This window comes from Nostoc sp. (assembly GCF_036916975.1).
GTDB lineage: Bacteria > Cyanobacteriota > Cyanobacteriia > Cyanobacteriales > Nostocaceae > Nostoc.
In genome coordinates this window covers 1-57,671 of record NZ_JBALFF010000036.1, presented here as the reverse complement: position 1 = coordinate 57,671, position 57,671 = coordinate 1, and the positions used below count along the sequence as shown (strand labels likewise).

Here is a 57,671-nt window from a genome sequence, read left to right as displayed (position 1 = left end):
CCTCCCTACGAAGCTTTTACCCTTGGGGGTAGCAACTCCGTTCGGGGTTATGGAGAAGGAGACTTAGGTAGCGGGCGCAGTTATGTGCAAGCATCAGTTGAGTATCGGTTCCCAGTTTTTTCAGTAGTTAGTGGCGCACTATTTTTTGATGCCGGTAGTGACCTGGGAACTAGTACTCAAGCCGCTGAATTGTTGAATAAAAACGGCACTGGCTATGGTTATGGTCTTGGCATTCGCGTCCAGTCTCCACTGGGGCCAATTCGGATTGATTACGGTATCAACGATAACGGTGGTAGCCAAATTAATTTCGGTATTGGCGAAAGATTTTAACCAGTTATGAGTTAACAGTTAAGAGTTAAGAGTTATGAGTTAAGAGTGAGGAGTTTTAACTCGTAACTCGTAACTCATAACTTTTCTGGATTAGCTTGCTAATTGTTACATTTACCTCAATACTGTTCCGATAAAGGGATTAATCACATTTTTAAGGGAATATTAGGGATTTTACCAAAACAGACGATGAACAATACTAAAGGAAATATATTGACTTTTCGGCTATGCAACAGCACACTCTAGCAGCCCAAATCACCCAAATAGGGGTGGGACTGCATAGCGGTGTGAGTACCCAGGTGCGGATACTACCAGCTGAGGCGGGAAGTGGACGCTACTTTGTGCGAGTAGATTTACCGGATTTGCCGATCATTCCAGCCCAAATTGCGGCAGTTAGTCACACTGTTCTCTCAACTCAGTTGGGTGAGGGTGAGATATATGTCCGCACGGTAGAACATTTGTTGGCAGCGCTTTCGGGTATGGGTGTGGATAATGCCCGGATTGAAATTGATGGCCCAGAAGTTCCACTTTTAGATGGTTCAGCAAGTGTATGGACAGCCAACATTGCCCAAGTTGGCTTAATATCACAACCCGTTAACAACCAAGTTCCCAAGGCTATTACAGAACCAATATGGATCTATCAAGGCGATGCCTTTGTATGCGCCCTCCCAGCCCCAGAAACCCGCTTTAGTTACGGTATTGATTTTGACCTACCCGCCATTGGTAATCAATGGCACAGTTGGTCACTAACCACTGAACTAGAAAAAGCTTCTGCTAGCTTTGCTGCACAAATTGCTCCCGCCCGGACTTTTGGGTTACTGCATCAAATTGAACACTTACAAAAAACAGGGTTAATTAAAGGTGGCAATTTGGATAATGCACTCGTTTGTGGGCCAGAAGGCTGGCTAAATCCACCATTAAGATTTGCAAATGAGCCAGTCCGTCATAAAATCTTGGATTTAGTAGGAGATTTAAGTTTACTAGGAACTTTTCCTATTGCTCATTTCTTAGCGTATAAAGCCAGCCACAATTTACACATTCAACTGGCTCAGAAAATTTTAGATTTTGGATTTTAGATTTTAGATTTGATTTATTAGATTTGATTTAAAGTTTACAATCCAGGATTATTAAGGCTTTCGATATACGGCTGCCTACTCAACTTTCAGATGAAAAATCAACTATAGGGCCAATGTCAATCCTCACTGAAGTGAATACCATCGATACCACTACACCTACATCTACCGAATCACAGGCTATAAATGAGACTAAAATCATATCTGAGATTAAAACAACCTTTACATCTGAAGAAATTCAGAAATTGCTACCCCACCGCTACCCATTTTTACTTGTAGACAAAATAATTGACTACGTTCCAGGTAAAAAAGCTGTTGGTGTTAAAAATGTTACTATCAACGAACCCCATTTTCCAGGACATTTCCCAGGACGGCCACTGATGCCAGGGGTGCTAATTGTCGAGGCAATGGCACAAGTTGGGGGCATTGTTCTTACTCAAATGTCTCCGGTAGAAGACGCGCTGTTCGTTTTCGCTGGTATCGATAAAGTTCGCTTTCGCCGCCAGGTTGTACCGGGGGATCAACTAGTAATGACGGTGGAACTGTTATGGGTAAAACAACGTCGTTTCGGTAAGATGCAAGGTCGTGCCGAAGTTGACGGTCAACTTGCTTGTGAAGGGGAATTAATGTTTTCTCTAGTTAATTAAAAGTTTGCTTTGGTGGTATTGGCATAGCCGTGAAATGTCCTTACTGAATCCTGAAAAAGGATCGCAGTTAAAAAAAATCCACAACAGCATCTGAATAATTTATTGATTTTCGACGCCCTCTTTACGAGACGCACTCGCTAACACACTTAACTTGCTTTGCCCGACACTTTCGTTCACTGAAATACTTAACGCTCAACAATGCCAGTCGCCTCAATGGGACGGCAGTCAGTATAACTCTCTTAACCAGGGTAACGCACTGCTTTAAAAACCCCACCCGGCGCTGGCTTATCAAGACAGTTCTGGAGATTCACCCTTGAAAACGCTAATTCATCCAACTGCTGTAATTCATCCGAAATCGGAACTCCACCATACAGTGCAAGTCGGTGCCTATGCTGTGATTGGAGAGCATGTCAAAGTCGGCCCTGAAACAATAATCGGCGCCCATGCCGTGCTAGAGGGTCCTTGTGAAATTGGGGCGCAAAATCAGATTTTTACAGGTGCAGCCATCGGCATGGAACCCCAGGATCTGAAGTTTGTGGGCGAACCAACCTGGGTCAAAATTGGTGATAATAACTTAATTCGTGAGTACGTTACGATTAACCGCGCTACTGGTGCTGGTGAAGCAACGCTGATTGGCGATGGTAACTTACTGATGGCTTATGTCCATGTGGCTCATAACTGCGTGATTGAAGACCAGGTAGTGATTGCTAACTCTGTGGCGTTGGCTGGTCATGTCCATATAGAGTCACGCGCTAGGCTGAGTGGGGTTTTAGGTGTCCATCAATTTGTGCATATTGGTAGACAAGCAATGGTGGGAGGCATGGCTCGGATTGACCGGGATGTGGCCCCATATATGCTAGTGGAGGGAAATCCGGCGCGGGTACGAACCCTCAATCTTGTCGGACTTAAACGGTCTGGTATGGACTCTACAGATTTGCAAATGCTGAAAAAAGCCTTCCGCATTCTTTACCGTTCTGATTTGCCCTTTAAGGATGCTTTAGAACAGTTGGAATTGTTAGGGGATAGCGAACAGTTGCAGCATCTGCGCCGCTTTCTGCTACTTTCTCAGATGCCAGGAAGGCGTGGTTTGATTCCCGGTAAGGGGAAAAAAGGCGTGAGTGATGAATCGTGAGTGATGAATCGTGAGTTAGGAGTTAGGAGTTAGGAGTTAGGAGTTAGGAGTTAGGAGTTAGGAGTTAGGAGTTAGGAGTTAGGAGTTAGGAGGTATGAGTTAGGAGGTATGAGTTAGGAGTTAGGAGGTATGAGTTAGGAGTTAGGAGTTGATAAATTAAATTTTTTAACTGCTAACCTTTCACTGTATTATTCATAACTCATAACTTTTAACTCATAACTTTTAACTCATAACTTTTAACTCCTCACTCCTAACTCCCCACTCCTCACTCCTAACTCCCCACTCCTAACTCCTCACTCCTAACTCCTCACTTCTCACTTCTCACTCCTCAATATTTATTTCTTAACTCATAACTTTTATTATCAAATGCGGATATTTATCAGCACTGGCGAAGTATCTGGCGATTTGCAAGGGTCGCTGCTAATTACAGCACTGAAGCGTCAAACTGGGGCGATTGGGTTGGAATTAGAGATTGTGGCGCTGGGTGGCGAAAAAATGGTGGAGGCTGGAGCAATTCTGTTGGGAAATACCAGTAGTATTGGCTCAATGGGTATTTTAGAAGGGTTGCCTTATCTTTTACCGACTCTCCAGGTACAACGTCAGGCGATCGCTTTCTTAAAACAAAATCCACCAGATTTAGTGGTGCTGATCGATTATATGACTCCCAATCTGGAAATTGGGACTTATATGAAACAGCACTTACCACATGTGCCTGTAGTGTATTATATTGCTCCTCAAGAGTGGGCTTGGTCAATAAGTTTCCGTAGAACTAGCCGGATTGTTGGTTTTACAGATAAGCTGTTGGCAATTTTCCCACAAGAAGCCCGTTACTTTCGGGAGAAAGGGGCAAAAGTTAGTTGGGTAGGGCATCCTTTGGTTGACCGAATGCAAGACGCTCCTAGTCGCCAAGCAGCGCGTGCAACACTGGGGATTGCACCAGAACAAATTGCGATCGCACTTCTCCCCGCCTCTCGCCGCCAAGAACTAAAATATCTTTTACCAATTATTTTTCAAGCCGCCCAAACTATTCAAGCGAAATTACCTAAAGTTCATTTCTGGATTCCCCTGTCGCTGGAAGCCTATAGACAGCCAATTGAGCAGGCTATTGAGCGTTACGGTTTACGGGCGACAATTATATCAGATCAACAAATGGAAGTTTTTGCTGCGGCTGATTTAGCTATTAGTAAATCTGGTACTGTCAATTTAGAACTTGCTCTGTTAAATGTGCCGCAAGTTGTAGTTTACCGCCTAAGTTCCCTGACTGCTTGGATAGGTCGTAAAATCCTCAAAGGTTCTATAACCTTTGCATCACCACCCAATTTAGTAGTGATGAAACCGATTGTGCCAGAATTTTTACAAGAGCAAGCCACACCAGAGAATATTATCCAAGCAGCGATGGAACTGCTACTCAATCCCAGTCGCAGAGAGCAAACTTTGCTAGATTATCAAGAAATGCGGCAAAGTTTAGGAGAAGTTGGGGTGTGCGATCGCGTTGCTCAAGAAATTTTGCAAATGCTATTGGGAAATGGGGAGTAGGGAGTGGAGACTGGGGAAATTTTGTATATTTATTTAATACTCAATACCTAATCCCCAATACCTAATCCCTTTACAGGTATGAAAAAACAAAGAGCGATCGCAGTTGACTTATTTGCCGGTGCAGGGGGAATGACTCTTGGCTTTGAACAAGCTGGCTTTGATGTGCTAGCATCTGTGGAAATTGACCCGATCCACTGTGCAACACATGAGTTTAACTTCCCTTTTTGCTCTGTGTTATGTAAAAGTGTTGTGGATACAACCGGGGAAGAAATTAGAAATCGGTCTGAGATTGGCGATCGCGAAATTGATGTGGTAATTTGTGGCTCTCCATGTCAAGGATTTTCTCTAATTGGTAAACGGGCTATTAACGATCCCCGAAACTCTTTGGTGTTTCACTTTCATCGGCTGGTTTTTGAGCTAAAACCAAAGTTCTTTGTAATGGAAAATGTTCGCGGGATTACAGTTGGCGAACATAAACAAATCCTCCAAAGCTTAATTAGCGAGTTTAGAATTCACGGCTATCAAGTAGAAGAAAATTACCAAGTTCTCAACGCTGCACATTACGGAGTACCACAGTCCCGTGAGAGATTATTTCTCATAGGTGCAAGGGAGGATGTAGAGTTACCGAAATATCCTCAACCGATTACTAAACAAGCATTAGTAAATCATTTAAATTCTAAAAAAATATCTGATATCCCATTGACTCCTACAGTATTGGATGCAATTGGAGATTTACCTGAAATAGAAAAATATCCAGAGTTAGTAACAAGAGATTGGGTTGTAGCAGAATACGAAAAGCCTAGTAACTATGCTCTTATACTTCGTGGTATCAAATGTCTAGATGATGATTATTCTTACAAACGAGAATATGATTTGCGAATACTTTCTTCAAGTTTAAGGACAAAACATTCAGCAGAAACTATTCAACGTTTTCAGGATACTCAACAAGGCGAGAGAGAAAAAATTAGTCGTTTTTATAAGCTGCATCCTGCTGGTGTCTGTAATACTTTAAGAGCGGGAACAGACAAGTATAGGGGTTCTTTTACATCTCCTAGACCGATTCATCCAATTACGCCGCGTTGTATTACAGTTAGAGAAGCGGCGCGGTTGCATTCTTACCCAGATTGGTTTAGATTTCATGTAACCAAATGGCACGGATTTCGACAAGTTGGTAACTCTGTACCACCGTTACTAGCAAAGGCTGTGGCGGCTGAAATTATTCGCAATTTGAATATTTTGCCTTTTAAGCCAAGTTTGGGATACAAGTTGCCACAGGAGAAGCTATTACAATTTAATATGTCGCAAGCGGAACAATATTATCAGGGTGACTAATAAGTGGTGCAGATATAGCATAGCAGACACCTAACTTTGAGGTGCGATCGCGCTTTCTTTTCTAGCCTTTATTATTTAACTAAACTCGCTGAAGATACAAATAATCTTCATTTTCGACACAGTGGAGCAACTCTTGCAACTTTCTAAGTCGGTTAGTTCCATCCTGATATTCTTTTTTTGAAGGCGAGTCTCCAAGCTGAGTTAATACAGCATGACTTTCGCGGATAATCTTTTCAACTAGAAAACTTCTTAGCTTTTTACGATTACCTTTACTTAACTTAACCAAAGGTATTTTTTCCTTTTCACCCTCTAGTAAAATTTTTGTAGGTACAGATTTGCCGATTTTAGAAAAATCAGATTTCGCCAACCACTCATAAATATCTTCTGCTACTTCTACGCTGCGTGGCGGTTGATCGGTTGTTGTATAAAAGGTGATATCTAACATTAGCCTTCCTCCTGAGCCTCACGCTCCATAAACTCGCTTTCAGGAATATTCTCTGCCCATGCTAGGTCAGCGCTATTAAACAGCGCCTTAGCTTGTTTAGTAATTTTTCCTGTCGTCAAAATTGATCCCACTGTTCCTTTATCTATAATTTTCTGCGCCAAGGTTGCATCGATAACCTTACGGGTCTTGATTTCGATATATGACATTGTGTTATTATTATATTAACTATTATATTTATTATGAATATTACGGACTATTTCTTTTACTCGTGGAGCGTCTTCTGGTCTAACGATGAATATGTCACCATTTCGGTCACCACCAGTTGTTCTTTTGGCTGAAATTCCTTCCTCCTTTAACTTGTCTATAACCCACCCAATAAAATATCTGTGTACTGTTAGCTTATATATCATCTTATCCTCATCAGTCATTTAATACCTCCTTGGATGCTTCCTTTAAGTGTTCGCCGGTTTAAAAGCCATGTTCAAAAATTTAAATTATCTCAGGGTTCACTATTCACAGGAAAAAACAACATTTTTAAAATTTTCAAGCCCTATATTTAAAAGTATCTTGAAATTATTAAAATTGTTGTAAAAATCAAAATTTTAAATTATTTATCTACGTCTATGCATGAGCCAAATAAAATCCTAGCGTTCCTTTGTAATCACAGAACTACCATTAGTAATACTTACTTTTTGAATAAAAACGTTATAGCAAGATGATAAAATATCACTGCTGATTTGATTAGCAATAAATTCAAAATCTTGGTTTGTTAATCCCTGTGCAGTATCGCCGCTTAAGTTAATACAAATAGTTAGGGGTTGAGGATTACTAGAAGAGTGTTCATCATTTACTGCTTCTAGTTCAGCTTCTGCTATGCCTAGATTAAACTCTTTACTCCAAGCTGGAAACTCTTTACCCGTTTGTTGTCCGTAAACTTTCACTATTTCAATAGATGCAGACCCTAAAGCGGTTAACCCTTTGCGGATAAATGCAACTAAAACTTGCTGATTTAGTTCTTGGTCAGATTCTAATATTACCTCCAAGTAAGTGTCTTGGAAGGCAACCTGGGCGTTGATCCCTTTGGAGTGGAGGTGGCGGTTCATCAGAGATGCGATCGCCTCTACATCTCCCTGTCTTGCAAGTTCCAGAAGATTTGGCTGTGTCATAACCAGTAAAAGAGAAAATCTAGAAAAATCAACTTATATTCTCAGGGTTCCCTCTTCACAGCCTTAAGTAACATTATGATGCAAGATATCAGCTAACCTGGGCTAAAATGTCTAGGATAAAGAGAGTCATTCACAGACCTTTGCAAAATATATTTTCCCTGTATCAACATCCAAAATTGTTGTTGTACTTGCAAACTCACAGGATTAATATTAATCAGTTTAATTCCAATTTTGAATATGAAGTTTTACCGAGATCATGCTTGGCCATCAACGCTGGAAGAAGCCATAGTTATCCAAGAAAAGCTGCGCGATCAAGTAATTACTGAGGATCAATTCCCAGAACCTATCGAGTCCGTTGCTGGAGTGGATATGGGTTTTGAAGCTGATGGAACCATTAGCCGTGCAGCTGTAGCAGTACTGAGTTTTCCTGATTTGCAAGTAATCGAGACAAGCCTAGCACACCGTCCTACGACCTTTCCTTATGTTCCTGGATTCCTGTCATTTCGGGAAATTCCAGCAGTTCTCGATGCCTTGGAAAAGATTAAAACAATACCAGATATCATTCTGTGTGATGGCCAAGGAATTGCCCATCCCCGCAGATTAGGTATAGCTAGCCATTTAGGGTTACTTATAGATATGCCAACAATTGGTGTAGCTAAGTCCAGGTTAGTAGGTAAGTATGAGGAATTGGCAGAAACTAAAGGCAGCAGCCAACCACTTATATATAAAGGTGAAACGGTTGGGGCAGTTTTGCGATCGCGCACAGGAGTAAAACCTCTCTACATCTCCAGTGGCCATCGAGTTAGTTTACCTACGGCGATTGACTATGTATTACGCTGCACGCCCAAATATCGGCTACCAGAAACTACGCGCATCGCTGATAAATTAGCGTCGGCGAAATAAATCTTGTTGAATTTTTTTTTAAATGCTTGCTTGTACTGGCTCAATCGTGTTAGGAATCGCACAGAAAGGAGTTGAAGTAGCTAACCATGAACGCACTAACTTTACAGTGGCACGATGCAGGCCAAGATAAAACTCAGAACATTTACGAACAACAGCCAAGTAAAAATCTTGGCACTGTCCGCATCGGTCGCGATCCCCTCCGGTGCGATATTTTTCTGAGTCACCCCACTGTCTCTGGTTTACACGTTGAAATATTTTTTGATCGCCAGCAACAACGCTTTTATATTAGGAATTTGCGATCGCAAAATCCCCCCCTTATCGATGGACGGCAATTAGTCCAAGGTGAAATGCCTTTAACTCAAGGTACTAGTATCTCTTTGGGACAAATAAAACTTAACGTTACTAGCGTTTCCACTGGTAATATTCCAGCAACAATTTTGCTGCCACCCCATCCACCAATAAACATCGCACATCACCAGTATTCACCGACACCCCCCGCGCCACCGCCAGGAGTTTATGGCTTAGAATGCCCCAAATGTCATAAAGTTTCCCCAGGAGAAAATCTCCAAATTGGTTGTAATTGGTGTGGGACATCTTTGGCTGCGGCGGTAAGTGTGTTGGTAGGAGGGAGTTAGGAGTTAGGAGTTGGGAGTTAGGAGTTAGGAGTTAGGAGTTAGGAGTTGGGAGTTAGGAGTTAGGAGTTAGGAGTTAGGAGTTAGGAGTTAGGAGTTTGGAGTTGGGAGTTAGGAGTTAGGAGTTTGGAGTTTGGAGTTTGGAGTTGGGAGTTAAGAGTTAGGAGTTTGGAGTTAGGAGTTTGGAGTTTGGAGTTTGGAGTGACAAGTAGAGACTGGAGAAGAGTTTTTTCCATGCCCAATGACAAATGACAAATGACAAATGACAAATGAACAAATCCAATTGAGTTGGGAAGAACCAGCGACGGGAGAACGGCGACAACCAAGGTTGAGTATGCCGATCGCTTTTGGTCGAGAATTTGCTCGCTTACCTGCGGAACTTAGGGGAGTACGGGTTTCTCGAATGCTGCTTAACAGTAACGAAGTTTCTCGCTACCATGCCTTAATTGACTGGGAACAAGACCATCTAGTAGTGATTGACCAAGGCAGTGTTAATGCTATATATGTTAACGGTCAACCACAAACGCGTAGTATTCTGGCTAATGGCGATACGTTACAAATTGGTCCCTATTTAATAACAGTTACATTTGCTGTTAATGTACCCGCACCAGATACCAGCCTTCCTTCAACGATTCATTTCAACGCAAATACCAATCTTCCAGACCCCACCTTGCCTGTAGCCCAGCCGATAACGCCTTTGGCAAGTAATTTCCCGCCGCTAGCCTTTCAGGCAGAAAATGTCACCGTGCAAGCACTTCATGCTACGGGACTACCAGTAGATGAGTCTGATTATCTAGCGATCGGGGCGGGATTGGGTAGCTTTGTTTGGGCTGATTTGCTGCGAATTAGTGGTGTGCGTGCTGAGAAGATTGTGGCTTTGGGATTAGAGGCGGAACCTTATGCTCGTTACAAGCGCCTGTGTTTGAATTCGCAAATTCCCTTATATGAAAGATTACGTTCTAATTCTGACTCTTGTCCTGATAATATTTGGGGTTGGCCTAGTTATGCCTTGCGTGAGGCTTGGCACGATGTCACTAAGGGACAGATAAAATCAGCATTCAAGTATTTGTGGCAAGTTTTTGCTGAACCAACATTTGCAGAAACTTATACTCCGCGTGCGGGTAATGTTTTTGATTCCATAGATAGGGAGGCCAAGCGTATTGGCTGGAATCAAATTTATCGCTATGGGCGAGTTAGGGGAATTCGCAAAACTGATGATGGTAGATATTGCATAGCCTATTCTCGCGGCCCAGGAAATTATGCTTTTTTAGTTAGTCGTTATTTACATTTAGCTACTGGGTATCCAGCAATTCAGTTTCTCCCAGATTTGCAAGCTTATAGGGAAAAATATCAAGATTTTAAATCTGTGGTCAATGCTTATGAAGCTCACGATCATGTTTATGAACAATTAGAACAACAAGGTGGTACGGTGTTAATTCGGGGGCGGGGAATTGTGGCTTCGCGGATTGTGCAGCGGATTTATGAAGCTAGAAAAAGAAATCGGAATATTGCAGTTTTGCATTTAATGCGATCGCCTAAACCTCAAGGCAACAAATTTCAAAATACCCAGCGCCTAGTCAAAAATCATTACGAATTTCAACCCTTTAACTGGCCTAAAGCCTGTTGGGGCGGGGAACTCCGGGCAATGTTAGAAAAAGCTACTCCCGATGAACGCAAACGTTTATTAGCAGACTGGGGTGGAACTACCACCGCGGACCGCCAAGACTGGCAGCAAATTACTGCCCAAGGGTTAAGCGAAGGCTGGTATCAAATTACCTTCGGTGAGGTTCTGGATGTAGAACGAGATGCCCAAAACCGGACTATTACCCGTATCCGAGAACAAAGCTTTGGGGAAATAAAATTGTTAGCTGACTTTATTGTTGACGCTACTGGACTGGATGCCAATGTAGATGCTAATCCACTAATAGCAGATTTGGTGAAACATTACAATCTCCCAGTGAATCACTTGGGGCGACTGACTGTAGCAAACAATTTTGAATTAGTAGAAATGCGTAATGATAAAGGTCAAATGTATGCTGCTGGGGCTATTACTTTAGGTGGCCCTTATGCAGCAGTTGATAGTTTTTTGGGCTTGCAATACGCCGCATTAGTCGCCGTTGATGGACTCGCCACCGCCCGTGCTACTGGAGTCCATCGGTTAAATACTATAAGTTCGTTTAGGCAGTGGTTGAAGTGGTTGTTAAATCAGTCACCTTAATGTCAGGAGGCAGTTAAGTAAGTGGGCGCAAATAATCATCAGTCGCTCGTAGTTGCGCTTTAGCGCTAAAGCGCAACTACGAGCCAAATACAGAGATTTTACTTTTCGTTACATAGTTTGGTTTTATCTTGCCTACCTACTTACTTTTGCATAAATAAAAAATAAAGAACCCCAAGTATTAAACTATCCGGTTGACAATTGTCCACACTTCCCCATCTGAGCGGACATAGGGAACGGAGATTGTCTTGAACCCAGTAATGAATGGCTTGTAATAAATCTGCCAATACATTGGACTCAGTTGATTAGCACAAGTCTTAAGAAAACGGACTTCTGCGGCTAGTTCGGCCGCCAGTTGATTAATGCGTTGAGCATGAACCTGTGCGACTTCTTTCGCTTCTTCTAGCTGTTGCTGTAGAATAAGTTGTTTTGATTCACCTTCCGATGTCTTCGACGGGCTACGCCTACGCACTAATTTACCTTGTTTTTGTTTTATCTGTGCTTCCAAGGCTGCGATCGCTGCATCTATGCCTTGGAGTTCAACTGATAATTGGGCATTTTCTCTGGCTTGACGGCGGTAGGCTTCAACCATTGCCTGGGGTGAATCATTCTCGCCAGAGATTACATTATTAATAGTGAGTGCAGCGCGTTCTTCTAGGAGAATCTGAATTTGAGATTTAAGCGCCGCCATTTCAGCCTGAATTTGCTCCATAAATCGAGTTTTTAAGTGCTGAGTAAAATATTAAAAGCTTTTTGCGCCTTGGGTATCGAGACAAAGCGATCGCACCTCGGCTGTAATTCCTTCTTTTTGCCAAGCAGCTAACATTGCCGCCTCCACAGCCTCTGAGTGTAAGTGATCCGTTAAAGCTAATAGTGTCGGTCCCGCACCACTAATTACCATACCATAAGCACCAGCACTAACGGCTGCGATGTTGAGAACATCATAACCAGGAATCAAAGCTTTCCGATAGGGCTGATGCAATCTATCTTGTAAAGCTGTCTTTAACCATTGTCCGTTATCACTTTCTAAGCCGCGCAATAATAACCCCAAATGTGCTGTATTGAAAATCGCATCGGCGCGACTCACCTCTGTTGGGAGAACGCCCCGCGCTTCTGAAGTGGAAAGTTCAAAATTAGGAATAGCTACAACTGGTACAATATTTTGATGCCAGGGAACATCACAAATTTCCCAAGCTGCGCCATTGGTAGCAGCGAGACGACATCCTCCCAACAAAGCTGGAACTACATTATCAGGATGTCCTTCGATTGCGATCGCTAACTCCATCACCTGCGACTGACTCAGAGGCGTACCCTCAAGTTGATTAGCAGCAACCAACCCACCAACAATAGCTGTGGCCGAACTACCCAAACCTCTCGCCAACGGCACACCTAACTTAATCTCTATTTTCACAGTTGGCGGTGTCTGCTCTATATATTGATAAAACTTGACAAAGGCTTGGTAGAGGAGATTGCTTTCATCAGTTTGGACTCGTTTAGCTTCAATACCAGTGACATGAATAGTTAACCCACCTTCTTGGCGAGTGAACTTGAACTCGTTGTACAGCTTTAATGCTGCACCGATGCAATCAAAACCAGGCCCCAAATTCGCAGTTGTGGCAGGAACGGTAACAGTGATAGCAGAAACAACAGACATTGGCAAAACTCACTAATCATGAACCAGCATCTCATGTATTGGTAGCACTTTGGGGCGAGTTTTTGATTGCTGTTGTGGATACTTTGATCTGCTGTTCTTTAATCCATCCTCCGAGCCTTGAGTTGCAGTGGTTGTGGCTCTGGCAAAATTCTACTATGGGAATTTAAATGGTTGAATTGTGCGATCGCCCTGCCCCATCTGCGATGAGATGATCGTGAGTTCTGTTATAGTACGTATACACTATAAAAATCACAGATCCTAAAAAGTATAATTTGCAAAGTTTGTAATTTACAAGGTTATATAATATGTCTAGTACTCACACGGGTATTGAGTGGACAGATAAAACTTGGAACCCTACTACTGGTTGTAACAAAGTTAGCCCAGGTTGTTTGCATTGCTATGCAGAAGCTCTCACTAAACGTTTTCCTAATAACTTCAAGAATGGATTTGATTTAACTTTACACCCAGAAAGGTTAGCGGAACCTTTAAAGTGGCTTACTCCAAGTAGAATATTTGTCAATTCAATGAGCGATCTTTTTCATGAAGATGTACCTCTTGATTTCATTAAAAAGGTCTTTGAAGTGATTCATGAAACGCCTTGGCACATATATCAAATATTAACAAAAAGACCTGAACGATTACTTCGGTTGACTTCTGAACTAGAATTTTATGAAAATATTTGGTTGGGTGTGTCAGTCGAAAATCAAAACTATGTTCATCGTGTTGACTTTCTTCGCCAAGTTCCCGCGACTGTCCGCTTTCTTTCATGTGAACCGCTTTTAGGTGAATTGAATCTTGAGTTAACAGATATTGACTGGGTTATTGTTGGTGGAGAGTCTGGACAAAAATATCGTCCTCTAAAAACTGAGTGGGTGAACGATATTCACGATCAGTGTCAAGCAGCAGAAGTTGCATTCTTTTTCAAGCAGATTGGCGGAAGAACTTCTAAGGCTGGAGGTAGGTTATTGGATGGTAAAATATGGGATGAAATGCCTGATGCTTGGAAGCGGCATCGAAAGAGATGGGGGAATACTCCACTGAAATTAGCAGGTAAGAAAGAAAGTTTGGTAATTACTGCTTAGGTGGAAATGTAACTTTTACCGAATCTGCGAATGTAAGTTCACCTTTATTCATTCTGCGTTTATTAGCAGGTGGATCTGCTATAATTTTAGTCTTAGCTTCAAGATTCTTCAGAGCATCTTTGTAATTATTGCTAATATAACGCCTTCCAACATGATGCTGATTGTAAATATCTTGCATGGTTATTGTTCGACCTGCAAATATATCCAATAGCATTTCTTCTAAGTCATCAAGAGGACGATAAAATTCAAAAAGTAACGGTTGTCTATAGGTGGCTGGATTATATTCAAAAGAAGGTACGCCTTGATTTTGTTCAGAACTCTCTTTTGCCATTATGTCTTTCATGATTGCATATCCTTTGACGTGCTTACTCACGAAGATTAAGTGATGGCTAGTTCGGTTGCCGTTTTCATGTTTGAAGCGAAAAGGTAGAACATACTCTCCACCCATTTCTTTGAGAGCTTCGCAAAGTGCCTCTACAACTGTTAACTCCCGTTCTTCTGGTTTAAGGGTTTTTAGTTTTTCCCGTACTTTATCGGCTCGTATTTTTCCAAATAGCGCATTCATGTGTTCTTCAACAGCTGCGTTACCTAAACCCATATTTATCCGGTTGTAATTGAAAAAGAAGATGCAATCACACCCCCAATCCTTTACAACCGAGTTAATAAGTTTTAGCGATAATCCCTTATATCCCCACGGATCTACAAAAAAGAATGTAGGTACTAACTTTCTCTCGTTAAATGTCTTGACAATATTTTCCCCAACTTCATGATTAATTACTTGAGGCTTATATTTTAAATTTTCAATACCAGGAATTGAATTTATAGTTTCTTGGAGAGAATTAATATGTTCTGTATCAGCATCATTAAATACTGTCACCAACATATTTTGCATATCTGGATTAGAAATCGCAGTCTCTAAAACTTTTATTGGTGTTGATTTTGAACCATCTTTGTATCTACCTGGGCCTGCAAAAAGGTCTATATAGGCAATTCTTGGGTCAAGTTTTTTAGCAGTTGGTATAATTACCTTTGCCCAAGCCCAAAAATATTTCTCAACAATTCTAGCTTTTATTAAAGATTGCTCTTTCTGTTCATCAAAGAAGGAAGTATTACTCATACGCAACCTACTTATCTATTACTCTAATGTAGTAATTGTAGGTTGCGTAGAGCCTTTGGTCAAAGTAATTACCTAATAAAAACACATAGATGGGTAGTAGCTAGTTGTAGGCATCGCTCCTTTCAACAAGTCTATTGGTCAAAAAACTTACTTCAAAGTTCCCAAAACGGGCGTTACCTCAACCTCGGAAATTTGCGGAACCAAGAAACCCTTTGCATAAATCTGGGGATTTGTTTGAGAAACAATAGCATAAGACTGGCGAAGATTTGCATTGATTGCGACAGTCTTCACGTCGTACATCTGCATCGCCATTTTGGGATAGAAACCAATGCCAATAATCATCAACAGAAAACAGGCAGCGATAAACACCTCACGCGGTCTAGCATCATCATAAACTGCATCTTCTGGTACGAAACAGTCTGTACCAAAACAAACTGTTCCGTCATCTTCTTGATTTTCTGAACCTGCATTATTAATGTCGCATAGCAGTGCTGCATCTTTACCATAAAATACCTCTCGCAGCATGGAAAGTAGATAGATAGGTGTGAGGATTACTCCAACTGCGGCGAGGAAAACTGTGACGGTGCAGAAAGTCGAACTGTAAACGTCACTGCTTGTCATCCCAACGAATACCGATAGTTCGCCAGCAAAGCCACTCATACCGGGAAGTGCTAGAGATGCCATTGTTCCGATTGTAAACAGGGCAAAGACTTTGGGCATGGCTTCACCAATACCGCCCATATCTTTCATTATCATTGTGTGGGTGCGATCGTAAGTAACACCTGCTAAAAAGAACAGCACCGATGCAATCAAACCATGCGAAATCATCTGCAACATCGCGCCGTTGATTCCCAAATCAGTGAATGATGCAATCCCCAGCAGCACAAACCCCATGTGCGAAATCGACGAATAAGCTAAACGCCGCTTCATATTCGTCTGAGCAAATGAGTTCAATGCACCATAGATAATATTGACAACACCGAGAATGGCTAGAACCGGCGCAAAATAAATGTGTGCATCAGGAAGCAACTCAAGATTCAGGCGAATTAGTCCGTATCCGCCCATTTTCAGCAAGACTCCAGCCAAAATCATCGATACAGGAGACGATGCTTCGCCGTGGGCATCAGGTAACCAGGTATGCATCGGGAAAACAGCAAGTTTGACACCAAATGCAACCAGTAACCCTGCATAAAGCAGCAGTTGTAGTCCAAGGGGATATTCCTTCTTGGCGAGGGCAGTTATATCAAATGTCATATCACCGCCGCCGTATAGACCCATTGCCAAGGCTGCCACTAAAATAAATATAGAAGCGGCTGCGGTATATAACAAAAATTTTGTAGCCGCATAACGTCGCCTTTGTCCACCCCAAATGCAGACTAGTAGGTAGACGGGTATCAACTCTACTTCCCACATAATGAAAAATAGCAGCAAGTCTTTGGCAACGAACACCCCTACCTGTGCCGAATACAGCACCAGCATCAAAAAATAGAAGAGGCGGGGACGATGATCGACTTGCCAAGCCGAAAAAATCGAGAGTGTGGTGACAAACCCTGCTAGTAGCACAAGTGGCGCTGAAAGTCCATCGACCGATACTGCCCAGTTAAGACCCAACTGAGGCATCCAGGCATAATTTTCTACCATTTGAAAACTAGCACTGCTGGCATCGTAATGCTTCCAAAAGGCATAGCACATCAAGGCGAAGTCTGCAATACCTACACCCAGTGCATACCACCGCACGCGCTTGCCATCTTTATCAGGCAGCAGAGGGATGAGCAGGGAAGCAACGAGTGGCAGCAAGACAATTGCGGTAAGCCAGGGAAATTGAGCCGCTATCATGTATATAAGAAAAAATACTTATTTGTTTGTCGATTATGTCATTCTACTAAACTATGTAACAAAATCTTCATAAATCTTTGTTCTAGTTAACGGCTTTGACTTAAAAATGGGGAGTGGGGAAAAAAGATTTTCATCTGTTGTTGTAAGCAGTTGATGATGGCTACTTCCTTGCTCACGGTACTAATCCAGCCCGCAAAGCACGGACGGCAGCCTGTGTGCGGTCAGCAACACAGAGTTTATTGAGAATACCTCGAACATGAGTTTTTACAGTACCGACTGTTAAATAGAGCCTTTTAGCAATTTCTGCATTGTCACACCCGGCGACAATCAACTCTAAAACATCCATCTCTCTATGAGTTAAAGGATAGGTGACTATACTTTTCTCAACATCTGGGTCAATGCCTTCAATCAAGACTCTTTTTCCAGATGCGCCTCTGCTACCATCGGGGAAATCTTGACGTATTTGTTGTAGTATAAGGTCTGCGATCGCTGGATCTATCCATGAGCTACCTGCATAAGTCGTTCGCACAGCCTCAACTAGTCTCTCAGTTTCGATATCCTTCATGCAATAAGAATCTGCACCTGCTGCAAATGCTGCTAAAACTGCTTGTTCGCTATTCTGCATGGTTAAAATTAGCAGTTTTGTGGTATAATCTTCATTCTCTGCTTGATATTGCCTAAATGTGCGTGTTAGCTCAATACCATCCATGTCAGGCAAACCGATGTCAATAGTAGCAACATCCGGCTTTAGAGTTTTCAAAAGCTTGATGCCATCGGCTGCATTGGCTGCTTCACCAACAATGTTAAACTCTGGCTGGGTTTGTAAGGCAGCCCGTAAGCCGATTCTCGTAAGGTTGTGATCTTCAATCACGAGGATCTTGATTTCATTCATAGTTACTTAACTTTACTGTTATCTATCTAAAGTACAGATTAAAATAATCTCGTTCTTCTATTCGGTATCTTATACAAAAAGCAATGTAGTTGGTATTGTTCCCTTAACTTCATCTACCGTTAGACATAAATAACCTTATCTCGGAAGTTTTTCTAAAGCAAGACTTTCGATATGACAATAATAAGTCAATAGTTGCCCTTAGAGTGGCTACGATGATGTATATAAAAGTGACTAAGCTACCTTACCCTAAGAGGATCTTTGAAAAGTATTGGGTGAATAAAATTCGCTACTACACAAGCAACGTCCACCTCCGTGGAGTAAGAGAAAATCAAGGGTTTCAAACCCACGGAGGTGGGTTTTGTCTGTATAGCCGCGACTTCTAGTCGCCAGGGCTAGTATGAATTAAGACTTTACAAACATCCTCTAAGACCCAGACACAGATATTGCTTGGATAATCAGACGGCTAAGATATTTGTTAAGACAATAGTATATTAATACATTTATTCAATAAAAACCCAGTGTAATTACTTAAAAAAGTTAGATTTTAATTTAGGAAACTTTAAACGAAAATATGAATCCTTAATAATCTCAGCGCTGGTGAAGTAAGCTATTACTAGATTTGCGAGGGAGAGCCAAGCACTTCTTTTTTATTTAGCCATGTCTTTAACTAAAACTGTCAAAAAAGATAAAATTCTGGTTGTCGATGATATTTTTGATAATTTACTGGTTCTAGAAGCAGTCCTAGAAGATGAGGGCTATGAAATTAGCTTAGTCGAAGATAGCAAAATTGCTCTGGCTATGGTTGAAGAGTCACCACCAGATATAATTCTCTTAGATGTGATGATGCCGGAGATAGATGGGTATGAATTCACTCGACGCATCCGGCAGAATCCGGCGTTGCCATTTATCCCCATTTTGTTGCTGACGGCTCACTATGCGTCTAGCGTTGTAGAAGGACTCGATGCTGGTGCAGATGACTTTATTCGTAAACCATTCGATCCTGATGAATTACATGCACGAGTGCGATCGCTCCTGCGCCTCAAGCATAGTATCGACGAACGAGATCAGATGGCTAACCTCCGGGCAGATTTTGTCTCGCGTTTTACTCACGATTTACGCATCCCACTAGTAGCCTCCAACCGCATATTAAAATTATTGCTGGAAGGCAGATTTTGCGATGTTTCGCCACAATTGCAAGAAATAATTGATACCATGATTGGCAGTAATCAAGACCTGCTGGAAATGGTAAATACCTTGCTAGAAGTTTATCGTCATGAAGCGGGCTGCAAAACCTTAAAAATTTCTCCCTGCAATATTCAGGAATTAGTTAATGAAGTTTCTCAAGAATTAACTCCCTTAGCTGAAGAAAAAGGATTAGCTGTAAACCTTGATAAAGGCAAAACTCCAAGCACCGTCATGGGCGATCGCGTAGAACTGCGGCGAGTTTTGACAAATATCATCGGCAATGCCATAAAATTTACAGACAAAGGTTCTATAGATATTCGCTGCTATCTTACTCCGGTAGCTGTAAATATTGATATCCAAGATACAGGTCCAGGAATTTCTAAACCAGATCAGGCAATATTATTCGAGCGATTTCGCCAAGGTAAACACCAACGTTCTGGTAGTGGTTTAGGACTATATCTATCTCGCTGTATTATTGAAGCACATCAAGGCACAATCGATGTTACATCTGAACCAGGACAAGGTAGCACATTCACTATCCGTCTACCTGTAGCAGGCGAAAACTAAAAATTATTACTTCTCGAAACAGAATTTAGCATTAATTCTGACTCCTGACGGCTGAATTATGTTTCTGGTAAATATAAGATTAATCAGGAATTAGCACTTTTGAAAAAATCAATGATAGCTTGAGAAAATATTTTGCGATCGCTTTTATCCAAATGCCTAAAAATCTCAGTTAAAACACAGATTAAAAAAAGGGAAAAGGTTCAGTAAATAATTATTTAAGCTACACCTTCTTTCTAAATAAAGTTTCACCAAGTACAGTCAGTAAGTGGGCGCAAATAATCATCACTGGTTCGTAGTTGCCCTTTAGCGCTAAAGCGCAACTACGAGCCAAATACAAAGATTTTACTTTTCGTTATATATATAGTTTAGTTTTATCTTGCTTACCTACTTACGGCGCAAATCCAGCTACAATCACAATTAACAAGACTTGTAGGGGCAATTCATGAATTGCCCCTACTTGAGCAACTTATTAAAGGTAGGGAAACTTCCGCCTTTGCTAATCTAAAGTCTTTTTAACTTCATCTTTGATATTCTCAGTTGTGTGGCGAACTTGGGCTTCAGCTTGTTTCGCTTTACCTTCAGCTTTATCTTTAGGATCGCCAGTTACTTCACCAACCGCCTCTTGTACTTTACCTTCGACATTTTTAGCAACAGCTTTTGCTTTATCTTCGATACTCATATTCTTTGTTCCTAAATGATGTTAAATGTTGATTAGTTTTTTGTTGCTTGCTCGAAAAGCGCTGCAATATCTATAGATTACTTTTAGACAAGTTTTAATTCTTCTATCTGACGATGTTTTTATGAAGAATATTTGTGTCCGTTGTACATAATTATTTAAAGGTTAAATTCATCTTAAGACTTCAATTAATATCCAAAAGAGGGAAAGGTATCATTATATTGTTCTATCTTGAGACAAAATAATTTATAACTTCAGGTAGATAGTGATGCTGATAAACTGCAACCTGGCTAATAGCGTTTCCTGGTCTAGTGAGGTACAGTTGAGAGATAGGTTGTGCATTTTATCTAATATAAATGAAGGCATAGTCGCTGGACTTCCGTCAGAAAATTATCGATACTTACTTTGAGTAACAGTCTTCTTTTTGTAGATATAGACTTAAGCTATAAAATATTAAATATTTACTAAAAATGAGTTGATGCCAAATATCAGAAAAGCGTTAAGAATTATTATTAAATTATTTTTAGCTATTTTAATGGGCAGTCTTATAGGTATCCTTGTAGCATTGTTTTTATTTATAGCAATGATACCTTTTGGAATTTTGATAGAGTTGTTCTTATATGATAAATACAATTTTAACGTTCAGAATATGTATAAAATAATATTAGCTACTTCTATATTTTTAGGTCAAATTATAGGTTTGTGTACTTGTATGTATTTAGAATTTAAGGTTAATAATTAACATAATACATTAAAAAATGTCGCATAAATTCTTAAAAAATAGCTTGAACAAAAGAATATAGACAATGAAGTACTTATTTATAGTTTGGGTGCTTATACTCTCTTTAGTTGCTCCTAATGTAGCGATCGCAGACGACAAGCCGCTTCGCGTCTACGCTCAAGCAAGACAGCCCTATAGTTTAATATCTGGAGTTGGGACAATCCACCATCCAGTTTCTACTTCTAATCCCCAAGCGCAAGAGTTTTTCGATCAGGGATTAAATTTAATTTACGCTTTCAATCATGATGAGGCGGTGCGTTCTTTTCAATACGCTGCCAAACTCGATCCACATTTAGCGATCGCATATTGGGGTATTGCTCTAGCTCTAGGCCCTAATATTAACTTAGCAATCGACCCCAACCGAGAATTAGCTGCTTACGAAGCAATACACCAAGCTTTGGCACTTTCCACCCAAGCATCTGCCCAAGAACGAGACTATATTACCACCTTAGCAAAACGTTACTCCCAAAATCCTGATGCAGACTTGTATAAACTAGCGCTTAACTACACAAAAGCAATGGCAACCCTAGTTAAGCGCTATCCTGATGATTTGGATGCGGCGACGCTTTACGCTGAAAGCTTGATGGATTTGCATCCTTGGCAGCACTGGACATCGGATGGCAAGCCACAGCCAGATACAGAAGAAATTGTGGCTATTTTAGAATCTGTTCTCAAACGTAACCCAAATCATACCGGAGCTAATCATTACTATATTCATGCAATGGAAGCCTCGCCTTTCCCAGAACGGGCCATTGTAAGTGCCAAACGACTAGGAACCCTAGCACCAACGGCGGGACACTTAGTACACATGCCAAGTCATATTTATTTTCGTGTGGGAGATTATGAAGGGGCAATGCAGGCAAACAAGCAGGCGATCGCTCAAGATGATATTTACATCAAAAAATATCTTGTCCAGGGTACTTACCCGATGATGTACTACAACCACAACATATATTTTCTCATGGTGGCCAGTAGCATGGCAGGAAAATATAAAGATGCTCTCCAAGCCGCCGAGACGTTAGTTGCAAATGCTACGGCAATTGACCCGTATGCACCAATGCTTGAGGGATTCCTGGGCAGCAAAATGCTGATTCAGACACGCTTTAGTGATTGGGATGCCATCTTAAAAACTCCCGCCCCCGATGCTAAATTGCCTACTACCACAGCACTTTGGCATTTTGCTCGCGGCATGGCAAGCGCAGCCACAGGCAAACTTGAAGATGCAGTAAGCCAAAGTCAGGCATTAGTTGCCGCCAAACAGGGAATTTCTACCGAAGCTACCATTGGCTTCAGTCCCGCCAGTCGCATTTTAGACATTGCCTCAAAAGTTCTAGACGCCAAAATTGCTAAAGAAAAGCATGATTATGAATCTGCAATTTTATTGTTAGAAAAAGCAGTGGCAGTAGAAGATACCCTAGATTACGTAGAACCACCAGACTGGTACTTTTCCACACGGGAATCTTTGGGCGCTGTGCTTTTGGCTAAAGGTGACTATAAAGAGGCTGAGAAAGTCTTTCGTGCCGATCTAAAAAAGTATCCCCATAATGGGGGTTCTCTATTTGGCTTGCAGACAAGTTTACAAGCATTGGGCAAAGATCAGGCTGCTCAAATTGTCAAAGCCGAATTGGAAACAGCTTGGAAAGGTGATAAATAAGTGGGCGCAAATAATCATCACTGGCTCGTAGTTGCGCTTTAGCGAAGATAGCGCAACTACGAGCTAAATACAGAGATTTTACTTTTCGTTAGATAGTTTAGTTTTATCTTGCCTACCTACTTATAGCCTTTATTTGTTGCCTGACTTTGCCTTTCATATTAAAATTTGGGAGTAATACTTTTGGTTAATCGTTCAATTCGGATATTAAAGATGCGCCCCTGCATGTCTGATTTCCTTTATCACCCTACAGGATTTATCTTTTTCCATTTCCAACCCTTTTTTGCGGTGGGCTGTGCTTATGGGAAGTGGGGGCAGACGATCGCCTAAGTGCGATCGCATCACTAGTTAATTATCTACTGGATGCAGATGGATGCAGAGAGTTGGCTCGTATGTCATCCTAGATTAGGAGAGTTAATTTGGTGATGTCTTTGATTTTAGTATTGAAAGGCTTTTTCCTTTTAGTATTTACAGACTACTCAGAGAAATTAAAATCTCTACACAGTGATGATTTTGGAGAGAATCGATGTCAATTTATGTAGGTAACCTCTCTTATGACGTTACACAAGAAGATTTAAGTGGTATTTTTGCAGAATATGGTACTGTAAAACGGGTTCAAGTACCTACTGACCGTGAAACAGGTCGTCCACGCGGCTTTGCTTTTGTGGAAATGGGAACCGAAGCTGAAGAAGCAGCTGCCATAGAAGCTCTCGATGGTGCTGAGTGGATGGGTCGTGACCTGAAGGTGAATAAGGCTAAACCTAAAGAAGATAGAGGAGACAGAGGTTCCTTTGGTGGTGGTGGTAGAGGAGGATACGGCGGCGGCGGCGGCGGTGGTGGACGCAACCGCTACTAAGGTTGGAAACAAAAAAAATTTACCTAGAGTCTTAAGGTCAGACAAGGTGTCTGTCTTTTTTTTGTAATGTTACTGTTTCCATAGCCATTGATGAAGTCAACTTAGTTAGGAGAAATAATGACCCAAGTAATCGTAGGTGACAATGAACACATTGAGTCAGCCTTACGGCGATTTAAGCGAGAAGTTTCCAAGGCTGGAATTTTTCCAGACATGAGAAAGCATCGTCATTTTGAAACACCCCTAGAAAAACGTAAGCGCAAAGAAGTTGCCAAGCACAGGCAGAGTAAGAGAAGTTTTCGTAACTAATAACAATTCACGAAAGTCTTGATGCGTATAGATTTCTCGTAGGGGCATGGCAAAGACAAGCCCCTACCAGATGACATACATATAAACAAATGCCTTCATAGAATCTATGAGGGTTTTCCTTTTGCCTATTTTAAAATCAGGAAACCTAAAGAAACGCTAAAATCAAGTCAGCCTTTGTATTGTAGCGGTTGTGTCCCACATCACTCAGAGGGCGGTTCACTGTATAAATCCTGATTGTCAACGTCCTTATCCTCAGCCTTGGGGAAACAAATTTTGCAACAGTTGTGGCGCACCGCTAGAACTGTTAGACCGCTATGTTCCACTTCAGGCTTTGGGGTCGGGAGGATTTGCTCAAATTTACACGGTTTGGGATGAAAAAACTCAAACAGAGAAAGTGTTGAAGGTGTTAGTAGAAAATTCACCAAAGGCACTGGAGTTATTTACCCAAGAAGCGGCGGTTTTATCTAGTTTGCACCATCCCGGTGTCCCCAGAGTCGATGCCGAAGGCTATTTTCAGGTACAACTGTTTAACCCCAAACCGCACCAACTACCTTGTCTGGTAATGGAAAAAATCAATGGACGCACTTTAGAGGAGATATTAAAAAAGTTTCCCCAAGGATGTCCAGAGGATTTGGTTTTAAACTGGTTTGCCCAAACTGTACAGATTTTACAAGAATTACACAAACGTCAGATTCTTCACCGCGATATCAAACCTTCTAATTTAATGCTAGGCAGTTCTTCGCCATCTTTAACCCCGTATCAAGGGCAAACAGGGGGCGATCGCTTAGTATTAATTGATTTTGGCGGGGCGAAACAATTTAGCGCCTCTAAGCTGCGTTCTCAGTCTAGTTCCACGCGATTATTTTCTTCTGGGTACAGTCCACCAGAACAGGTGATTGGCGGGATTGTCGGGCCAAGTGCCGATTTTTATGCCCTTGGTCGAACGGTGATTGAACTATTAACAGGCAAGTACCCGCCAGAGTTGGAAGATCAGCAAACGGGGAAATTGGACTGGCGAACTACGGTAAATGTCAACCCCCAATTAGCTTCTTTGCTGGATGAGATGGTGCAAGAGGATGTGCGATCGCGTCCAGCAAATGCAGCTATAATTCAAAAACGTTTGGCGAAGATTTCTCAACCATTACCGCCACCAGGATTATTTGCCCAACTGCGAGACAACCTTAAGCAAGGCTCAACGCAAGTTTACCAAAGATTTACCCAGCTAATACAAGCTATTGAACAAGTTTTAGCTAACTTTAGCCAAGCTGTAACTAAAACCGTTATTTTTATCGCTCAGACAATTATCAAAATTTTCCTAGCTTGTTTGGCGACGATTTGGGCGATGATCCTGGCTTATGTTGGCGCTTGTTTTGGTGCGATCGCTGGTTTTATTTTGGCATATCACACCAGCTTGGGTCGTCAGGTTGTGGAATTTATTTGGAGTCAGCAAAACCAATTAGTACCAAATACTCAACACGTCTTTGGGGCAGATATTTTGGTATTCGTCGCCGCCGGCTGGGGAACTGCTTGGGGACTGACAGTATCCGGGTGTTTTGGTCAACATCGGCGCTTTTTAGTAGCCTCGCTGATGGGGATGATTAGCTATGGCTTCGGCTGGTTGATTTTGCAATTAATGACACCCAAAGATAGCGGTGAGGGTTTAGTGGCAGTAATTTTAGTGGGAGTTTGCCTACTCACCTTAAGTTTAGGACTCCGCAGCCATCACATAGTGTACGCTGTCTTCGCTGCCTTTGGTAGTGCGATCGCCTATGCAGTTTTGATTCTTTTCAGGTTAGCGCCTCCGATTTTCCAATTCTCTAGTCAACCAACCTGGTCAGAGTTACAGTTACCTCTGATTTTTTTTGGTTCTGTAGGCGTTTTTATTAGCTTCTGGTTAGGAGTGAGTTACTACCTAATTGTCCCTGGATTGCGGTTTTTAGGGTGGCGTTAAATAATTCGTAATTCGTAATTCGTAATTCGTAATTACGTTTTGTGACGAACGCACAAAGCCTCTCTAAGAGTTGAGTGCTGTTGTGGGGACGGTTTGGGACTCGCATTACAACGTGCGATTTAGCTGAGGCATTCAATTCGCGCTGCCCTTCTTAGACTCTTGACTTAAACTGAACATAGTTCGTTAAATCAGTGAACAATCAACAGTTATCAATTTTTAACTGATATGACTTGAGCTTTCATTCTGTTTTTGAGAAATATTCAGGACTTACAGAAAATACCTCTCAAACTCTTATTACTCCGTGTCGCGCCAGTTGCTTCAAGTCTCTTAACCGCAAGGGCGCACTGGCTTCTCTGTGCCTAATAAGGTTCGATTTTCCGTTATTTGTGCGTAAGTCCTAATATTGTATTGTTGTAGAAACTGAATTTTAATAATTTTGGAAGTTGTATCTATGACACATCTGTTTACAAAAATAGTGACAACTACTGCTTTAGGGTTAGCGATCGCTATAAGCACTAACAACCTAGCTTATGCTGCTGAGTTCAACTTTAACTGGAAAGAACAATTCAGTTCAGCTATCTAAAGTCCCCGAAGGAAGCATGATTATAGGTTTACTAACAGTGTGTAGTTTGGGATTTAGCCTCAAGCAGAAATTCAATCCATAATTTAAAATCTAAAATCTAAAAGTCGGAGGCGATCGCTATGGTATCAGTCAGCGATGCACAAGCAATTATTTTAAATTTAGTACAACCGTTAGATCCTCAGCGTGATACAGAAGTTGTCGATTTATTAATAGCAGATAGTCGGATTTTGGCAGTACCTGTAACTAGTCCGCTAGATTTTCCCCATTGGGATAATTCGGCAATGGATGGCTACGCAGTTCGCTACGAAGATGTACAGCATAGCAGCGAAAACCCAGCCGTTTTAGAAATTGTTGAAGATATTCCGGCTGGGTATCAGCCCAAGTCTACAATTCAACCGGGGCAAGCCGCGCGGATTTTCACAGGTGCGGTGATTCCAGCAGGTGCGGATACTGTAGTCATGCAAGAAAAGACACGCCGCGAGCAAAACCGTGTATTTATCCTGGATGCGCCAAAACCGCAAGAATTTGTCAGACACAAAGCATCTTTTTATCAATCTGGAACACAGTTACTACCAGCAGGAATTAAGTTAAATGCTCCAGAAATTGCCGTATTAGCAGCATTACAATGTCCGCAATTAAGTGTTTACCGCCGTCCGCGTGTGGCCATTTTTTCTACTGGTGATGAGTTGATGACACTCGATCAACCGTTGCAACCGGGGCAAATTGTGGATTCTAATCAGTATGCACTAGCAGCTTTAGTAAGACAAAGTGGCGCAGAACCAATACTTTTAGGCATAGTCAAAGACGATCGAGTTGCTTTAGAGAAAGTTATTGCCCACGCCGTTGCGATCGCTGATATAGTTCTCTCTTCTGGTGGTGTCTCAGTAGGAGATTATGACTTTGTTGATAAAATTTTAGAGTCACTAAAAGCAAAAATCCACATTCGCTCTGTAGAAATGAGGCCAGGAAAACCCCTCACCGTCGCCACACTCCCCACTCCCCACTCCCCACTCTACTTTGGTTTACCAGGAAACCCTGCTGCTGCGTTGGTGACATTTTGGCGGTTTGTGCTACCAGCAATCAAGAAACTTTCGGGAATTACTTTATGTTGGGAACCAGTGTTTTTGAAAGTGCGATCGCATCATGAGTTGCGATCGAACGGCAAGCGCGAAACTTACCTTTGGGGTAAATTGCATTTAATTGATGGAGTTTACGAATTTTATCAAGCTGATGGTAGTCAAAGTTCCGGCAATTTAATTAATTTAGCTCAAACAAATGCTTTAGCTGTTCTCCCGGTGGGTAAAACATTAATTTACCCACAAGAAGAGGTGCAAGTTTTGCAGCTTAGTAACTGATAATAGAGAATGGGGACAAGGAGACAAGACAGAAATAAGCAATCCCCAATCCCCAGTTTTAAAATACCTGCTCAAAAGCCTCAATCAAACTGTTAACTTCCTCAAGGGTGTTGTAATGCACCATACTCACGCGGAGTATTCCGCCTTGCGAGGCTAAACCCAGGTATTCAATCAGCCGTTTAGCATAAAAATCTCCGTAACGAATCGCAATATGATGTTGGTCAATTTTTTTTGGAATGGTTGAGCTATTCATTCCATCTACTACAAAAGATATAGTTGGTACACGGAATTTACGGTTAGCTTTTGATTGACCAATTACTCGCACATTAGACTTATTGTTGAGGTAATTTAAGAGGCGATCGCTAATCTGTTCTTCATGTATGCTAATTAAATCAAACGCTTGCACCATTTGATTTCTCAAATCAGGTGCAGTTTGATCGCCGTAGTGCAGTTGTGCTAATTCACTTAGATAATCACATAAACCCAACATTCCATAACTTAATTCAAAATTGACATTCCCTAACTGAAATTTATAAGGTATATCTGTCTGCTCAATAAAATAATGGTTAAGACCAGGTAATCTTAATAAATGTTCTTCTTTGCCATAAAGTAAAGCATGATGTGGCCCGTAAACTTTATAACAACTCAAAGTATAAAAATCAACATCTAAATCTTGGACATCCACTAACCTGTGGGGTGCATAAGCTACACCATCTACACAGATCATCGCGTTGCGATCGTGTACAAATGCAGCAATTTCTTTGATAGGATTGATGGTTCCCAGAACATTAGAAGCATGAGTCAAAGCTACTAGTTTTGTCCGCTGACTCATCAATGGTTCTAAATCTGCTAAATCAAGTTCCAAGGTATCTGGGCGAATTTGCCACACTTTAACCTTCATTCCTTGTTTTTCGAGAGCCATCCAAGCACCAATATTGGACTCATGGTCACAATTAGTCACAATAATTTCATCACCAGGCGTAAAAGTTTGGCCTAGACAAATAGAAAGAACTTTCAACATCATTGTAGTAGATGGTCCCATAACCACTTCTTTATAAGAATTGGCGTTAATCAAAGTAGCCATTCCCCTAGTTGCTAAAGCCAATCGTTCTCCTGCAAGTTCAGAAACTGCATAAGAAGCTCCCAACTGGACATTAGAACTTAAAAGGAATTCGCTAATTCTATCTACTACCTTTTTCAGGGTTTGTGAACCGCCAGCATTATCAAAAAAAGTCCATTCACCAGCTAGGGCAGGAAAATATTGCCGAACTTTATCAAGATTCAAAAACATAGTATAAGCTTTTTGGAGAATGTTCTTTACCCTAGCTTACCTTTTGGCAAGTCGCACGGAGAGCATCTACATCCTCTCTTAGTGTTTATGTTGTGCTAGAGTTCTTAATTCTTCACAATTCTCGCCAATTTTATTTGATAAGTTTAAGAGAGAGTCAAAACAATAGTTGCTTTGACTTTTAATTCCTTGATTCAAAACAAAGGAACAAGCTATGAACACTACAGTTAAATATTACATTGAGGTGATTAAGCAAGAAGCACTTCAACTTGTTAAAAAAAGACTTGTTAACCGTCAGCAATCAATTTATACTCTCTGTAAATATATTCCTCATTGTGAGTGGGTTAATTTTGAACTGGAGTTAGAAAAAAACGAATTTTTGCTTAGAGATAGAATTATTGACCTCCTGAATCACGAATCATGGGAAGACGATTAAGGCTGCATTTAGAGGCTAAATCTTATTAGCCGCATCTCCATAAAATTAAAATTAAAAATTAATTTTTAAACACTAAAAACTCTCGAATTAAGTTGGGGGTTATAAACCAATACAGTTCAGTTACAATACTGCGTAGGTTTTCCCTAAAAAATCACTCTGGTGTAGGTTGGGGAGCCACTTATATGCGGTTATGTCCGTGGCTTACCTCACCCTCAATCCCTCTCCGATATATTGGAGAGGGAAGCTAGATAATTGATGAAGTTTTGTATTTTGCGTAAAGCCTGCGGCAACGCTTGGCTTAACGTGAAGCGTGCCGGAGGCAAGAGTGCGAATTGCGAATTGGTTTAATCCACTTTCCTTAGGATTAGGCAGACAATTCTTGTAGCCCTATCCATTCGGTGATAGATTGCCATTGGCTTGCGTAAACAGTAGTATTTCTACGTTTTTCTTGTTCAGGTTTTCTAGATAGTTTTCCCTTGACAGCATCCGTGAATGAACTGGATTGGTTCAGATTATAAACAGGCATTTCTTGCCAGCAGTGGCGACAAAACCAGTAACTTTCTGCACCGCGTACATGTTCTAAAAGTAGACTTGAACAGCAAGGACAGTAGTTCATATTTTTCTCTAATCCTGTTAATAAAAGTTTTATTGCAAATCAGGGTAGCCAGTTGACAAGGCCGTAAATATTTAAAACAATGTGTCTATATTTTTACTATAGTATTTAAATATGAGAAACTTGTGAGGAAATTTAAACAATTCGCACTTCGTAATGATGCTCTTTACGAGACGCTAAAAGCGCAGCGTCTCGAAGAGAATGCTTTACGCTACGAAGAGAGCAATTACGTTTTGTAACGAAGCCAAAAATTAAATTACTCGTATTTGATTTTTGAAATTATTTACGTGGTGCGCGATAGGTGGGGAGTCGCTTCCCCCAGCGAGAACTTTAGCAAGAACTGCGGTCTAAATGATAAATACTTTAGCCAGAAAGGACATCAGCCCCCTTACGGGGGCGAAAGCCGCAAAATATCCTGGTTTTGGCAACAATATCTTTGAAACGGAAGAAAGCTTTTATTTTTTGGATCTTCCTTAACGATTAACAGTACTCATATCAGGGTAGCGATCGCCTGCGGTAATCCCCTTTACTGCTATTGCTTCAATCCGACTGAGGTCATCTTTAGTTAGAACAATCTCAGTTGCGGCGATGTTGTCTTCTAAATAAGTGCGTCGCTTTGTACCAGGAATCGGCACAATATCTTCACCTTGAGCCAGTAGCCAAGCCAAAGCAAGTTGGCTAGGTGTGACTTTTTTTTCATCAGCGATTTCCTTGACTTTTTCAACTAATTGCAGGTTTTTAGAGAAATTCTCGCCCTGAAAACGGGGATGATTTCTCCGAACATCATCTGCTGCAAGGTCTTCAGGACGGGTGATAGCTCCCGATAATAACCCACGACCAAGAGGACTATAAGCAACAAAACCAATTCCTAGTTCTCGGATAGTAGCTAAAATTTCATCTTCTGGATCGCGGCTCCACAAAGAATACTCTGTTTGTAGCGCGGTAATTGGATGAACTACCGCAGCCCGTCTAATTGTCGCTGGAGCAGCTTCCGACAGCCCTAAATACCGCACTTTACCAGCCTGTACTAACTCAGCCATTGCCCCTACAGTATCTTCGATTGGCACCTTTGGATCAACTCGATGTTGATAGTACAGGTCAATAACCTCTACTCCCAAACGTTTAAGTGAAGCATCACAAGCTGTTTGGACATATTCGGGACTGCCATTAACTCCTTTCCAACCACCTTCTTCGGTACGAACATTACCAAACTTGGTTGCTAATACTACTTGCTCTCGACGATCCTTAATTGCTCTACCTACTAATTGCTCATTAGTGAAAGGCCCATACATATCAGCAGTATCGAGAAAATTGACTCCAAGATCCAAAGCACGATGGATAGTGGCGATCGCTTCAGATTCATCACGACCACTGTAAAATTCCGACATTCCCATACAACCAAGTCCCAGTTGTGAAACTTCCAGTCCTTGTTTGCCTAACTTTCTAGAATTCATTGAAAATCTCCTAGCTATTAAGTCTTATATGAACATCAGTATTAAAACAAATAAGGATATCTTACCTAAATTACAGGAATCCGTCTTAGCTCTTTAGTAGTATTTTAAGAAATTTAGCTACTGTTAGTTTTCTTTATAATTTCATTTGTATTAGGACTTACGCAAAATGACCAAAAAACGAACCGCAGAGGACGCAGAGAACACAGAGGAATAAGAGTTTGAGAAAGTTTTTGCGTAAGTCCTGTGTATCTAAAAATGCAGTAATTGTTCACAGAGGTTAAAACCATTGGATAGAAATAATTAGACCTCTTGCATAAATCAAAAATAAAGAACCCCACCCCGCATTTGAGTAAACTTACGCTCCCATCCCCAAAATATCGGGGAGGGATTGGGAGTGGGGTGTTAGAGACTTTTGCAAGAGGTCTATTGCATAAAGACTATTTCTTTTTTAGTAGGCAGAAACCAGACTTTTAAGCTTGAACCGAATTAAGTAAATTGAGGAACAAAATGGCTTGAATTCGTTGGTAACCCTTTAGAGAAGTAGAAATCATGCAAGGGTAAAAAAATCGATTATTCGATCAAATGTCAGGGCTATTTCATTCTCATCTAGCCCGCCTCAGAATGAATTCACCAGGCGTATAGCGAAAGAACTTTAGTTCTGGGCGGTTTATGTATAGAATCAAATAGCCCTAATCAAATGCTGTCACTTCAAGAGAGCGATCGCCTACGAGGCTTCATAATTACCAATTACAAGAACCAACCAAACTAGCCACTATCTCAACTAGTTCTTCAGGATCAATCGGTTTAGATACATGAGTGTTAAAGCCACCTTCCAAAGCCCGAATACGATCCTCACTATCAGCAAAGGCTGTTAAAGCAATAGCCGGGACTCGTCCACCATGCTTTGGTTTGAGCGCACGAATTTTGCGGATGAAAGTGTACCCATCCTCTCCAGGTAGCCCAATATCAGAAATTAAAACATCGGGTTGCAATTCAGATAAAACTTTACGTGCCGCATCTGCTGATATTACTGCGATAACTTTTGCTCCATCCATTTCCAAGACAGTAGTGATGAAGAAGCGAGTATCATCATCATCCTCAACTACCAGAATATCTAAACCAGCAAGAGTTCCAGAAGGTTCCATAAATGTTATTTTATAATAACTTTCTGTGACTTTTACCTGCTAATTAGAAAATCAGAGCTTGAGAAACCCTCAAAATGACCTTTTCAGATGCGGTATAAAATTATATCACAAAGTGTAGGGTGTACCCCAGGTAAACGAGAACCGCTATAATTTATGCGATCGCAGTCCTCTGTGATTTACAAGTTGATAAACACACGGCTTTCGATATTCTTCAGAAGTTCGATAGTTGGGCAATTAACTACGCTATTGGGACAGAGGGTGCGATAATGCGATCGCTTTGTACTCCAAAACGCAAATAATGCTTCATTCTCAAAAAAGCCTGCTTCTATGTAGTTTTGATGTCATTTCTAGCCAGTTGTAGAGCGGGAACTGAATTGTGAGTACTGTATCAATCATGTAGAGGCGTTTAACAGCACTCACACAACAACTGGCATACAGAGGGAGAAGTGATGTAGGGTTAAAGCTGTGTTTCAAACCACAACTTCTTCACTGTCTAACGCTGTTGATATCTCCATTGAAGATCCAACAGCACAACATTAGTTGCCAATTTGCCGAAATCTGTCACAAGTCTTGTCTAACATCAAGCTCATTGAAACTTTCATTCTTTCTCTTGGTTAAGTTTTTATCCAGTGTGATTTACTTTTTTTTTGAGTTTTTTACTCTTCATCTTCAGTCGCAAGAGAGCGAATTAATTCCCGAATTACATCGGTTGCGGGTCTACCAGTGCTTGAGCAATATTTTTCCAATTTATCGGCCTCACCTGATGTGAGATTGATTGTAAGTCGTTTAACAGCCCATTTCTTATTCATGATATTAGACAAGTTCGATTTATCAACTACTTCTCTAATATCAATCACTTAATCTGTTACTACATGAGTATTATCAAGGAATTTTAATTTAAGAAATGATGAAGTAGACTAAAATATTTTTCTAAATAATAATAACTATGTAAAGTCTATTTTAGAATATAAAGTTTAACTATCTTAAAAGTAGTAACTATCAAGCCAGTATAAAGAAAGTATAAAATAGGTTGATATAAACTAAGTAGTTTGCCCCAATCTACGCTAGCCCACATCAGCAACCCAAGCTACAGTACCACATTGGAGATATTAGGACTATTGAGGAAGCGATGCCTACGGCGGGCTGCGCCTAGGCCATTAAATTAGACAACTGCATTTTGGCTGATTTAGTCACGCTTTTACCTTTGGATGAAGAAGAGTAGCATTGTCATAAGGGGCTATTTGCTGTGGCGTGACACTCTTTTAAAAAACTTTCTGGTAATGAGGGACGTAAACACAGATATACTAATGGCCCAAATAAGGGAAAAAGAGCAACTACCCAAAAAATATGGCGTTAAGTTCTTCCCATTGAAGCGTTAAAATCTTCCATCCTAAAGACCATGTGTCAGGTTGATCGACTGGGGCTAGCAATATAGTATAAGTAACGAATCCCAGCCAGATAAACCAAAGAATGGTTTTTCGTACATTTTTTAAGGAAAAGCTATTTATCATATCCTTGCTATTTGAAATAAAAAATAACATTAGATTTTCTGTAATAAAATCACTATTAACAATTCAAAATTCACACATTAAAACATTTTTGACATTTCAGAAGGGCATTTAAACCCCGACTTAAACTAATGCTACATAATAGATGTATGGATCTTAAAGCTTTGAAGTTTCGATAAGTTATTTATGATTATTAATGGATTAACCTTTTTAATTTAGCTGTTTAAACAAGTTACTTTCATGACTCTTGAGAGAGAATCATTTTAAACTGCTCCTCAACTTTAGATATACAGCAGTTTTCTTTTAGATAAATAAATAAACTATAAAACTACGGGTTTTCAGGCAGTTATCGCTGGAGGTAAGAACTATCACAATCGCTCCAAATTGCAAAATACTCCCGACAGATAGATATTTTGGCAGATTTCGTGTCAATATGCCTCTTAACATAGTCATATAGGAATATGCTTTAGCGTTCTAATCTCAGCAATTAGATAGTTCAAAAGAGCGCTTGAAATGTTTTACTATTATTAATGTATTTGCAATTAAATGCAAATCTCTTATTACGAGAGTACCGAGTCGTTTTTGTAAGTTAATTATTTGTAGCTAAGTAGCAATTAAAAATGATGCAAAATACATTGGTTGATAAAACCTTCCGCGACACCGAAGGCAACATTGTTATAGCTCAGATGCCAAATCTACCGCTTGTTGTTTGGATAGTAACTAGTTTACTAAGTCTAATTTTTACAAGCGGCAAAATCAATACATTGTTAGACCTAGTAGCATACGGCTCTTTGTTTACTTGGGCGTGGCTGGAATTATTTCAAGGGGTTAATTATTTTCGGAGAGCGCTAGGTCTTGCCGCACTTGTTAGTCTTATTGTTTTCAAAATTCAGTATTAATTAAGACTAACTAATTAAAAAATCATAAGGAGTATTTTTTTATTTGTCATATCAAATCCGTTTGTATAGGAATTATTCTTCTTTCCTGTTCCTCTTGGCTCTCTGCGTCTGGAGCGGTTTTTTAATCATTCAGATGCTACCGGATTTGATATCAGTCTTTTATCTTAGTAGATTTTTGTATTGGGATGCTCCCTGATAAATAGTTGTAGCAACTTGCATAAAAATTCTGATTAGAATCGACATCATTACATCCTCTTACTATGAAAAGGCAGCTAAGAATTAATGATCGGTATAGCTAAAAAACCGGATCTTCAAGAATACTGTGAGCCGTACTAACGTAGTGCTGGATAGATTTATTGGTAAGCTGAGATTGTAGCGATCTTCACAACAGACATCAACTGCGACGCCGAATAGCCCGTCGTAGATATCGCTACTTGAGTAGTTCAGCAGAATATACCATAGGGCGACAATGCAAAAACTCCTTTTTAATGACAAAGATAGATTTAGAGCGCAGGCCCTATTCCTTGGTAAAGATATAAACTTACAGAACTTGGAGGATTACGTTTGCTTGGCGACTATGCCAGTAATAGTTACAGTCGGTGAACACGGCTGTGCGGTACTGCTAAACTATGGTGCAGTTGTCCTGTTTAATGTTGAACCTGTGGAAAAGGTAGCCTTCTTGACCAAATTATCCTCTCAAGTTAATGGCTCTTTTGCCAACCCAGAAACAGAAGAGGTAGAAATTCATCTGAATGTAGCAGAGAGTGAGCGAGTTAAGGAAGGAAAAATTTTGCTGCATGAATTTAGTGTAGAACGCTTGCAGATAGTGGCTGATATTCTTGCCAAGAGTATTGTGCTGTCTCACTATGAAACCAGCCTAGCGACTGTATTCGATCAAATTGAACCCTTTGCAGCAAGTCTCCAGCGGGAAAACAGGAGTAGACCCCAGAGCCGAGAATTACTCCGTCAACTTGGGACTACTCTATTAGTTCAACATAAGATTGTCGGTCGAGTAGAGATTATCGATAAGCCGGAGTTACTATGGGAATCCCCACAGCTAGAAAACTTATATCTGCGCTTGGAGGATGAATACGAAATCCGTGAGCGTCACCATGCTCTAGAACGCAAATTAGAGCTAATTACCCAAACCGCACAAACAGTGCTGGAGTTTATGCAGCATAGCAGTAGCCAGCGAGTAGAGTGGTATGTGGTGATTCTGATTGTGGTGGAGATTCTGCTGTCACTATATGAGATCATTTTCAAAGGCTAACGCTAAATTTGGAGAGCCTAAACCTATTGGACTAACCCAAAACCGCTATATTCCACCAGACGATTTATAATCATCTGGGCTAGGTGCAAAATGTTAGTAAAAAACATTCTTCCCTACGAACGTGATAGAAAATACTTGTATGATTTATGATTTTTGACTCATAGTGTAAGGATTACAGATAATGCACGTTCTCAAAAGATCCATCAAACCAGCCGCCTATATATCATTCCTCCACATTTACCAAACTACTTGGGGGACTGCTGGTGATATTTGTTTAATCCGTGAATCTGTAGCTAATGAAAGTACAGCAAAGTTTATCGGTCACAAAATCCAACTAGTAGTTCCAAAAGGATTGGAGCGCGATCGCATCGCCAACTGTCCGATAATCAAAGTTGCAGGTAATGTCGGCGACGGACATCCTAAAGAGCATCCGTTGGAATGGGAGGCTTATGAAGGTGTGGATAAAGAAATCGCTCTAGCGGCTCTCAAACCTTGGGGCTTCAAGTTAATTGAGCTTTAGCGGGTTGACAAGCTCAACTTTTTTTCATTCTTCTGCTAAAGTTACTTTTTTCCAAAATTGCCCAATTTTCCCCCCCAGCACTATCAGACATTAGCTCAAATGGGAAAATTTATCTCACGCAAAATTTCCCATTTTTGCCGTAATATCCAGTCAATTGTTTTACTCTAACCGGATATTTTTAAATTATTGTAGTATCTAAGACTTACCCACTGTATAAATGCATCGCGATCTTAATTAAGCAGCAAGAGCCAAGTTTTCAGGCTTTTGTTAATAAGAATAGCCTCTTAAGAGCTAGCGTTGGGGAGCAAGATTCAAAGCCTCTCTCCTTAAAGGAAGAGAGCTTTGGAAGTGAGGTCAAAGTGTATTTTCCATTCAAGAACCGCTATAGGTAAAGCAATTAACCACGACCCCAGTTGCGATCGCGTTCTTGATAGCGGCGATTATTTTCACGTTCTTGATAGCGACGATTATTTTCACGTTCTTGATAGCGACGGTTATAATCGCGTTCTTGATAGCGATGGTTATAATCGCGTTCTTGATAGCGATGGTTATAATCGCGTTCTTGATAGCGGTGATTATTTTCGCGTTCTTGATAGCGGTGATTATTTTCGCGCTCATAGCGATCGTTATTGTCACGAATGTAGCGAAGGTCGTTCTGGCGGTCATAATTATCATTTCTGTGGTAACGACTGTAACGTTCGTAGTTACCATCATTGTTGCGGTGATAACCGTAGTTATCTAACTCAGCAACATAAGACGCTGATGTATTAGCATCAGCTTTTGGAGAAATTGCCAAAGCTGAAGCAGATGCTATCAAGCCGGCGAGCAAAATAGAGCTAAAGCGGTTCATGATGTGAGTCAAAAATTATTGATAGTAATTGATGCAAGTCCAGTCTGTTTACGAAGAGCAGATTCCACAAGTCTTTAAATCAATCCTATCAATGTTGAGTAAATAGAAAAGTTTTCTTGCGTGGGGTGATTGAGAACAGTTTTGTTGTCTGTGATACTTTTTAAATCCAGTGAAAAGTTAAAATTAAATCAAAAGACCTCTCCCTGGTTTTACTACGTAAAATCGTCCCTCTCCGAGTCGGAGAAGGACAAGAGGGAGAGAGGGACGGACTTGAATTTTAGTTCAAAGCAGGGAGAGCTTCGTCGAACTCACGTTAAATTAAATACCAAATACCTTGCGATCGCTCCTTAACCAACACCTCACTAAGCCTGAGTATCTAAGAGGTTTTTTGAAAAGTGGTTGGCTGTGATTTTAGGCACTTATTCATCCCCCCAACCCCCCGATAAATTGGGGGGCAAAACCTTTCAAAGTCCCCTAATTTATTGGGGGATTAAGGGGAGCCTGTGCGGTCTTGGGGTCTCCCCAAGTGGAGCATCTGGCGTGTGGGGTGCAATGACTGTGGGAATCATAACTAATTACGCCTACCTACTTACTGTGTCACGAATTGCTAAATAAAGAATGGCATTAATGCTGATTTTTCAGTTAATTTTTGAGGCTGGGCATTACCCAGCCTACTATTTGCTATTTGAAGTTAATCTGCGCTGGTGACATCGATGTGAAAGTTATCAAAGTTAGCGATCGCTTCTTGTAATTTATCCACAACTCGATCGACAGAAATACTACCCAAGTCCACAGAGGGGCGGGTACGGATACTCAAGGTGTTGGTTTCCACTTCTTTGGCTCCCACCACAGCCATCACGGGTATTTTTTCTTTCTCTGCATTGCGAATTTGTTTACCCAAGCGATCGCCACTGGTATCAACTTCTGCACGGATGCCCAACGCCGTCATTTTCGCCACCACATCTTTAGCAAAGTCTAGCTGTGTATCACCCACTGGTAATAATCTAGCTTGCACTGGCGCTAACCACAAAGGAAAATCGCCGGCATATTCTTCAATTAAGATCCCAATTAGTCGTTCCAGCGAACCAAAAGGCGCACGGTGAATCATTACTGGACGTTTGCGAACACCATCTTCAGCGACGTATTCCAAATCAAAGCGTTCTGGCAAATTGTAATCTACCTGCACAGTTCCTAATTGCCACTCTCGATCTAGGGCATCACTAAAGATAAAGTCAAGTTTTGGCCCATAAAAAGCAGCTTCCCCGATACCTTCAAAGTGATCCATCCCCAAAGTTTCAACTGCACGGCGAATTGCACCTTCGGCTTTGTCCCAAACTTCATCGGAACCGATATACTTATCACTAGCTGGATCGCGGAAACTGAGTCTAGCTTTAAAGTTCTTCAGTTGCAGACTATTGAACACTGACAAAATCAAATCCACCACACTGAGAAATTCACTATCTAGCTGTTCTGGGGTGACGAACAGGTGAGAATCATCCACCGTAAAACCGCGCACCCGTGTTAAACCGCTTAATTCCCCTGATTGTTCGTAGCGGTAAACAGTACCAAATTCTGCCAAGCGCATCGGTAGTTCTCGATAAGAGCGTAACTCACTCTTATATATTTGGATGTGGAAGGGGCAATTCATCGGCTTCATGACGAAGCCCTGTTCCTGTGCAGCAGCTTCGGAGTTATCTGCCATTAAAGGGAACATATCTTCTTTATATTTCTGCCAATGTCCAGAGGTTTTAAATAAATCTACTCTGGCAATGTGAGGCGTTACTACGGATAAATAACCCCGTTTTAACTGTTCTTGCTTGAGAAAGTCTTCTAAAGTACTCCTTAACAGAGTGCCTTTGGGTGTCCACAAAGGTAAACCCGGCCCGACTAAATCAGAAAATATAAATAATCCCAGTTCCTTACCCAGTTTCCGGTGATCTCGCCGTAGCGCTTCTTCTTTGCGTCGCTTATATTCAGCGAGTTGTTCTGGGCTTTCCCAAGCGGTGGCGTAGATGCGTTGGAGTTGGGCTTTAGTTTCATCCCCACGCCAATAAGCACCAGCAACGCTTTCTAGTTCAATTGCTTTCGGGTTTAATTCGCTGGTATTTTCCAGATGAGGTCCTGCACACAAATCCCACCATTCATTCCCCAGGTGGTAAATCGTAATTGGTTCGTTTTTGATATCTGCTAGGATTTCTAGCTTGTAAGGTTCGTTAATTTCCTGAATCCGGCGTTGGGCTTCTTCGCGGCTGACTTCTTCTCGAATAACCGCAAACTTGCGATTTATAATCTTCGCCATCTCTTTTTTGATGGTTTTGAGATCATTTTCGCTAAATGGTTCTGGATTGTCGAAGTCGTAGTAAAAACCGTTTTCTATCCAAGGGCCGATTGTAACTTGCGCCTTGGGAAACAGCTTTTGTACTGCCATTGCCATTACATGGGAAGCAGTGTGGCGAATCTTCTTTAAGTTCTCCGATTCGCTGGTACGCGGTAAATAAACTTTTTCAACTTGTTCTGACTGTTCGGACTGATTTGATGAATTTGGCGACATTGGCTGCTGAACCATTGGCGAAGTGATTACAAAAGGTGATTTATCTGAATCTTTTGGCTTATTCAACTATAACGACTTTGATTTTTGGCAGTTCAGCAATATCATCCAACTATTGACTGAATTTGCGATCGCCGATAAAGATAAATTTTTCATCGGTTCGCTGAGTATCAAACTCAGGATTGCACGCGACGCCGAATAGCCCGTCGTAGACATCGCTAAATTATCTTATGAATTGCAACTTGCTATCAGCTATACCTATAGATGCCTCTCCAAAGGAACTGTACAAACCCTAGATCAAGACTATATAATAAAAACTGTATTCTTTGTTACAAATTTTTACATCCTCCAATTATGAGAGAATTAAAAAAAGTATTAAGAAACGTAAATAACGTTAATATTAGTAAGAAAGTTTGAAATATCCTTCCCATTTATGTCAGACTCGAATTTACCAGGGACTGATTTGCTGAAAACGGTTTTAGAACCCCTGCTGGAAGATTTTCAGCATTGGTTTACGCGATCGCGTCATTTACTCGAAACCGAGCAATTATCATTTATGAGTCACCAAGAGCAATCTGACTTGCTTCTGCGGGTTAAGCAAGCGCAGCTTGAACTGAATACGGCAAAGATGTTGTTTAGTGCAACTGATAAACAAGTCGGAATTGATATGGCAACGTTAATGCCTTGGCATGAATTAGTAACAGAATGCTGGAATGTCGCAATGCGCTTTCGCCAAGCGCGTGAAGCCTAAGTAACACATGCAAATCTGCTAAATTTTGGCAGACTATTTAGCGATATATAATGACAACCCTCTTTGCGTCTACACAAGATGGTAAATCAGAGGTCAAATAAATAGTAAATACCTCTTAACACTTTCTTAACATTTTTTGGATTAACAAAGTAATGTATCCTATGCTACCGTAAGTGGAATAACGGTTGACAAATAGCTCCATATAAATGTAATCGCACAAAAAGTGCGTCAAACACTCGTCTTAACTGTGAGTCACAGTGTCGGCGAAACAAAGCGTTACAAAATCAAAATAAAGTTTTAAAAATTGCTGTCCTGGAGGAAAATCTAATGTTACATTTGCTTTACATTCTTGCTTTTACAATCCTTGCATTTATAGCTGTTGGCAACTTAATTCGTAACCTGATTATGTTCAGTTTTGATCGGGAGCGAACCTACCCAACGAATTGTTCGCCAATGAATAATCAAGGCAACTATGGCTATTATTCATCAAAAAAACAGTTTGTACCCCATCCAGAGTTATTAGATAGCGCAGGCAATTTAATTAAAGAGCCACTTTTGGTAATGCGTTCGATTAACGTTGAAGATGCGCGTCAACATCTCGATGCACTTTACGAAGCATCCCCAGGACATAAAAGAGATAATTCTGAGGAAGGGTAAAAAAGTTAGGAGTTAGGAGTTAGGAGTTGGGAGTTGGGAGTTAGGAGTTGGGAGTTAGGAGTATTTGGCGTCGCCCCAATCATAAAATAGGGAGTAAGTAGGTAGACGTAATTAAACATATAATAAACCTCACCCTGCCTCCGGCTTCCCTCTCCGATACTTTGGAGAGGGATTGAGGGTGAGGTTTTATATTTAATTTGACCCACTTACTTAGTAAATTAATTCCCTACTCCCCACCCCCTTTCTAAGCTTCAATAACTACCCGTTTCTAAGCTTCAATAACTACCCGCAAATTACCGCGTTTTTTTGCAACGCGACAAGCAGTCGTAGTCCCAGAACGCTCGAATTCTAAACTGTCTACTGGGTTCCCATCTCCATCCAAAGCTAAAGCGCAGAAATCCTGGTTTTCCACCCAAAAATCTCGATTAAAACGAAACTTAAGATTTCTCGCCTCTTCTTGCCAACGATCTGCCAAATCAAGCCGCTTTTTCATCCTAGCTATTTCTGCTAGACGCATTTTTGCAGCATAGACATAAGCTTGCACCTCACACAGAGCAATTGGCCCGTTGGCTAATTCTCCCTTATGGTCTACGATACAGTCACCAGAATCTTTCCAACCTTGGTTAGCAGTAGAAAATCAAGGCACTCCAGCCGAAACAGTCTTATGCTTACCAAAAGACTGGCGCAACAAATACATATCTTGCTCGGCCCGCTCAATGACTCGATTGAAGGTGCTTTTATCTGAGCTAATCCGGGTAATTTGTTCTACCCAGTGTTGCTCCTCCATCAACTCAGCAGCTTTCGCCTGTCCTAAAGTGAAGGCGGCGCTTACGGTTGAACTAGACTGGTTGTTTTTCAACATGCTGACTCGGTAGCCCAGCTTTTGAGTTTCGTGAGAAGCTAACTCTAGCTGCCAAACCGCAGTGTAACCCTTGAAATAGTCTGGTTGGCGATGCTGGAATAAAATCCGGGATTCCATCACCGAGCCATCCAAACCTTGATAGGCGAGTGTTAAAGATTCTTCCCTAATTGGTGGCTCTTTGGGTATAAACGAAACACTATCGGCTAGAGAAATTCCTTCTTCAGCCGTCCGTTCTACTAGACGTAAGAGCCGACCTCGTTTTTCTCTGTCATAGCCGCGGACTTCAAATAAATCATATCCGGTGTCATTAGCCAAAGTTCCCTGTACAGGTCTATATTTTTGTGGTCTTCTGAGTAGAGGTTGTTGACCCTTACAACTTTCAAAAAAAAGACGCTTTCTAAAACTTGCTTGAGCCATTGGAGCCAAAATAACACTTAACTACTGCTGATAACATAGCGGCGCTCAAACCCGTATAACCAGATGATAAAATTACATTTTATAACTCTAAATTGACACTCTTTGCACTTGTAGGGCGGAGATTATTTTTTCTACTATTATACGATTTTGTTTTACATATCTCTGGTATTTGATTAAACTAATTTATGATAATTCATTAATTGATTAATTTTAATCAATATTATTGATTAAAATATGTGAATGTAGCAGTAATAATGGGAGCATCTTGTCAGGTGCAAAAACCTTGATAGCCCTCATCCCCTAACCCCGAATCCCATTTTTGGGAGAGGCGGAACTAGAATTATTTCTCCCCTTTCCCATGTTTGGGAGAGGGGGAACTAGAATTATGTCTCCCCTCTCCCAACTTTGGGAGAGGGGCTGGGGGTGAGGGAAAAGATTTAAGCCAAAATTGGGATGCTCCCGTAATAATTTTTGGATAAGAAAATTTATTTAGTAGGCATAAATCAACGTAGGCGATGTCTACAACGGGCTATTTTGCCTACACGTAGACTATTATTTGTCAGTGGTTATCAGTAAAATAAATAGTTAAAATTATATAAAAAATAGTAGTTTGCTACTTAGTGCGGAAATATTTTGGTTGTGCAAGCATATTTCCAACTTGGTCAAGAATGTATATTGGGCGTAGTAGGTTGCTAATCAACAAATCAAGTTGTCCGCACTCCTTCTAATTGGTAACAAAGTGTTGCGCCTGCTTTGGCAGAAAGTGCTTAAACGCGTTCTTTACATATTGCAACTCTCTATTTAACTTGAGAGTCCCTTGGAATTTGTACAATGCAGCTGTGACTTTTGATCTTATCGAGGTTGAGCGTTTAACAATAATTCATGAGCATTTCGACTTCTGTGCTGAGTGATCTGCTAAAGTCCCTACCATACTTGCGGCCCCAGCTATATTTTAAGGCTTCACTAACGGCGCTCTCCCATGCGATGGAAGATCAAGTTTTGGCTGCGACTTTAGCTCAACCTCTTGTAATTGCTAGTTTCCAACGAGAGCGATTCTACCGCCAAGAAGCTCATCGCTACCTGCGACTAGCGTTGCGGAGTAACCAAATATACGTATTATCTGCTCCAGAAACGGATTTCGCCAACAGTTCAGAACACTACGAAAAGGTCGCTTTTGAGCCAACGGATGGCTTAAGCCATGAGTGGCATTTGGTAGTGATTGCTGACAATTATGCAACTTGTCTAGTTTGCCGGGAAAGCCTTGGTTCTATTGCTAAAAACAAGCAACTACCAGAACTAAGCCCTAATCTGGATATAGACGCAGCGCGAAGATTTGAGGGAGTTTGGACATCGGAAAGGGGAGCTAGCCTCAAAGCAGCCGAATTGCTGTTAGACAAGATTTTGGTTTACAGACCAGAACTGGCAAGTAAAATTGAGGAGGCGCGTCAGAGGTTTAGTATAGGAGAGCCGCGAAGCCACTCTGGAGCAGAGCAGATCAATGAATATGCTTGTGACATTGATACAGATCCCTTTGTGCAGCGCTTAGTAACTTACTTGCAAGCTAGTCAGTACAAATTGCACAAAGCCTACCGTTCTATTGCTGCCCAAGCACGAAAAGAACGATTAGTCAACTCGATTAGCACAGCCATTCGGCGATCGCTCGATCCGCACGAAGTTCTCCAGGTGGCGGCACAAGAATTAGGACAACACCTAGAAGCTTGTCGCTGTCTAATTTACCGCGCTCAAGCCACAGATAGCCAAGCGATGATTGAACACGAGTTTTTGAATCCTGGTGTTTTATCTGTTCGTGGGCAAACCTGGGAGTTAGAGAAAAATTCTCTATTTCGGAGCATAGTAAAACTTGGCGAAGGCGTTTGTGTAAGCGATACGCTGAGTGACCCTCGCGTTACTAATTCGCCAGCCCTTTCCACGATCGCCAAAAAGTTTGCCATTCGTTCTTGGCTGATGGAACCAGTATTCTATCAGGGGCGATTATTGGGCATCGTGGAGTTACACTATTGCCGAATGCCACCGCACGAGTGCCAACCTGGAGAATTGGATTTGGTAGAAGCGATCGCCACCCAAGTGGGAGCAGCTCTTATCCAAGCAGAAGCTTACGCCAACCTAGAAGAACTTAACCAGCAGTTAGAAGCCCTAGACCGCACCCGCAGTAACCTCATAGCCATCACCGGACATGAACTGCGTACCCCCCTATCCACCATTCAAGTGTGCCTAGAAAGTCTGGCTAGTGAGCCGGATATGCCTTTAGAGTTGCAGCAAATCATGCTCAACACTGCTCTTTCCGACTCAGAACGGATGCGAAAATTGGTACAAGATTTCCTCACACTTTCCAACTTGGAAAGCGGCCGGGTAGAATGGCATCCAGAATCCCTGACTTTACAAGAGTGTGTAGATTTATCACTCAGCCGAAATCGCACGCGTTCTTCAACAGAAAAGCCACCCAAAATCAAGACTGAAATTGCCGAAAACCTACCTTTGGTTAGAGCTGACGGTGATTGGCTGGTAGAGGTACTGGCAAAACTCATAGATAACGCTTGTAAATTTACGCCACCCCAAGGAGAAATCACCATTAAAGCGATTTACAACAGCCATAAAATGGTCGAGGTGACTGTAGCAGACACTGGACGCGGCATTGAACCGAATCGTTTAGAAGTAGTTTTTGACCGCTTCTATCAAGAAGAGGGAGCGTTGCGCCGCACCACTGGCGGGACTGGACTTGGTTTAGCAATTTGCCGTCAAATTGTTAATGGCTGGGGTGGGGAAATTTGGGCAGAGTCAACTGGCAAAGACTTGGGTAGTCAATTTCACTTCACCATACCGATTGTTCAGAGTAGCCAAGAGGAAAAGCGGACAAAAGTCAAGAGTAAATAGGGATTGGGAAGGGGGCAGGGGGCAGGGGGCAGGGGGCAGGGGGCAGGGGGCAGGGAGCAGGGAGCAGGGGGGATGAGGGAGAAGAATTAATAATCAATGCCCAATGACCAATGACCAATGACCAATGACAAATGACTAAAAACTGTTACAGTCTATGACGCGATCGCAATATTATCCTGGTTGCGGTGTTAGGATTCCCTAAAAACGTTGAGAGAATCATTTATGGCAGAAACACTCTCTGGACAAACCCCGCTATACGGTGGCAGCACCGGTGGCTTGCTCACAAAAGCAGAACTGGAAGAAAAGTACGCTATTACTTGGACTAGCCCGAAAGAGCAAGTTTTTGAATTGCCTACAGGTGGTGCTGCTATTATGCGGAAAGGTGAAAACCTCCTGTATATAGCTCGTAAAGAATATGGAATCTTTTTGGGTGGTCAACAACTCCGGAAACTTAAAATTACAGATTACAAAGTTTACCGGATTTTACCCAACGGAGAAACCACTTTACTTCACCCGGCTGATGGTGTCTTCCCTGAAAAGGTTAACCCAGGTCGTGACAAAGTGCGTTATGTAGACCGTCGGATCGGACAAAACCCCAGTCCCGCGAAACTTAAGTTTAGCGGTGTTACTACCTACGACGCTCCATAACTAGCTGTTAGTAGCTAATGGGTAATTAGTAATGGGTAATTGGTAAATAAAAACCCATTACCCATTACCAATTACCAATTACTTTTAAAAAAATAATTATGTTTCCGGATTTCTCCCAGTTTTCGGCCTTAGCGCAACAAGGCAACTTCGTCCCGGTATATCAAGAATGGGTGGCAGACCTAGATACGCCCGTATCTGCTTGGTATAAAGTCTGTGCAGGTCAGCCCTATAGCTTTTTGTTGGAATCGATCGAAGGCGGGGAAAAACTGGGGCGCTATAGTTTAGTGGGTTGCGATCCTCTGTGGGTTTTGGAAGCAAGGGGCGATCGCACAACCCAAAAAAACCGTGATGGTTCACAAGTCGTTTTTGCAGGCGACCCTTTTACAGCTTTAGCCGAATGTTTAGCACCTTTTCACCCAGTCAAGTTACCACAGCTACCGCCAGGAATAGGCGGTTTGTTTGGGTTTTGGGGCTATGAATTAATTCGCTGGATTGAGCCGCGTGTGCCAATTCACCCACCAGATGAGCGAAATATCCCTGATGGGTTGTGGATGCAGGTAGACCACCTATTGATTTTTGACCAGGTAAAGCGGAAAATTTGGGCGATCGCTTATGCTGATTTACGTGAAGAGAAAGTAGATTTAAAAGCAGCATATCAACAAGCGGGCGATCGCGTCACCCAAATGCTTGAAAAGCTATCTCTACCTCTATCGCCAGAAAAAACTCGATTGGAATGGAAACCGCCAGAAAGCAGGGAAACAGAGGAACAAAGTAGCAAAGGAGCAGAAGAGTACAATAGTAATTTCACCCGCTCAGATTTTTGTGCTAGCGTCCAAAAGGCCAAAGACTACATCAAAGCAGGCGATATCTTCCAAGTAGTAATTTCCCAGCGACTATCAACAGCATATACAGGTGACCCCTTTGGCCTTTATCGCTCCCTACGTCAGATAAATCCTTCGCCTTACATGGCTTACTTTAACTTCCAAAATTGGCAAATCATCGGTTCCAGTCCCGAAGTGATGGTAAAAGCCGAAACCGATGCAAATGGTGGAGTGATAGGAACGGTACGCCCAATCGCCGGGACGCGTCCACGGGGTAAAACCACCCAGCAAGATGCAGCCTTTGCCAAGGATTTACTCGAAGACCCCAAGGAAGTTGCCGAACATGTGATGCTTGTAGATTTAGGGCGGAATGATTTGGGGCGTGTTTGTCAAAATGGTAGCGTCAAAGTTGATGAATTAATGGTAGTTGAGCGCTACTCCCATGTGATGCACATAGTCAGCAATGTTGTGGGTAAATTAGCACTTGGTAAAACAGCATGGGATTTATTAAAAGCTTGTTTCCCAGCAGGTACAGTAAGCGGCGCACCCAAAATTAGGGCGATGGAAATAATTCACGAGTTAGAGTCTAGTCGTCGGGGTGTTTATTCTGGTGTGTATGGATATTACGATTTTGAAGGGCAATTAAATACTGCGATCGCAATTCGCACAATGGTAGTACATGATAATACCGTAAGTGTGCAAGCCGGTGCAGGTTTGGTGGCTGATTCTGAGCCAGAAAAAGAATACGAAGAAACGCTCAATAAAGCTAGAGGTCTATTAGAGGCGATTCGTTGTTTGCGTTGAACTGGGGCTTGGGGGCTAGTACCCCAATTCAGTAATTCTGGAAAAACTTTTCCCCCAACCGTTGTAGAGTTGGGGGCTTGGCGCTAGTAGTCTGTCCTATTAATTTTGAGGGGCTGCGAGATCCCCGACTTCGTAGAAGTTGTCGAGGATCTGAACACCACAAACCTCTGAAAACTTTTGGGACAGACTCCTAGTGATTGTTGAGCAAAATTTTGATGCGTGTCGAGACGTGCGATCGCACTTGGAAGTTAATACACACAAAGCCACCGATTGCGTATAATCTGACCTCAGTAAAACTTATCATAATCATAAATAAAAATTATTAACATATAACTGTGAAAGTATTGCTTATTTGTAACGAAATTGTTATGTTTCTTTACATCTAGATACAAAAGCAATATCACTGCGTTAAACCACTGTTGATTAAGGTTTTCTAAATAACTATGCAGTTGAGTCTGCAATGTGCTATGCCAGAGTATCGAAACTCAACGGCAACAGAATCGCTATGCCTTTGGTAAGGCGATTTCTCGAAGGGCTAGCCCTACGCAAATACTGCTTGCTGAGTGTCTTTATTAACAGCTAAACGCCTTCCTTCCGTCTTTGCACATTTGATTTTCACATTCGATAGAACTGTAATTTTTTTTTGGGAACATCTGCTATGTCTTTTACCATCCAGTCGGCTCAAAGTATTTTTCCCGGCACCCTAGTTGCTGACGTTGTTCCAACTGTTGTCGAATCATTCTCTCAGCTCAATGCTGAAGATCAACTAGCATTACTGTGGTTTGCCTATACCGAGATGGGTAGAAGTATTACGGTTGCCGCTCCCGGAGCAGCCAACATGATTCTCGCGCAAGGCTTACTCGAACAAATTAAGCAAATGCCTTTTGAGGCTCAAACCCAAGTCATGTACGATTTGGCTAACCGTGCTGACACTCCCCTGTGTCGTTCCTATGCATCCTTTACCGTAAACATCAAATTGGGCTTCTGGTATCAGTTAGGAGAATGGATGGCGCAGGGAATCGTTGCTCCTATCCCAGAAGGCTACAAGCTTTCTTCTAAGGCTGCTGATGTGTTGCAAGCGATCCGAAATGCTGATTCAGGTCAACAAATCACAATTTTACGCAATACCGTAATTAGCATGGGATTCGACCCGAACGCTCCCGGTAGTTACAAAAAAGTCTCAGAACCTGTGGCTCCTCCAACTGCTCCAGCGTTTCGGACTAAAGTTACCATTGAAGGTATCAGCAACCCTACAGTCCTGGGCTATATCAACAACATGAATGCCAATGACTTTGATGCTGCTGTTGGTCTGTTTCGCACTGAAGGTGCTTTGCAACCCCCCTTTGAAAGACCGGTTGTTGGTCAAGATGCAATCCGCGCTTATATGCGTGAAGAATGCCAGGGATTAAAGATGATCCCAGAGCGTGGTATATCTGAGCCAGTAGAAGATGGCTATACACAAGTGAAAGTCACAGGTAAAGTCCAAACCCCTTGGTTCGGTGCCAGTGTTGGGATGAATATTGCATGGCGGTTTTTGATTGACCCCCAAGGCAAAATCTTCTTTGTAGCGATTGACTTGCTCGCTTCTCCAAAAGAACTGCTCAACCTAGTACGTAAATAAACCACTCTTTTAGGGTCAAATTAAATATAAAACCTCACCCTCAATCCGGCTTCTCCCGACAATAATAAGGAGAGGGATTGAGGGTGAGGTTTGAGCTTATATTTAATTACGCCTACCTACTTATCTACTTGAAATTAAACAGAAAATGGTTTTACAGATGAAATCATTCGATCTAATTCAGCTTTATTGTATTTGAGAAGAGCGTGTCCCCACAATTCATTGGTGTTATCGGTCATCGTGCGATCGCACCCCATACAGCACTAAACTAGGGAGCATCCCGTCAGATGCAAAAACTTTGTGTTTGCCCTCATCCCCTAACCCCTTCTCCCAAATATGGGATTCGGGGGACTAGAATTATGTCTCCCCTCTCCCAAGTATGGGAGAGGGGCTGGGGGTGAGGGAAAAGATTTAAGCTCTCATTGGGATGCTCCCCTAAACTAGAAAGTAAGATGCTCACAATAGCCTATGAACGCTACGACAACCACTTTCCCTTCTACACTCAAATTGAAAATTGACTTAACTGACGATCAATTTTTCCAGATGTGTCAGAAAAATAGTAATTATAGATTTGAGCGCACAGCGTCAGGGGAAATATTAATTATGTCACCGACAGGTAGTGATACTGGCAGACGTAATGTTAAAATTACCACTCAATTAGATATTTGGAACTCTGAAACTAATTTAGGCGAAGTTTTTGACTCTTCAACCGGTTTCACCCTACCCAATGGTGCAGAACGTTCTCCCGATGCTTCTTGGGTAAAAATTGAGCGGTGGAATGCTTTAACCCCAGAACAACAAGAAAAATTTGCCCCAATTTGTCCTGATTTTGTAGTAGAGTTGCGTTCTCGTACTGATTCTTTGAAAGAATTACAAGAGAAAATGCAGGAGTATATCGAAAATGGCGCTCAATTAGGCTGGTTAATCGACCGGAAAAACAAGCGAGTAGAAATTTATCGTCCAGGTAAAGATGTAGAGATATTAGACAATCCTGTTAGTTTATCAGGAGAAAATGTACTACCTGGATTTGTGTTGCATTTACAACAAATTATGTAGCTTTATCGATTAGGATACACATACCGCATTTCAAAACGACTTTGTTCCCAAAGTGGTAGCAAAGCCTGTTTAGCAGCATTTAATTGAGCCTGCGAGAAAGAAATTTTCCCATTTTCTATAATCCAAATAAATGTCCGAGTTATTAAATCTGCCTTTAAACTATTCTCGTATTTACAATTATTTATTCTTGCTACTTGCTCATCTAAGCAATCTATAGCATGTTTAAATGTTAAGTTTTTCCACTCTGTGAAATTGTTAGTAATTTCTTCTTGCTTATTTGTCCATTCAACCTTACGCAAATTTCCTATAATATAGTCTATGCCTGTTATCGACGAATCAGTATTACGCACCAAATTTGCATAGGCTTGATAATATGGTTTCAAGAGCGCAGCAGCAATATTTTCTACATATATATGTAGCCAAGATTGTATGTCACGAAGATAAGGTGCTAAATCTCTGATATTATCAATTTCTGTAATAAGCACACGCTCACTTGTATAATTTGTGATGTTGGCCAGCAATTCAGCTTGAGATAGTTGAGATGCTGAGTAATAATTAATAACTTTTGGAATATATTTCTCTAATAACCACTGTTTGGTATATCTAGCTGTCCAAGTTCCCTTTACTCCAATATCTTGCTTCCATAAGGTTAATTTACCTGTCTCAATAGATTTTAAATTAACATCATTTAGCTCATAGATGATGTTAATTTGATTATCAAGCGATAAATCTAATTTTATATCAATTTTAGGTAATATAAATGTATGATCGCGAATTCCTCGACTTACTCGAATTGATATATCTTTTCTATGGAATAAATGCCATTCTGACTTACCTTTAGTATAATCAAATTCATTAGCAAACTGCTGCATTAACTCCCATAATTCTTGTTTTACAGAAAAAAGGATAAAACCCCAACTATCTGAAAGTTTTACGAATTCAAAACTCCATGTTTCTAAAGCATTTTCAAATTCAATTATTAAATTTTTATATTCTTGGCAAACTCCATCAATACAAAAACACAAGTCTGCTGTTTCTAATTCTGACAAAATTAGAGTTGTTTTACCTAAATATACCTCAAAAGTATTTTTATTTAACTGTTTAAAAAACCGACGACATCCCCAATCTGGCTGCGTGTGTAATCCAGTCATTAATTGACCTAAAATATCTTGATGATTTAAGTAAATTTTTAGACCTCTTAAAACGAGACTGCTGAACTCTATTTCACAATTACCCTCTGCAAAAGCTTTGGGTAAATTACATGCGATCGCTACTTTTTTTCTCACAACAACCAAGCGGTAGCCGTCTCTGGTAGTGCAAGGCTCAAAATCACTTTTTTCTAAAACATCGTGTAAATCTGGATGGTGTCTAATTAATTTTTCTATTAAGTTATATTTAGAATTGATTAAAATATTTGCTGTATTTTTACCGATATCTTTTACAAAATCGAAGTTTAGTTGATTATAAAAAATTGAAGCAATATTCTTATCTTTAAGGTCATCTATATTTATATCAAATACCAATTCTTTTTTAGAGTAATCTAGGCATTTAAAAACCTTGATAATATATCCATTAGTGACAATAAAAAATAGTGGATTAAATTGATTAATGTAAAACTTACATTTCTCGATAGAATCATTTAATTTAGCCTTTTGAGGTTCTATTACTTTAATAAAAACAAGTGAAGTGCCAGTATTTTCTTGCTGAATATCATCTTGAATATAATAAATATGACTATTTTCGGGATTTTTACCGTATTTTTCTGATTTAGATATTTTTAAAGGGTATTCACGATGACATTTTTCTGGATAACAGAGATAGTGAAACATTGGTAAAATCAACTTTTCTTTTACATCATCTTCATTTCGTAAAATCCGATGGTCAAAACCTTGTATCCATGTGATAAATTCTTTAATTGGCTCTGGAATAGTCATCAGATAATTTCCCTGCTAGTATAAATTTGCTATGCCTTATATTGTTTGTATAATTAGCAATTTATCAAGTCAGGTTGAATAGTATAGTTATTTTCAATACTATAATCAAACCAATCGTCTTTAACTTGACCTGAGAGCATCTCAATTTTGTAAAAATATGCCCAGTCCTGGCAAATATAATTCGGACTCCATCACCCGCGATGTGAAACCTGTCTTCTCTTGAGGGAGACGCTACGCAACAGTGCTGCTTTATAATGCACTGGCTTGGCTATATAGCCCTTTCCGCATGGATTAAGGTACAGCAAGCAATAAATAATTAATACAAATCAACACAGATACTGGTAGGGGTACGCATCTGTGCATACGTGTCAACTTAGCTTAAAAGCGATGTTCCGCAAGGAACTTCAGTTTTTTGCTAATAGCAAAAGTAATATGAAGATTACTAAAATATACCAATAAATTTTTAGTCTACTTCAGTAGACTTTAGCTATTAGCCTTGAACTAAAGTTCAAGGCGGGTAATTCAAGCAACAGTTAAGCTATTTGTAGGCTTTTGTTGACACCTATGACATCTGTGCGCCCCTACCTACTTACTACTGAACAAAGCACTAATTAAGCAAAGGCAAAAATTGGCGAATTAACCCAATTGTCACTGCTGGTAACTCCAACTGCGGTGTTAACCCCACATCTTCCAACTGTTGAAAAAATCGGATCGCTTGGGGATTAATTTCGGCAAGGCGGCGGCCAATTGAGGGCCCAGTAAATTCTGACCTTTGTCCCCAAATAATCGCGGTGGGAGTAGTTAGTTGTTGAATGTAAAGGGATAAATCAAAGCATAAATCGCCACGGACAAAGGAGAGTGCTGCATACTCAGCATTAGGCTGTTGGGCAGATTGTAAATAAGCATCTACAATTTCTTGGTACACTCGATTAGATTGAGCAAATTGCCGTTGCTCTAAGAAGCTGCGAATACCCCCACTGGTTGCTACTCCAGTGCTGTAAAGTAAACGGTCAACAAGGGGAACGCTGACTAACTGGGCAAAAAAACTACGGGAGTAGTCTTCGCCAAAGTCGGACAGTCCGGCGGGGGTAGTGAGAATTAAAGATTTGAATAAATCAGGATGATCTGATGCGACTCGAATTGTAAAGGCTGCGGTCAAAGAAGAAGCGATCGCTGTTACAGGTCCTGTACAAGTCTGCTCGAAAAACTCCCGAATCGTGGTTAAATAATCTTCAATCTTATAACTCCGTGCCGGATGCTCAGACCTACCCCAACCGATTAAATCTGGCGCAATGACCCGATATTCGGCGGCAAAAGCCGGATATACTTTCGACCACTCATAAGCAGAAGATCCACCACCAAAGCCGTGCAGAAACACTAAAGTTTCTCGATCATCTTTTCCTGTTAGATTCTCCGGAAAAGGTGACTTTGCGGCTGTATAATATACCATCCTACCTAGTGAGGTATTTATAGACCGTTGTTCAAATCCTGGTGGTTGAAACATAAGTACTTTTTGTTGATTGTAGTAATTAAGTAGCAGAAGTCATAGATTGTTCTTAAATATACGTAGATATGGGGAGAGCATTTGATAATTTATCCGCATCACCGCATGTTTTTTGGTCATCCCAAAATACTTACCTATTTAGTTCAAACTCCTGACTCATTGTTATTATCAACGAACCAATCACTTTAAGACTTCTTCCTACCATCAGATTAAGTGGATATAAAATTACTGGATTACTTGTAAAGATTTGGTGATTTTTTTTCATAGTAAAAAGTGACTAAACGTTGAAATTACTGTTTTATAAGGGTTTTTCCTGGTAGCAAGTATCACTAAAGCGTGAATAAGACATAAGTTTTTATGGTAGTCTAGCAAGAAACTCATAAATAATTTTGAGCGTCAATAAGATTCAAAATGCTCATTTTAAGAAGCTATTAATTCTAGTTAGATATGTATAAACATAGCTTTTGATGTATTACTAAATCTATTTATTATCTAAGTAATGGTAAGGCGGGATGTCATGGTACAGGGTACTCTTCAATTAAATAAACTATCAACTATTGAAGACGCTAAATTTGGGCTTGACTTTAATATACAAAATGAAATTAAAGTTTCAGCTTGGGGAGATCAGGGCGAGTCAGCTATTGACGCTAGCAGAGTTACTGTACCTACTTGTATTTGTTTAGACTTAGAAGACTTAAAGTGTTTTGAACCAGTAGAGCGCCAGTACGAACGCTGGGGAGTAATTTTTCACAATTCTATAGCAATACAGCCATCAAATCCAGCATTTATAGCCTATTCAGGGCTAACAGTTTTAATGGGAGCGCCCAAAAGCGGACTTTTAGAAGCTACTTTTTTGCATCCGGTTAATTCGGTTAGCGCCTTTGTCACTAGTTCGCAACGGCTAGTGCTTTCCGCCTACGATAGCGATGGGCAACTCATCGCTCAAACTGTACTACCAAGCGCCAATCTTGCCAATTCAGACTCGGCAATTTCCCCCAATAGCTTATTATCTATAACTGCGAATAACATCTACAGCGTTACCTTCTGTGCTTTTGATGGGCAATTCACCCTTGATAACTTTCGTTTTTGTCTTTAAAAAGCTTTTATGCCCTTGCTTTGAGCCATTTAAAATGGTATCTTGATTTCCGCCGTGCTGTACTAGTCTACTATACACCTCTTGCATAAATCCAAAATAAGAACCCCTCCCCAAAATATCGGGGTGGGGTATTAGGGACTTTTGCAAGAGGTCTTATGCTGTCCTTAAAAATCGGGCATCTTGTGGTTTGAGTCTTCACCCTTTCTTCAACTGTAGTAAAACTTATACAATAGTTAATTTCGTAATCAAGTAGGTAAACACTGTGGCACAGGCTTCGTCTTATTGGCAGCAATTGATCAACCAGATTCCCAGCTGGAACTGGTCGCATCCATTGTTCAAGACAAAGAAAGCAACAAAGCAGCAAACATTTAAGCGCTTCTCTGGGCCTGGGGGCTTTCTTGGGTTCTTGACAATTGTCGTCGCTATGTTGTTGTGGAACTGGATGCTGCTATTGGCTCTGTCAATCGGTGTTGGGATAATGGTATTGGTTTATTCAATGCAGGAGTGGGACTGGCAATTACACTGGTCTAAGATACGTAAGTTTTTAAACAGTTCAAATCGTCGGTTAGCCTTAGCAGTCATAAGTGGTGGTCTTGCTACTGTTACTACTTACATGGCCGCTGCAATTTGGGTTGACTCTCATAGTTCCTGGATTGCTGCTGGTGCGATTGTGCAAGGCGTGGGAACATTGTTAACTTTAATTTTATTGGTCTGGCAAATTGTCAACTTCTATGAAAATCGAGAAGAAGACCACCTCGATCAGTTGTTGGTAAATTTAACAGAAAAAGATCCATTAAAGCGGATGATTGCCCTACGTCAGTTAACTAAAGTCATCAGCCGTAAGCGAGTTGATTCTTCAGTGCAGCAAGATGTTGTCGAATGCTTGCAACTCCTACTCAGTCGAGAAGAGGAAGTTGTAATCAGAGAGGCAGCTTTTAAAAGTTTACAAGCTTGCGATGACCTCCGGTCGGTCGGAGACCATCGCTTACAAGTTCTACCCCCCAAAACAGCAGCAACTTTCACACCCGTATCAGCAAAAGCCAAGCATCACCTTTATTAGTCATTTGTCCTTTGTCATTTGTCCTTTGTCTTTTGCAAATGACCAATGACCAATGACCAATGACCAATGACCAATGACAAATAACTATTTTCGAGACAACTGTCCATTGCGAACTTGTACTACCGGATGATTGCATCGCCGTACCAATTGTTCATCATGGGTGCTAATAATTACTGTAGCCCCAAAGGAATTTAACTTCTGGAGAATCTGGATCACTTGCCAAGAATTATCTGGATCGAGATTTCCAGTCGGCTCATCCGCCAACAGCAGGGGTGGTGTACCAACGATCGCACGAGCAATACTCACCCGTTGTTGCTCTCCTCCAGACAGTTGATCTGGAAAGCAGTCAGCTTTACTCAGCAAACCCACCAACTTCAAGGTTGGTTCTAAGCGTCGTTGAATTTCTTTACGAGTATACCCTTGAGCTTGCAGCACAAAAGTTACATTTTCCGCTACTGTACGTTGAGTAATCAGTTTATAATCTTGAAACACAATGCCAATGCGTCGCCGCAATAATGACAAGCGATCGCCCCTTAAACCCGCTACATTACATCCATCAACAATTACTTTTCCCTGCGTCGCTAACTCCTGGCCATACAGCAGTTTCAAGAGCGTTGATTTACCAGAACCACTTGGCCCTGTGATAAACAAAAATTCTCCCTTCTTTACCTCAAGGTTCGCATTCAACAAGGCGTGAGAGCCATTAGTATAAGTTTTGGTTACAGATTGCAATTGCACCTTGACAGTAGTATTGCTACCGTGCTGTTGAGTTTTATTGTCCTCTCTATGAACGGATTTATCTGTTTTAACTTGAGTTGTTAATACTGGCATTGTTAAATTTTCCTTATCCCCACAACCAAATAGCTTACGGGTTTAGATTTGACATTCCTCTCAAAAATAAGGATTCCCAGGTTTCGCCTGAAAATTGAAAATTTAACAAAGAAAATTTAAATTTTTTGAATACTAACTAAGTAATAGCTCCCATAATCGGCTAAACGCCCCGCTATCCATGTACAGCACTCATAACTCATAACTCATAACTCATAACTCATAACTCATAACTCATAACTCATAACTCATAACTCATAACTCATAACTCATAACTCATAACTCATAACTC

General features: G+C 41.1%; 54 protein-coding genes and 1 pseudogene (1 of these 55 running past the window's edge). 34 read left to right on the top strand and 21 right to left on the bottom strand.

Annotation, left to right across the window (positions count from 1 at the left end; genetic code table 11):
* From V7K73_RS07560 to V7K73_RS07535, 6 genes are all read left to right on the top strand, one after another.
* Positions 1 to 330 carry the 3' end of a BamA/TamA family outer membrane protein gene (locus V7K73_RS07560; RefSeq protein ID WP_334878614.1) on the top strand. 2,268 nt of this gene lie to the left of the window's left edge, so the window shows 330 of its 2,598 coding nt (coding positions 2,269–2,598); its start codon lies beyond the left edge, outside the window; its stop codon occupies positions 328 to 330.
* 224 nt (positions 331 to 554) lie between these two features.
* On the top strand, positions 555 to 1,403 hold the full coding sequence (gene lpxC, locus V7K73_RS07555; protein ID WP_334878612.1) for a UDP-3-O-acyl-N-acetylglucosamine deacetylase: 849 nt from the start codon (positions 555 to 557) through the stop codon (positions 1,401 to 1,403).
* Positions 1,404 to 1,516: 113 nt separating this feature from the next.
* On the top strand, positions 1,517 to 2,047 hold the full coding sequence (fabZ, locus tag V7K73_RS07550; protein WP_334878610.1) for a 3-hydroxyacyl-ACP dehydratase FabZ: 531 nt from the start codon (positions 1,517 to 1,519) through the stop codon (positions 2,045 to 2,047).
* 313 nt (positions 2,048 to 2,360) lie between these two features.
* Complete coding sequence (lpxA, locus tag V7K73_RS07545; RefSeq protein ID WP_334878607.1) at positions 2,361 to 3,179, top strand: acyl-ACP--UDP-N-acetylglucosamine O-acyltransferase; 819 nt, start codon at positions 2,361 to 2,363, stop codon at positions 3,177 to 3,179.
* 366 nt (positions 3,180 to 3,545) lie between these two features.
* Positions 3,546 to 4,715 carry a lipid-A-disaccharide synthase gene (lpxB, locus tag V7K73_RS07540; protein ID WP_334878606.1) on the top strand — a complete coding sequence of 390 codons (1,170 nt, stop codon included), beginning with the start codon at positions 3,546 to 3,548 and terminating at the stop codon, positions 4,713 to 4,715.
* 78 nt (positions 4,716 to 4,793) lie between these two features.
* Positions 4,794 to 6,047 (top strand): DNA cytosine methyltransferase, encoded by a 1,254-nt coding sequence (locus V7K73_RS07535; RefSeq protein WP_334878604.1) that lies wholly within the window; start codon positions 4,794 to 4,796, stop codon positions 6,045 to 6,047.
* A gap of 79 nt (positions 6,048 to 6,126) precedes the next feature.
* Here V7K73_RS07535 and V7K73_RS07530 read toward each other — a convergent pair whose 3' ends face one another.
* The 4 genes from V7K73_RS07530 to V7K73_RS07515 form a co-directional block, all read right to left on the bottom strand.
* Positions 6,127 to 6,492 carry a hypothetical protein gene (locus tag V7K73_RS07530; protein WP_334878602.1) on the bottom strand — a complete coding sequence of 122 codons (366 nt, stop codon included), beginning with the start codon at positions 6,490 to 6,492 and terminating at the stop codon, positions 6,127 to 6,129.
* Positions 6,492 to 6,698, bottom strand: coding sequence for a hypothetical protein (locus V7K73_RS07525; protein ID WP_334878600.1), 207 nt, complete (start codon positions 6,696 to 6,698; stop codon positions 6,492 to 6,494). The genes V7K73_RS07530 and V7K73_RS07525 overlap by 1 nt, the downstream gene beginning before the upstream one ends.
* Before the next feature lie 15 nt (positions 6,699 to 6,713).
* Positions 6,714 to 6,920: a hypothetical protein gene (locus V7K73_RS07520; protein ID WP_334878598.1), complete on the bottom strand. Its 207-nt coding sequence runs from the start codon at positions 6,918 to 6,920 to the stop codon at positions 6,714 to 6,716.
* Positions 6,921 to 7,136: 216 nt separating this feature from the next.
* Positions 7,137 to 7,658 (bottom strand): hypothetical protein, encoded by a 522-nt coding sequence (locus V7K73_RS07515; RefSeq protein ID WP_334878596.1) that lies wholly within the window; start codon positions 7,656 to 7,658, stop codon positions 7,137 to 7,139.
* 237 nt (positions 7,659 to 7,895) lie between these two features.
* Between V7K73_RS07515 and nfi the strand changes: the two genes are divergently transcribed.
* The 3 genes from nfi to V7K73_RS07500 all read left to right on the top strand — a co-directional run bounded on the left by nfi (position 7,896) and on the right by V7K73_RS07500 (position 11,411).
* Positions 7,896 to 8,561, top strand: a complete 666-nt coding sequence (nfi, locus tag V7K73_RS07510; RefSeq protein WP_334878594.1) for a deoxyribonuclease V — start codon at positions 7,896 to 7,898, stop codon at positions 8,559 to 8,561.
* Positions 8,562 to 8,647: 86 nt separating this feature from the next.
* The gene (locus V7K73_RS07505) at positions 8,648 to 9,196 is read left to right on the top strand and encodes an FHA domain-containing protein (protein ID WP_334878592.1); all 549 of its coding nucleotides are present in this window, start codon (positions 8,648 to 8,650) and stop codon (positions 9,194 to 9,196) included.
* Between the two features lie 259 nt (positions 9,197 to 9,455).
* Positions 9,456 to 11,411, top strand: coding sequence for an FHA domain-containing protein (locus V7K73_RS07500; protein ID WP_334878590.1), 1,956 nt, complete (start codon positions 9,456 to 9,458; stop codon positions 11,409 to 11,411).
* A 178-nt stretch (positions 11,412 to 11,589) separates the two neighbouring features.
* On the opposite strand, the gene V7K73_RS07495 is transcribed toward V7K73_RS07500, so the two are convergent.
* Entirely contained in the window at positions 11,590 to 12,120 is a 531-nt protein-coding gene (locus tag V7K73_RS07495) for a hypothetical protein (protein ID WP_334878588.1), read from the bottom strand.
* 30 nt (positions 12,121 to 12,150) lie between these two features.
* Positions 12,151 to 13,062, bottom strand: coding sequence for a homoserine kinase (thrB, locus tag V7K73_RS07490; RefSeq protein WP_334878586.1), 912 nt, complete (start codon positions 13,060 to 13,062; stop codon positions 12,151 to 12,153).
* On the opposite strand from thrB, the gene V7K73_RS07485 reads away from it, so the two are divergent.
* Together V7K73_RS07485 and V7K73_RS07480 are read left to right on the top strand one after the other, a co-directional pair.
* Positions 13,062 to 13,229 carry a hypothetical protein gene (locus V7K73_RS07485; protein WP_334878584.1) on the top strand — a complete coding sequence of 56 codons (168 nt, stop codon included), beginning with the start codon at positions 13,062 to 13,064 and terminating at the stop codon, positions 13,227 to 13,229. The two genes, thrB and V7K73_RS07485, sit on opposite strands and share 1 nt — an antisense overlap.
* 138 nt (positions 13,230 to 13,367) lie before the next feature.
* Positions 13,368 to 14,144 carry a DUF5131 family protein gene (locus V7K73_RS07480; RefSeq protein ID WP_334878582.1) on the top strand — a complete coding sequence of 259 codons (777 nt, stop codon included), beginning with the start codon at positions 13,368 to 13,370 and terminating at the stop codon, positions 14,142 to 14,144.
* On the opposite strand, the gene V7K73_RS07475 is transcribed toward V7K73_RS07480, so the two are convergent.
* From V7K73_RS07475 to V7K73_RS07465, 3 genes are all read right to left on the bottom strand, one after another.
* Positions 14,134 to 15,261 (bottom strand): three-Cys-motif partner protein TcmP, encoded by a 1,128-nt coding sequence (locus tag V7K73_RS07475; protein WP_334878580.1) that lies wholly within the window; start codon positions 15,259 to 15,261, stop codon positions 14,134 to 14,136. The two genes, V7K73_RS07480 and V7K73_RS07475, sit on opposite strands and share 11 nt — an antisense overlap.
* Positions 15,262 to 15,408: 147 nt before the next feature.
* Positions 15,409 to 17,097, bottom strand: coding sequence for an NAD(P)H-quinone oxidoreductase subunit 4 (locus V7K73_RS07470; protein WP_334878578.1), 1,689 nt, complete (start codon positions 17,095 to 17,097; stop codon positions 15,409 to 15,411).
* A gap of 172 nt (positions 17,098 to 17,269) precedes the next feature.
* Positions 17,270 to 17,989, bottom strand: coding sequence for a response regulator transcription factor (locus tag V7K73_RS07465; protein WP_334878576.1), 720 nt, complete (start codon positions 17,987 to 17,989; stop codon positions 17,270 to 17,272).
* 657 nt (positions 17,990 to 18,646) lie between these two features.
* Here V7K73_RS07465 and V7K73_RS07460 point away from each other — a divergent pair.
* Positions 18,647 to 19,741 (top strand): sensor histidine kinase, encoded by a 1,095-nt coding sequence (locus V7K73_RS07460; RefSeq protein ID WP_334878574.1) that lies wholly within the window; start codon positions 18,647 to 18,649, stop codon positions 19,739 to 19,741.
* 496 nt (positions 19,742 to 20,237) lie between these two features.
* Here V7K73_RS07460 and V7K73_RS07455 read toward each other — a convergent pair whose 3' ends face one another.
* On the bottom strand, positions 20,238 to 20,420 hold the full coding sequence (locus V7K73_RS07455) for a CsbD family protein (RefSeq protein WP_334878572.1): 183 nt from the start codon (positions 20,418 to 20,420) through the stop codon (positions 20,238 to 20,240).
* Positions 20,421 to 20,895: 475 nt separating this feature from the next.
* Between V7K73_RS07455 and V7K73_RS07450 the strand changes: the two genes are divergently transcribed.
* The 8 genes from V7K73_RS07450 to V7K73_RS07420 all read left to right on the top strand — a co-directional run bounded on the left by V7K73_RS07450 (position 20,896) and on the right by V7K73_RS07420 (position 27,900).
* Positions 20,896 to 21,159 carry a hypothetical protein gene (locus tag V7K73_RS07450; protein ID WP_334878570.1) on the top strand — a complete coding sequence of 88 codons (264 nt, stop codon included), beginning with the start codon at positions 20,896 to 20,898 and terminating at the stop codon, positions 21,157 to 21,159.
* A 64-nt stretch (positions 21,160 to 21,223) separates the two neighbouring features.
* On the top strand, positions 21,224 to 22,852 hold the full coding sequence (locus V7K73_RS07445; protein ID WP_334878568.1) for a tetratricopeptide repeat protein: 1,629 nt from the start codon (positions 21,224 to 21,226) through the stop codon (positions 22,850 to 22,852).
* A gap of 523 nt (positions 22,853 to 23,375) precedes the next feature.
* Positions 23,376 to 23,705 carry an RNA recognition motif domain-containing protein gene (locus V7K73_RS07440; RefSeq protein WP_334878566.1) on the top strand — a complete coding sequence of 110 codons (330 nt, stop codon included), beginning with the start codon at positions 23,376 to 23,378 and terminating at the stop codon, positions 23,703 to 23,705.
* 117 nt (positions 23,706 to 23,822) lie between these two features.
* Positions 23,823 to 24,011, top strand: a complete 189-nt coding sequence (rpsU, locus tag V7K73_RS07435; RefSeq protein WP_012407716.1) for a 30S ribosomal protein S21 — start codon at positions 23,823 to 23,825, stop codon at positions 24,009 to 24,011.
* Between the two features lie 190 nt (positions 24,012 to 24,201).
* Complete coding sequence (locus tag V7K73_RS07430) at positions 24,202 to 25,962, top strand: serine/threonine protein kinase (RefSeq protein ID WP_334878564.1); 1,761 nt, start codon at positions 24,202 to 24,204, stop codon at positions 25,960 to 25,962.
* A gap of 451 nt (positions 25,963 to 26,413) precedes the next feature.
* Positions 26,414 to 26,545 carry a hypothetical protein gene (locus V7K73_RS07425; RefSeq protein ID WP_334878562.1) on the top strand — a complete coding sequence of 44 codons (132 nt, stop codon included), beginning with the start codon at positions 26,414 to 26,416 and terminating at the stop codon, positions 26,543 to 26,545.
* Positions 26,493 to 26,627 carry a PEP-CTERM sorting domain-containing protein gene (locus tag V7K73_RS29790; protein ID WP_442936742.1) on the top strand — a complete coding sequence of 45 codons (135 nt, stop codon included), beginning with the start codon at positions 26,493 to 26,495 and terminating at the stop codon, positions 26,625 to 26,627. Before V7K73_RS07425 ends, V7K73_RS29790 begins: the two co-directional genes overlap by 53 nt.
* Before the next feature lie 37 nt (positions 26,628 to 26,664).
* A complete protein-coding gene (locus tag V7K73_RS07420; RefSeq protein WP_334878560.1) occupies positions 26,665 to 27,900 on the top strand; it encodes a molybdopterin molybdotransferase MoeA in 1,236 nt (411 codons plus the stop codon).
* A gap of 58 nt (positions 27,901 to 27,958) precedes the next feature.
* Here the strand turns inward: V7K73_RS07420 and V7K73_RS07415 are convergent, their stop codons facing one another.
* Positions 27,959 to 29,191 carry a cysteine desulfurase-like protein gene (locus V7K73_RS07415; protein ID WP_334878558.1) on the bottom strand — a complete coding sequence of 411 codons (1,233 nt, stop codon included), beginning with the start codon at positions 29,189 to 29,191 and terminating at the stop codon, positions 27,959 to 27,961.
* 211 nt (positions 29,192 to 29,402) lie between these two features.
* Here V7K73_RS07415 and V7K73_RS07410 point away from each other — a divergent pair, with 211 nt between their 5' ends.
* Positions 29,403 to 29,624 (top strand): DUF4327 family protein, encoded by a 222-nt coding sequence (locus tag V7K73_RS07410; RefSeq protein WP_334878557.1) that lies wholly within the window; start codon positions 29,403 to 29,405, stop codon positions 29,622 to 29,624.
* Between the two features lie 364 nt (positions 29,625 to 29,988).
* On the opposite strand, the gene V7K73_RS07405 is transcribed toward V7K73_RS07410, so the two are convergent.
* The 4 genes from V7K73_RS07405 to V7K73_RS07390 form a co-directional block, all read right to left on the bottom strand.
* Positions 29,989 to 30,240, bottom strand: coding sequence for a hypothetical protein (locus tag V7K73_RS07405; protein WP_334878555.1), 252 nt, complete (start codon positions 30,238 to 30,240; stop codon positions 29,989 to 29,991).
* 470 nt (positions 30,241 to 30,710) lie between these two features.
* Entirely contained in the window at positions 30,711 to 31,691 is a 981-nt protein-coding gene (locus V7K73_RS07400; RefSeq protein ID WP_334878553.1) for an aldo/keto reductase, read from the bottom strand.
* Between the two features lie 740 nt (positions 31,692 to 32,431).
* Complete coding sequence (locus V7K73_RS07395; protein ID WP_334878551.1) at positions 32,432 to 32,836, bottom strand: response regulator; 405 nt, start codon at positions 32,834 to 32,836, stop codon at positions 32,432 to 32,434.
* Positions 32,837 to 33,492: 656 nt separating this feature from the next.
* The gene (locus V7K73_RS07390) at positions 33,493 to 33,645 is read right to left on the bottom strand and encodes a CopG family transcriptional regulator (RefSeq protein WP_334878549.1); all 153 of its coding nucleotides are present in this window, start codon (positions 33,643 to 33,645) and stop codon (positions 33,493 to 33,495) included.
* Between the two features lie 1,322 nt (positions 33,646 to 34,967).
* Here V7K73_RS07390 and V7K73_RS07385 point away from each other — a divergent pair.
* The 3 genes from V7K73_RS07385 (at position 34,968) to V7K73_RS07375 (ending at position 37,033) form a co-directional block, all read left to right on the top strand.
* Positions 34,968 to 35,243, top strand: a complete 276-nt coding sequence (locus tag V7K73_RS07385) for a hypothetical protein (RefSeq protein ID WP_334878786.1) — start codon at positions 34,968 to 34,970, stop codon at positions 35,241 to 35,243.
* A gap of 469 nt (positions 35,244 to 35,712) precedes the next feature.
* Positions 35,713 to 36,513 (top strand): RMD1 family protein, encoded by an 801-nt coding sequence (locus tag V7K73_RS07380; RefSeq protein ID WP_334878547.1) that lies wholly within the window; start codon positions 35,713 to 35,715, stop codon positions 36,511 to 36,513.
* Between the two features lie 181 nt (positions 36,514 to 36,694).
* Entirely contained in the window at positions 36,695 to 37,033 is a 339-nt protein-coding gene (locus tag V7K73_RS07375; RefSeq protein ID WP_334878545.1) for a hypothetical protein, read from the top strand.
* A gap of 397 nt (positions 37,034 to 37,430) precedes the next feature.
* Here the strand turns inward: V7K73_RS07375 and V7K73_RS07370 are convergent, their stop codons facing one another.
* Positions 37,431 to 37,883 carry a hypothetical protein gene (locus V7K73_RS07370; RefSeq protein WP_334878543.1) on the bottom strand — a complete coding sequence of 151 codons (453 nt, stop codon included), beginning with the start codon at positions 37,881 to 37,883 and terminating at the stop codon, positions 37,431 to 37,433.
* A 691-nt stretch (positions 37,884 to 38,574) separates the two neighbouring features.
* The gene (gene thrS, locus V7K73_RS07365; protein ID WP_334878541.1) at positions 38,575 to 40,449 is read right to left on the bottom strand and encodes a threonine--tRNA ligase; all 1,875 of its coding nucleotides are present in this window, start codon (positions 40,447 to 40,449) and stop codon (positions 38,575 to 38,577) included.
* Between the two features lie 7 nt (positions 40,450 to 40,456).
* Here thrS and V7K73_RS07360 point away from each other — a divergent pair, with 7 nt between their 5' ends.
* From V7K73_RS07360 to V7K73_RS07350, 3 genes are all read left to right on the top strand, one after another.
* Positions 40,457 to 40,633 carry a hypothetical protein gene (locus tag V7K73_RS07360; protein WP_334878539.1) on the top strand — a complete coding sequence of 59 codons (177 nt, stop codon included), beginning with the start codon at positions 40,457 to 40,459 and terminating at the stop codon, positions 40,631 to 40,633.
* A 231-nt stretch (positions 40,634 to 40,864) separates the two neighbouring features.
* Entirely contained in the window at positions 40,865 to 41,182 is a 318-nt protein-coding gene (locus tag V7K73_RS07355; RefSeq protein WP_334878537.1) for a DUF2605 domain-containing protein, read from the top strand.
* Positions 41,183 to 41,509: 327 nt separating this feature from the next.
* On the top strand, positions 41,510 to 41,839 hold the full coding sequence (locus V7K73_RS07350; RefSeq protein ID WP_334878535.1) for a DUF2973 domain-containing protein: 330 nt from the start codon (positions 41,510 to 41,512) through the stop codon (positions 41,837 to 41,839).
* A gap of 349 nt (positions 41,840 to 42,188) precedes the next feature.
* Here V7K73_RS07350 and V7K73_RS07345 read toward each other — a convergent pair.
* Positions 42,189 to 42,995: pseudogene (locus V7K73_RS07345) on the bottom strand (glycogen debranching N-terminal domain-containing protein); the annotation flags it as partial.
* 1,005 nt (positions 42,996 to 44,000) lie between these two features.
* Here V7K73_RS07345 and V7K73_RS07340 point away from each other — a divergent pair.
* The 5 genes from V7K73_RS07340 (at position 44,001) to V7K73_RS07320 (ending at position 50,957) form a co-directional block, all read left to right on the top strand.
* Positions 44,001 to 46,010 carry a DICT sensory domain-containing protein gene (locus V7K73_RS07340; RefSeq protein ID WP_334878533.1) on the top strand — a complete coding sequence of 670 codons (2,010 nt, stop codon included), beginning with the start codon at positions 44,001 to 44,003 and terminating at the stop codon, positions 46,008 to 46,010.
* Positions 46,011 to 46,232: 222 nt separating this feature from the next.
* Complete coding sequence (locus tag V7K73_RS07335; RefSeq protein WP_334878531.1) at positions 46,233 to 46,658, top strand: photosystem I reaction center subunit II PsaD; 426 nt, start codon at positions 46,233 to 46,235, stop codon at positions 46,656 to 46,658.
* Between the two features lie 95 nt (positions 46,659 to 46,753).
* The gene (trpE, locus tag V7K73_RS07330; protein WP_334878785.1) at positions 46,754 to 48,283 is read left to right on the top strand and encodes an anthranilate synthase component I; all 1,530 of its coding nucleotides are present in this window, start codon (positions 46,754 to 46,756) and stop codon (positions 48,281 to 48,283) included.
* Between the two features lie 658 nt (positions 48,284 to 48,941).
* Positions 48,942 to 49,904, top strand: coding sequence for an orange carotenoid protein N-terminal domain-containing protein (locus tag V7K73_RS07325; protein ID WP_334878529.1), 963 nt, complete (start codon positions 48,942 to 48,944; stop codon positions 49,902 to 49,904).
* Between the two features lie 465 nt (positions 49,905 to 50,369).
* A complete protein-coding gene (locus V7K73_RS07320; protein WP_334878527.1) occupies positions 50,370 to 50,957 on the top strand; it encodes a Uma2 family endonuclease in 588 nt (195 codons plus the stop codon).
* A 2-nt stretch (positions 50,958 to 50,959) separates the two neighbouring features.
* Here V7K73_RS07320 and V7K73_RS07315 read toward each other — a convergent pair whose 3' ends face one another.
* Together V7K73_RS07315 and V7K73_RS07310 are read right to left on the bottom strand one after the other, a co-directional pair.
* A complete protein-coding gene (locus V7K73_RS07315; protein WP_334878526.1) occupies positions 50,960 to 52,891 on the bottom strand; it encodes a hypothetical protein in 1,932 nt (643 codons plus the stop codon).
* A gap of 607 nt (positions 52,892 to 53,498) precedes the next feature.
* A complete protein-coding gene (locus V7K73_RS07310; protein ID WP_334878524.1) occupies positions 53,499 to 54,395 on the bottom strand; it encodes an alpha/beta fold hydrolase in 897 nt (298 codons plus the stop codon).
* A gap of 499 nt (positions 54,396 to 54,894) precedes the next feature.
* Here V7K73_RS07310 and V7K73_RS07305 point away from each other — a divergent pair, with 499 nt between their 5' ends.
* Together V7K73_RS07305 and V7K73_RS07300 are read left to right on the top strand one after the other, a co-directional pair.
* Positions 54,895 to 55,491: a hypothetical protein gene (locus V7K73_RS07305; protein WP_334878522.1), complete on the top strand. Its 597-nt coding sequence runs from the start codon at positions 54,895 to 54,897 to the stop codon at positions 55,489 to 55,491.
* Between the two features lie 262 nt (positions 55,492 to 55,753).
* Complete coding sequence (locus V7K73_RS07300; RefSeq protein ID WP_334878520.1) at positions 55,754 to 56,551, top strand: armadillo-type fold-containing protein; 798 nt, start codon at positions 55,754 to 55,756, stop codon at positions 56,549 to 56,551.
* Between the two features lie 84 nt (positions 56,552 to 56,635).
* Here V7K73_RS07300 and ftsE read toward each other — a convergent pair whose 3' ends face one another.
* Positions 56,636 to 57,382 carry a cell division ATP-binding protein FtsE gene (gene ftsE, locus V7K73_RS07295; RefSeq protein ID WP_334878518.1) on the bottom strand — a complete coding sequence of 249 codons (747 nt, stop codon included), beginning with the start codon at positions 57,380 to 57,382 and terminating at the stop codon, positions 56,636 to 56,638.
* Positions 57,383 to 57,671: the final 289 nt, after the last annotated feature.

Excerpts from the sequence above, each read along its gene's own strand:
- V7K73_RS07385 (WP_334878786.1), top strand. The coding sequence starts at position 34,968 with ATGCAAAATACATTGGTTGATAAAACCTTCCGCGACACCGAAGGCAAC.
- V7K73_RS07405 (WP_334878555.1), bottom strand. The coding sequence starts at position 30,240 with ATGAACTACTGTCCTTGCTGTTCAAGTCTACTTTTAGAACATGTACGC.
- V7K73_RS07495 (WP_334878588.1), bottom strand. The coding sequence starts at position 12,120 with ATGGAGCAAATTCAGGCTGAAATGGCGGCGCTTAAATCTCAAATTCAG.
- V7K73_RS29790 (WP_442936742.1), top strand. The coding sequence starts at position 26,493 with ATGCTGCTGAGTTCAACTTTAACTGGAAAGAACAATTCAGTTCAGCTA.
- rpsU (WP_012407716.1), top strand. The coding sequence starts at position 23,823 with ATGACCCAAGTAATCGTAGGTGACAATGAACACATTGAGTCAGCCTTA.
- V7K73_RS07440 (WP_334878566.1), top strand. The coding sequence starts at position 23,376 with ATGTCAATTTATGTAGGTAACCTCTCTTATGACGTTACACAAGAAGAT.
- V7K73_RS07535 (WP_334878604.1), top strand. The coding sequence starts at position 4,794 with ATGAAAAAACAAAGAGCGATCGCAGTTGACTTATTTGCCGGTGCAGGG.
- thrB (WP_334878586.1), bottom strand. The coding sequence starts at position 13,062 with ATGTCTGTTGTTTCTGCTATCACTGTTACCGTTCCTGCCACAACTGCG.
- V7K73_RS07320 (WP_334878527.1), top strand. The coding sequence starts at position 50,370 with ATGAACGCTACGACAACCACTTTCCCTTCTACACTCAAATTGAAAATT.
- V7K73_RS07305 (WP_334878522.1), top strand. The coding sequence starts at position 54,895 with ATGGTAAGGCGGGATGTCATGGTACAGGGTACTCTTCAATTAAATAAA.
- V7K73_RS07525 (WP_334878600.1), bottom strand. The coding sequence starts at position 6,698 with ATGTCATATATCGAAATCAAGACCCGTAAGGTTATCGATGCAACCTTG.
- V7K73_RS07480 (WP_334878582.1), top strand. The coding sequence starts at position 13,368 with ATGTCTAGTACTCACACGGGTATTGAGTGGACAGATAAAACTTGGAAC.
- V7K73_RS07350 (WP_334878535.1), top strand. The coding sequence starts at position 41,510 with ATGTTACATTTGCTTTACATTCTTGCTTTTACAATCCTTGCATTTATA.
- V7K73_RS07370 (WP_334878543.1), bottom strand. The coding sequence starts at position 37,883 with ATGAACCGCTTTAGCTCTATTTTGCTCGCCGGCTTGATAGCATCTGCT.
- thrS (WP_334878541.1), bottom strand. The coding sequence starts at position 40,449 with ATGGTTCAGCAGCCAATGTCGCCAAATTCATCAAATCAGTCCGAACAG.
- V7K73_RS07530 (WP_334878602.1), bottom strand. The coding sequence starts at position 6,492 with ATGTTAGATATCACCTTTTATACAACAACCGATCAACCGCCACGCAGC.
- V7K73_RS07505 (WP_334878592.1), top strand. The coding sequence starts at position 8,648 with ATGAACGCACTAACTTTACAGTGGCACGATGCAGGCCAAGATAAAACT.
- V7K73_RS07470 (WP_334878578.1), bottom strand. The coding sequence starts at position 17,097 with ATGATAGCGGCTCAATTTCCCTGGCTTACCGCAATTGTCTTGCTGCCA.
- ftsE (WP_334878518.1), bottom strand. The coding sequence starts at position 57,382 with ATGCCAGTATTAACAACTCAAGTTAAAACAGATAAATCCGTTCATAGA.
- V7K73_RS07410 (WP_334878557.1), top strand. The coding sequence starts at position 29,403 with ATGAACACTACAGTTAAATATTACATTGAGGTGATTAAGCAAGAAGCA.
- V7K73_RS07375 (WP_334878545.1), top strand. The coding sequence starts at position 36,695 with ATGCACGTTCTCAAAAGATCCATCAAACCAGCCGCCTATATATCATTC.
- V7K73_RS07335 (WP_334878531.1), top strand. The coding sequence starts at position 46,233 with ATGGCAGAAACACTCTCTGGACAAACCCCGCTATACGGTGGCAGCACC.
- V7K73_RS07475 (WP_334878580.1), bottom strand. The coding sequence starts at position 15,261 with ATGAGTAATACTTCCTTCTTTGATGAACAGAAAGAGCAATCTTTAATA.
- V7K73_RS07420 (WP_334878560.1), top strand. The coding sequence starts at position 26,665 with ATGGTATCAGTCAGCGATGCACAAGCAATTATTTTAAATTTAGTACAA.
- V7K73_RS07465 (WP_334878576.1), bottom strand. The coding sequence starts at position 17,989 with ATGAATGAAATCAAGATCCTCGTGATTGAAGATCACAACCTTACGAGA.
- V7K73_RS07380 (WP_334878547.1), top strand. The coding sequence starts at position 35,713 with ATGCAAAAACTCCTTTTTAATGACAAAGATAGATTTAGAGCGCAGGCC.
- V7K73_RS07455 (WP_334878572.1), bottom strand. The coding sequence starts at position 20,420 with ATGAGTATCGAAGATAAAGCAAAAGCTGTTGCTAAAAATGTCGAAGGT.
- V7K73_RS07340 (WP_334878533.1), top strand. The coding sequence starts at position 44,001 with ATGAGCATTTCGACTTCTGTGCTGAGTGATCTGCTAAAGTCCCTACCA.
- V7K73_RS07445 (WP_334878568.1), top strand. The coding sequence starts at position 21,224 with ATGAAGTACTTATTTATAGTTTGGGTGCTTATACTCTCTTTAGTTGCT.
- V7K73_RS07460 (WP_334878574.1), top strand. The coding sequence starts at position 18,647 with ATGTCTTTAACTAAAACTGTCAAAAAAGATAAAATTCTGGTTGTCGAT.
- V7K73_RS07310 (WP_334878524.1), bottom strand. The coding sequence starts at position 54,395 with ATGTTTCAACCACCAGGATTTGAACAACGGTCTATAAATACCTCACTA.
- lpxB (WP_334878606.1), top strand. The coding sequence starts at position 3,546 with ATGCGGATATTTATCAGCACTGGCGAAGTATCTGGCGATTTGCAAGGG.
- V7K73_RS07390 (WP_334878549.1), bottom strand. The coding sequence starts at position 33,645 with ATGAATAAGAAATGGGCTGTTAAACGACTTACAATCAATCTCACATCA.
- lpxC (WP_334878612.1), top strand. The coding sequence starts at position 555 with ATGCAACAGCACACTCTAGCAGCCCAAATCACCCAAATAGGGGTGGGA.
- nfi (WP_334878594.1), top strand. The coding sequence starts at position 7,896 with ATGAAGTTTTACCGAGATCATGCTTGGCCATCAACGCTGGAAGAAGCC.
- V7K73_RS07400 (WP_334878553.1), bottom strand. The coding sequence starts at position 31,691 with ATGAATTCTAGAAAGTTAGGCAAACAAGGACTGGAAGTTTCACAACTG.
- V7K73_RS07450 (WP_334878570.1), top strand. The coding sequence starts at position 20,896 with ATGCCAAATATCAGAAAAGCGTTAAGAATTATTATTAAATTATTTTTA.
- V7K73_RS07500 (WP_334878590.1), top strand. The coding sequence starts at position 9,456 with ATGACAAATGAACAAATCCAATTGAGTTGGGAAGAACCAGCGACGGGA.
- V7K73_RS07515 (WP_334878596.1), bottom strand. The coding sequence starts at position 7,658 with ATGACACAGCCAAATCTTCTGGAACTTGCAAGACAGGGAGATGTAGAG.
- V7K73_RS07425 (WP_334878562.1), top strand. The coding sequence starts at position 26,414 with ATGACACATCTGTTTACAAAAATAGTGACAACTACTGCTTTAGGGTTA.
- V7K73_RS07325 (WP_334878529.1), top strand. The coding sequence starts at position 48,942 with ATGTCTTTTACCATCCAGTCGGCTCAAAGTATTTTTCCCGGCACCCTA.
- V7K73_RS07355 (WP_334878537.1), top strand. The coding sequence starts at position 40,865 with ATGTCAGACTCGAATTTACCAGGGACTGATTTGCTGAAAACGGTTTTA.
- V7K73_RS07395 (WP_334878551.1), bottom strand. The coding sequence starts at position 32,836 with ATGGAACCTTCTGGAACTCTTGCTGGTTTAGATATTCTGGTAGTTGAG.
- V7K73_RS07520 (WP_334878598.1), bottom strand. The coding sequence starts at position 6,920 with ATGACTGATGAGGATAAGATGATATATAAGCTAACAGTACACAGATAT.
- fabZ (WP_334878610.1), top strand. The coding sequence starts at position 1,517 with ATGTCAATCCTCACTGAAGTGAATACCATCGATACCACTACACCTACA.
- V7K73_RS07415 (WP_334878558.1), bottom strand. The coding sequence starts at position 29,191 with ATGTTTTTGAATCTTGATAAAGTTCGGCAATATTTTCCTGCCCTAGCT.
- V7K73_RS07315 (WP_334878526.1), bottom strand. The coding sequence starts at position 52,891 with ATGACTATTCCAGAGCCAATTAAAGAATTTATCACATGGATACAAGGT.